The organism is Arthrobacter sp. SO3 (genome assembly GCF_020532825.1).
In the GTDB taxonomy this organism is placed as follows: domain Bacteria; phylum Actinomycetota; class Actinomycetes; order Actinomycetales; family Micrococcaceae; genus Arthrobacter.
In genome coordinates this window covers 7735-49081 of sequence record NZ_MQTS01000114.1, presented here as the reverse complement: position 1 = coordinate 49081, position 41347 = coordinate 7735, and the positions used below count along the sequence as shown (strand labels likewise).

Below are 41347 nucleotides of genomic sequence, written 5' to 3'. Positions count from 1 at the left end.
ACTACTTCTTGATGGTGATTCCATTCGCGTTGCAACTCCCGATAATTCGGAGGTGTTGCAACGATCGCTTGAACCCGCCAGGAGCCTTCGCGGCCATTCGCCACAAATGGTCGCTATGAGGAGCCATTTAGCGGCCACTTGTGGCAAATCGTCGCTAGGAGGAGCCATTTAGCGGCCGTCTGTGGCAAATGGGTGGCGGCCCACACCCTGCACGGCGCACGGCGCCCCGGGACCGGTGCTACGGCATCTCCACGTGTACTTCATCTCCATGTGTACTTCCGGCAAGTTGCCGCGACGGGGCACCCTGAACGGCCCCGCGCAGACCGGCGGCAGGCCGCCAGGGCTCCGGCGAGAGCCTAGTCTTCCGTCGCCGTACCCGTCGTCATCGCCTCCTCGGGCGCGGACTGCCAGGACATGCTTGGGCCAATCGCGTCGATGGCCTGGGAGAGCGGAATGCCGGAGCCGTCGCGGCGGCCGTGTTCCCCGGGCAGAGATCGGGCCACACCGGCGAGGGAGGATGCCTTCGCGGGGCCGTGACCGGCCCACGCGAGCAGCAGGGTGTCCTCGCCCTTGAGGAACCGGTGAGCCCGGACCCCCGCCGTGGCGCGGCCCTTGGCCGGGTATTCGGACAGGGCGGTGACTTTGGCGGCCCCCGGAGCGGTGCCCGGGAGCGCCCCTTCCGTGCCGGCGATGGTCACCACAACGGCGTCGGAGTCGGACCGGCTGGCGGCGCCGAAGAACATCACCTGGTCCCCGGCGGCCAGCTTGATGCCGGCCATGCCGCCGGCGGTCCGGCCCTGCGGGCGGACGGCGGAGGCGGGGAAGCGCAGGAGCTGGGACTGCAGCGTCACGAAGACGAGGTCGACGTCGTCGGAACCCGCGGGGGCCACCCCGACCACGGTGTCCTTGTCCTTGAGCGCGATGACTTCCCAGTCCTCGCGGTTCAGCGGGTAGTCGGGCTGGACGCGTTTGACCACGCCTTGGGCCGTGCCGATCGCCAGCACGTCATCCAGCGGCGCGAAGGCAACCAGCGATTCTCCCTTGAGCAGCGTAATGAAGTCCTTGGCCGGCACTCCGCCGGCCATGTTCGGCGTGCCCGACGTCGGCGGCAGCACGGGCATGTCCATCACCTGGAGCCGGAGCATGCGGCCCTGCGACGTGACGGCGGCAATCTCGCCGCGGGCTGACGTCTTCACCACCGAAGTGAACACGTCGTGCCGGGTCCGCGGGCCGGCTTCGGCGAGGCTGTCCTGGTTGGTGGTGCGTGCGATCTGGCCGGAGGCGGTCAGGATGGCCCAGCAGGGGTCATCCGCGATCTCCAGGGCCAGCGGGGCGGCCTTGCCCTTGGTTCCCGGCGCGGCGGCCAGCGCGGCGGCGACTGTGGGGGAGACGGCCTCGGACTCCAGCAGCACCGTGCGGCGCGGGGTGCCGTACTTCTCGGCGATCTCGGCCAGCTCGGTGGACACCAGGCCGCGGAGCCGCTCGCTGGAGCCGAGGATGGCCTCGAGCTCGGCAATCTCGCGGCGCAGTTCGTCCTGTTCCTTCTCGAGTTCGATCCGGGAGTACTTGGTCAGCTGCCGGAGGCGGAGTTCCAGGATGTAATTGGCCTGGATCTCGGTGAGGTCGTAGATGGACATCAGCCGGGTCCGGGCCGCGGCGACCTCGTCCGAGGAGCGGATGATCTGGATGACCTCGTCGATGTCCACGATCGCGATCAGGAGGCCTTCGACCAGGTGCAGGCGGTCTTTCTTCTTGCCGAGCCGGAAGGCGGTGCGCCGGCGCACCACGTTGATGCGGTGCTCGACATAGACGGTGAGCAGCTGGAGCAGCCCGAGGGTTTGCGGCTGCCCGTCGACGAGCGTGACGTTGTTGATGCCGAAGGAATCCTCCATCGGCGAGTAGCGGTACAGCTGCTGGAGTACCGCGTTGGGGTTGAAGCCGTTCTTCAGCTCGATCACGAGGCGCAGGCCGTGCTTGCGGTCCGTGAGGTCCACGATGTCGCTGATGCCGGCCAGCTTCTTGCCGTTGACGGCGTCCTTGATCTTTTCGATCACCTTTTCCGGCCCCACCATGTACGGCAGTTCCGTGACCACCAGTCCGGTGCGGCGGGCCGAGAGCTGCTCAATCTCCACCTTGGCCCGGGTCTTGAACGAACCCCGGCCGGTGGCGTAGGCGTCGCGGATGCCGTCCAGGCCCACGATCCGGCCGCCGGTGGGCAGGTCCGGGCCGGGGACGAACCTCATGATGTCCTCGAGCGTGGCGTCCGGGTGCTCGATCAGGTGCCTCGCCGCGGCGATCACTTCCACCAGGTTGTGCGGGGCCATGTTCGTGGCCATGCCGACGGCGATGCCGGTGGCGCCGTTGACCAACAGGTTCGGGAACGCCGCGGGCAGTACGTCCGGCTGGGTCAGCTGGTTGTCGTAGTTGGGGACGAAGTCGACGACGTCCTCGTCGAGGTGGTCCGTCAGGGTCAGGGCCGCGGCGGCCAGGCGTGCCTCCGTGTACCGCGGGGCGGCGGGGCCGTCGTCGAGCGAGCCGAAGTTGCCGTGGCCGTCGATGAGCGGCAGCCGCAGCGAAAAGTCCTGCGCCATGCGCACCATCGCGTCGTAGATCGCGGTGTCGCCGTGCGGGTGCAGCTTGCCCATGACCTCGCCCACCACGCGGGCACTCTTGACGTGGCCGCGGTCCGGGCGGAGGCCCATTTCGCTCATCATGTACAGGATGCGCCGCTGCACCGGTTTCAGGCCGTCCCGGGCATCCGGAAGTGCCCGCGAGTAGATCACCGAATAGGCGTACTCGAGGAACGATCCTTCCATCTCCGAGGTGACGTCGATGTCGACGATGTTTTCGACGAAGTCCTGGCTGGATTCCCCTGCCGGGGACGGGCTTTGGCGGCGTGCCATGAGGCTGGTGGGTCCTTCTGAGCGGTGCAGAACGAAAGCTGCGTAGGTTTATGACTAGGCTAAGCCTATGGTGGATCAGCCCTCGGGCGGCGTATATCCGGAATATTGGGAAGCCGATGTTGTCCTGCGTGACGGCGGGACGGCTCATCTGCGCCCGATCCATCCCTCCGACGCGGACGCGGTCCAGTCCTTCCACGTGGGGCAGTCGCAGAAGTCCATCTACATGCGGTTCTTCGCGTTCAAGTCCAAACTCTCCGCCAAGGAGCTCAAGCGTTTCACCGAGGTGGACTACAAGGACCGGGTGGCCCTCGTGATCACCATCGGCGGGGAGATCATGGGCATCGGCCGCTACGACCGGCTCGATGCTCCCGAGGAAGCGGAAGTCGCGTTCAACATCTCCGACGCGCACCAGGGCCGGGGCATCGGGTCCATCCTGCTCGAACACCTCGCCGCCGCCGCCCGCGAAAACGGCATCCGGAAGTTCAGCGCCGAGGTCCTGCCGGAAAACCGCAAGATGCTGATGGTCTTCTCCGACGCCGGCTACGACGTCAAACGGCACTTCGACGACGGCGTGGTCAGCCTCGAATTCAACATCGACCCCACGGACAAGTCCCGCGCCGTGATGGAGTCCCGGGAACACCGCGCCGAGGCGCGCAGCATCCAGGAACTTCTTGCCCCGTCCTCCGTGGCCGTGATCGGGGCCAGCCGCAAATGGGGCACCGTGGGCTACCAGCTGCTGGAACACATCATCGAGGGCGGCTTCACCGGCCCGGTCTACGCGATCAACCCGGAGGCCTTCGAGCTCGCCGGCATGCTGTCCTTCGCCCGGCTCTCCGAGGTGCCCGGGCCGGTCAAACTCGCCATCATCGCCGTCCCGTACGCCGAGGTCCCCAAAGTGGTGGAGGAATGCGGCGCTGCCGGGGTCAAGGGAATCGTAGTCGCCACCGCCGGGTACGCGGACGACGGCGAACGCGGCCTGGCCCGGCAGCGCGAACTCGTCCGGCAGGCCCGCGCCAACGGCATGCGCGTGATCGGCCCCGCCTCACTGGGGATCATGAACACCAACCCTGCTGTGTCCCTCAACGCCTCCATGGCGCCCTCGCTGGGCCGCCGCGGCGGCCTGGGCCTGTTCAGCCAGTCGGCCGCGATCGGTGTCTCCCTCTACGCGGCCTCCAGCCGGCGCCGCGTCGGGATCTCCACCTTCCTCTCGGCCGGCAACCGCGCCGACGTCTCCGGCAACGACATGATGCAGTTCTGGGAGGACGACGCCGACACCACCGCCGTCGGGCTTTACCTGGAATCGATCGGCAACCCGCGCAAGTTCTCCCGCCTGGCCCGGCGCCTGGCCCGGACCAAGCCGGTCATCGTGGCGAAGTCCGACGCGATGGGCCTGCCTCCCGGCCACGCCGTGCGCACCACCCAGGCCCCGCCGGAGGCCGTCGATGCGATGATGCGCCAGGCTGGCGTGATCCGCGTCGAGACCATCGAGCAGCTCATGGACGTTGCCCAGATTGTTTCCAGCCAACCCCTGCCGAAGGGTCCGGGGATCGCCGTGTTCAGCAACTCCCGGGCCCTCGGCAAGGTCGTCGCGGACAGCGCGGCCGTGCAGGGACTCGGTGTGGACCGGATCGTCACCGACGTCGACCTCGACGCCGGGATGTCCCTGGCGCTGCCGGCGCTGCGGCACCGTCTGCAGGAAGTCCTCACCGCGGACTCCGTGCACGCCGTGGTGGTCGCGCTGCTGCCGGCCCACGGACTCACGGTGGAAAGAATCGCCGGGGTCCTGGCCGAGTGTTCGGTCGCGGCCGGCAAGCCCGTGGTGGCGGCGTTCAGCGGACTCCTGGACTTTTCGATCTATGTGGAAGGAATGGTGGGCGACGAGGCAGGGGCCACGGTCGTTCCCTGCTACTCCAACCCCGGCGCGGCAGTGGCCGCGCTCGGTGCCGTGGTCCGCTACGCCCAGTGGCTGAACCGCGACCAGGGTTTCTTTGTCGAACCCGAGGGCTGCGACCCGGACGGCACCCACGAGGAGCTGGAACGCCTGCTGGACAAGGTCGGCGGTGAACAGCTGGTCCGGCTGGACCCGGACACGGCCGCGGGTCTGCTGGCCCGCTACGGCATCAGGGTGGTCCCGTCCGTAGGCTTTGAAACCGCCGAACAGGCCGTCGCCGCCGCGGACCGGCTGGGCTGGCCCGTGGCGCTGAAGACCACCGATCCGGCGCTGCGGCACCGCCTGGACCTCGGCGGGGTGCGCCTGGACGTCCAGGATGCGGAGTCGCTGCGGCGGAATGTGCTGGAAATGCGCAAGTCCCTGGAACGCTACGGCTCCCCGTCGCTGGAAGTGCAGTCGATGGCACCGGTGGGCCAGGCCTGCACGTTCCGCGCCATCGAGGACCCACTGCTGGGCCCGGTGATTTCCTTCGGCCTGGCCGGCGACGCGGTCAACCTGCTGGACGACTGGGCCCACCGGGTGCCACCGCTCTCCGGTTCGGACCTGCATGACTTCATCCGGGCACCCCGCGCCTCACGGAAACTCTTCGGCTACCAGGGCCTGCCGGCCGTGGACGCCAGGGCCCTGGAGGACCTTGCCGCCCGGCTGACCAGGCTCAAGGACAACCACCCGGAAATCGCCCTCGTCGACTTCAACCCCGTGCTCGCCGGGCCGGAGGGGGCATCCATCCTCGCAGCCGATGTCCGGATCGCCAACGCCGCGCAGCGCACCGACAGTGCCCGGCGCGCCATGCGCAGCTGAGGGCCGGGGGAACGGCGGGGCAGCGGCGGCCGCACCGCGCGGCCGGCAAGTTAGCATGTCCCCAGCCGATCTGTGAAAATGGAGACCATGAGCTTTAAGTCTCCGACACCCAAGCCCCAGGCGACCGTCTCCGGACACCCGGGCGCGCACCACCACGGCCTGCATGACCACAGTGCGCAGGGTCAAAGCCTGGAAGGGGCCCTCCAGCAGGCAGGTTTCTACCCCCGCCTGGTGGCCGACGTCGTCGCCGACGCCCTCGACGGGCGCGACTGCGTGGCCCACCTGGTGCACCTTGAGACGCACTTCGACCGCGCCGAGGTCCGCCGCCACATCACCGTGCTGGTCCTCACCGAGGACATGCTCGTCATCACCCACGTGGATGACCAGCAGCTTGACGAAGCAGGGGAGCAGACCGTCGCGCAGGTCTCCACCGAATCCGTCCCGGTCACGCAAATCCGCTCCGTAGTCCTTAGCTACGTGTACGCGCAGCCCCAGGAGTACAAATCCTCCGATCCGGTCCGCGAACTGACCCTGTCCATCGCCTGGTCCGGCGGCCAGCGCCTTGACATGGGGCCGGCCAGCTGCGGCGACCCGCAGTGCGAGGCAGACCACGGGTACAGCGGGACGATCGCGCAGGAGGACATCGTGATCCGGATCAGCGCCGAAGCCGACGGACTGCAGGCCGTCCAGGACGCCAAGCTGTTCGCCCGTGCCCTTCGCGCCGTGAACACCGGATCCTCCGCGCCGGTGCCGCACACCGGCCCCGGGCTTCCGCCGCGCCCGCGGATGGGTGTCTTCGGAACCCGCGCCAGCCGCGGCCACCAGCGCTGAGATGACGTCTGTCCGCGTGCCCGAAGCCATGTCCTCCGCCCCGGCCCTCCCGCAGAATCTGCCGGCGGCCCCGGCTTTCGGAGACCGCTCCATCGCCGAGGTGCTGACAAGTGCCGCGGCCAGCCTGGGGGTTCCGGGCTTTGAGAACCGGCTGAACCTGCCTGCGGCCAAGCGCGTCTGCGTTGTCCTTGCCGACGGACTGGGCCGGAACCTGCTGAAGCAGAAGTCGGCGCACACCCCGTTCCTGCGCGCCGTGATGCAGTCCGGCCAGGGGCGGGTGCCGGTCTCGCTGGACTCCGCTTTCCCCTCCACCACGGCAGCGTCGCTGGCAAGTTTCGGCACGGGACTCCCGGCCGGGCAGCACGGCATGGTGGGCTACGACGTACTGGACCCCGGCCAGGACCGGGTGGTCAACATGCTCGGCGGCTGGGACGCCGGTGTGGATCCGCAGCAGTGGCAGCCGTTCCCCACCGTGTTCGAGCGGGCCGCGGAGCACGTCGACGTCTGCACGGTCAGCCTCCCGCAGTTCAGCGACTCCGCGATGACCCGGGCCGCGCTCCGCGGCGGCCGCTACGTCACGGCGACGACCTCCCACGCCCGGACCGCCGCCGCCGCCGAGGCGATGGCCGGTGCGGGACGCTCACTGATGTACTTCTACGTCAACGAACTGGACAAGGCCGGCCACCGGCACGGCTGCCAGTCTCCGCAGTGGGAGCACCAGCTCGAGGAACTTGACGCCACCGTCAAACGGCTCAGCGCCACCCTGCCGGCGGGCACCACCATCCTGCTCACCGCGGACCACGGCATGCTCGATGTGCCGGAATCCCAGCGGATCGACTACTCGGCCGACCCGGACCTCGTTGCCGGTGTCCGCCACACAGCGGGCGAACCGCGAATGGTCCACCTCTACCTGGACGAATCAGAGGGTGATGCCGGCCGCGCCCGGCTAATTGCTGCCTGGCGAGCGCGCTTTGGTGACCGGATCTGGGCGTTCACCAGGGAGGAAGCCACCGCCGCGGGGTTCTTCGGTGCGGTCCGGACCGAGGTCGGGCCGCGGATTGGCGACGTGATGATCGCCGCCCGTGACGCCGTGGCTTTCTACGACACCCGGCGTGCCCGGCCCACAGCCCTTGAAGTGGTGGGCCAGCACGGTTCGCTGACGAAAGCCGAACGTGAAGTCCCGCTGCTGTGTTTCCAGGCCGACGGAAAAAGGGCCCCCCGCGCCTGACTGCGCGTGAAGGACCCTGAACCGTGTGGAACGTCGGTCAGTCCCCGCGGGCTCCGAAAACGATGTCATCCCAGCTGGGAATGCTGGAACGCTTCGGCTTCGCCGGCTGGCGCTCCGGCTGCTCCGCGTCACGCTCTTCCGGTGCCGCGGCAGAGGATTCACGCTGCTGGCGCCGGGAGGTTCCGCCGCCCAGGAGTTCGTCCAGCCCCGGGCTGGACGTCGGCCCCTGCTGGGCGGCCGGCCGCAGCTTCGACGCCACGATGGTAATTTCCCGTGTGTCGGTGCTGACACCGTCGTGCAGTTTCAGGGCGTCGTCCGCCTCGTCCTGATGACGCGGCGCCAGGGTGAGGCGGGACATGATCGAAGGCCTGCCGTCGCGGCGGCGTTCCCAGGGATCCGTGGCCGGCCGGGGGTCGGTGCCCGCCGCGGGAGCCTCCGCGGGCACCGTTTCGGACGCACCGGACCCGGGCTCAGCGGTTTCCGGTTCAGCCGGCACATCGGTGGGCCGCGGGTGGGCCGCGGGAACGCCGTTGGTCAGGAGCACCGCGAGGGCGTCGTCGGCGTCCTCGTCCACGCCGAGGCGTTGCCCGCGGCGGGAGCGCAGCATGTCGAGCAGCCCGTCGGATTCCTGTTCCTGCTTCAGCTGGAGCTGCTGGACAACCTGGAGCTGGGCGGTCGCGGTGCGCGCGGCGGCATCGGCGTCGGTCTCAAAATCAAAGGGCCGGTCGGAGACGGCGGTGAGCCGTCGGGCCGGAACGGGACCGTCGAGGGGCTCGAGTTCGCTGAGCTGCTGCGCCCAGCGGTTGGCGTTCTGCAGGGACTTGCGCGACGGGCTGAACGTCCACATGGCCGGCGGTTCCTCGCCGATACCGGCAGGGCCGCCGGGCGCCGCTTCGAAGCGCGCCACCACGTTCCAGCTTCCGTCCGGACGCCTCCACGAGTCCCACTCGACGGTGGAGGCTTCAATGCCGTGTGCGCTGAGCCGGTGGGCCACCATCTCGCCGAGCGACGCCGGCTGGTCACCGAAGACCGAACGGTAGACGTCGTGTCCGGGGGCCGGGGCGGCCACTTCCACCTTGCGGGCCTGCTGGGCGACGTGCTCGCGCTCGGCGAGCACCGGACCCTCATAGCGCTGGACTTTCGCGAGCGGAATGCCGGAGAGCTCCGCCACCTCTGCCGCTGTCGAGCCGCTGCGGATCCGCGCCTGGATATCACGCGGAGACATCGCAATAGGCGCACCCGCTCCGGACGCGGCTTTGGCCGGCGTCCGGCTGGCTGCCGCCCGAAGCGCTTCATCGATTGGCAGCTGGAACATCTCGCCGCCGGCGCCGCTCAACAGGAGATGCTCCCCGTCGTCGTGGACGCCTACAAGCCGTAGATCCTGCATACAAATCCTCCACCCTGGCATTACTAACAATCGAAACTCTGCCACCGATGCGCGCCAATTCCCGTGAGGACGGAGGGCGCGCCGTCATTTTCCGCGAATTTCCGCCGCTTTTCGGCCCACCGGCGGGCGGACCGCCGCCGGCGTCCCGGATGCCCCGGCCGGAACGGGCAGTCAGGGACCGCAGGACTCTGGCGCTCACCGGGCGCTTAAGCAAGGATGACCCGACATCGGGCACAAAAACCGCGTGTCCGGCGTTGACATCGGAGAACCTCTCCCGGGGGCCAGGGCTACAGCCTGGCGGGCCATCCGGGCCGGGCGATCCAACCGAACGAATGCGGAATGCGAGCAACACATCATGGCGACAGATTACGATGCGCCGCGCAAGACTGAAGAGGACCTCAGCGAGGACTCAATTGAGGCGCTGAAAGCGCGGCGTACGGAAAAGCCTTCCGCGGTGGTCGATGAAGACGAATCGGATCTCGCGGAAGGCTACGAACTTCCGGGCGCGGACTTGTCCGGGGAGGAACTGCTGGTCCGGGTCCTGCCGGCCCAGGCCGACGAATTCACCTGTGCCTCCTGCTTCCTCGTCCGGCACCGTTCGCAGATTGCCCGCGAAAAGGACGGCCTTAAGTACTGCAAGGACTGTGAGGGCTAGGAATTAAGCGCGGCGAGCAGTTCGTCCGGGCGGCGGGTGGACGCGAGCCAGTACGGCGTGCGGTCGGAGGGGTCGATGATCTCGATGCGGACCACCGGATCGATCCATCCGCGGATGCACATGAAGGCCAGGCCGTTGAGGCGGGTGCCGCGTTCCGCCGTCGCTTCCTTGCCCCGGAAGGCCGAAACGGCGCCCACGAAACGGCGTTCGATACTGGCGCGGCCGACGCGCAGCGTGGAACCGGTGACCGTGATGGCCGGGGTCGAGACGACCAGCAGCACGGTGATGATCGCGAACAGGATCACCGCAGCGGTGATCCCGGCGGTGATGCTGATGGGCGCGAACACCAGGATCCCGGCGCCCGACAGTCCCGCCGACACCAGCCAGATCCAGAAGTTCGGCCAGAGCTTCTCGTGGTACCTGACGGTAGCGTCGCTGGGGGTGCTGTTGGGGGCAGGCACGGCTGCACTGGATTCGGGCATAAGCCCAGCTTTCCACTTTTCCCGGGCTATTTCACCTTGGCGGCCGGGGCGGGCGCCCGCGTCCGCGCCAGCCGGCCGCGGCTAGGCCGATCTTCTCCGCGGGCGTTAGAGTGAGGGACTGTGACTGAAGAAACGACCGCAGTGGACGCCGCCCGAGCGGCAGCCCCGGAAACACCGCCAGCAGCAGCCTCCGTGCCGGAGTATGGCACCCCCACACTGACGGTGCAGCTGAAGATGCTCGACGACGGCCTGGAGCCGCCGTCTTACGCGCACCCGGGCGACGCCGGCGCCGATCTGCGTGCCCGCGAGGACGTGGTGCTGGAACCGGGGGAGCGCCGGCTGGTCCCCACCGGTGTTTCGATCGCCCTCCCCGACGGTTTCGTGGCCCTGATCCACCCGCGGTCCGGGCTTGCGACCAAGCACGGTCTGACCGTGGTGAACGCCCCCGGCACCGTCGACGCAGGCTACCGCGGCGAAATTGCGGTGACGCTGCTCAATACAGACCGCGAGCAGGCGATTGAACTCAAGCGCGGCGATAGAATTGCACAAATGGTTATTCAGCGTGTGGAGTATGCAAGGTTCCTGCCGGTCCAGGAACTCGGCGGCTCCGTCCGCGGCGGCGGCGGCTTTGGATCCACCGGCGGTTTCGGCGTGCCGGTCTGACCGGCGGCGGGCAGGACCCGCAGTATTTACGCAGGGACTTATGAACAGGACCTTTTTGCAGGACGCATCAGCCGACAGCCCTTGCAGCATGAGAGCGCAACAGGCGGCGGGCACCACGCGGACGCGGGGCGACGCGGCGGCACGGAATCACAACTAAGGAGACAACCCCATGGTTTTTGGGCGTGGCAGGAAAGCCAAGCAGGAACAGCTGACGGAGCCAGGGGAAACCCGGGAGGCAGCAGCCGACGCTGCCGCCGGTGACTCCGCCGGGACGTCCTCCGCAGCCCCCGTCCGTGGTGCTACGGGTCCCTTCGACGTTTCGGAAATCACCGACCAGGACGGCTATGTGGACCTCGGTGCGCTCCTGATCGCCCCGGCGGAGGGACTGCAGCTCCGGCTCGAGGTCGAGGAGGCGACGCAGCGCGTCGTGGCCGTCACCATGGACCTTAACGGCTCAAGCCTCCAGCTCCAGGCCTTCGCGGCTCCCCGCTCCGAAGGCTTGTGGGACGAAATCCGCGAGCAGATCGGCCAGTCGGTCGGCAGCCAGGGCGGCCAGGTTGAGGAAATCCAGGGCGGTTTCGGCGCCGAGCTGCTCGCCAAGCTCCCGGCCAGTGGGGCCGACGCAAGCCAGGGCTACCGCGTGGCCCGCTTCATCGGCGTCGACGGTCCGCGCTGGTTCCTCCGGGGCGTGTTCGGCGGTGAGGCCGCTGTGGACCGCGACGCGGCCGCCGGGCTTGAGGGGCTCTTCCGGCAGATCGTGGTGGTCCGCGGTGAGAGCCCGATGCCGCCGCGGGACCTGCTGCAGCTCCGCCTTCCGAAGGACAATGCCGCGCCCGCCCCGCAGTCCGCCCCGGACCTCGGGCAACCCGAACGTGGACCGGAGATTACCCAGATTGGCTGATGCCCCCCGCCTGGATCCGTCCGCCTCTGTCTCCGTGCGGGGGTTGCCGGTCCGCGGCCGCGTCCTGTGCCACGGCTACATCGAGGCGGTCACCTACGCGCCGGCGAGCCAGGTCGCAGCCTTCACCGCGATCGTTGTGGACCATAATGCGCCCCCGGTCAGGACCCGCGGTGCCCGTGCAGTCCCGGCAGTAACCGGCACGGCAGCCGCCGCGCCCGCGGGCGCCCGGCGGCAGCGGCCCGGGATCCCCACGGACCGGCTCCGGGTGGTCTGGCTGGGACGGCGCCGGATCCCCGGGATCGACGCCGGCACGGAACTCCGGCTGCAGGGCATGGTCACCGTGCGCGACGGCCTGCCGACCATGTTCAACCCCCGCTACGAAATACTTTCCCGCCAGGAGGAGCAATGACCCTGCCCGAGAAACCCCAGCCCCCCGCCGGGGAAAACTCCGCCCGGGAAAGCTCGGCCGGGGAAAATTCGGCCGGGGCAGGATGGGCCGGGGAGGGACCTGCCGCCCGGCCAGCCGCCCCCGCGCAGCCCACGGTGGCGCAACTCGCCGAAGGCTACGCCGCCAAAGCCGGACTGCACCGTACCAGCAACGGCAACATCGACGTACTCAAAAGCGCCGGCGGGATCCAGGGCATTGCCGAAAGCATCCTCCCCGGACTGGTCTTCCTGATCGCTTTCACGGTCACCCGCGGGCTTCCCCTGGCCCTGGTGGCCTCCCTCGCCGTCGCCGCGGCCTTCACCGTGGTGCGGCTGGTCCAGCGCAAGCCGCTGACCCAGGCACTGGCGGGGATCGCCGGCGTCGGGCTCTCCGCGTGGCTTGCCAACAGCACCGGCAAGGCCGAAGACTTTTACGTTCCCGGGTTCTTCACCAACATTGCCTACATCGTGGCGATGGCGATCTCGATCGCCGTCCGCTGGCCCTTTGCCGGGCTGATTTTCGGGTTCATCCGGAACGAAGGCCTGGACTGGCGGAAGAACCCGGCCCGGGTGAAGGCCTACCGGATCGGCACCTGGGTGATCATCTCGGTGCTGGCCCTGCGGCTGCTGGTCCAGGTTCCGCTGTACTTCATGGGCGAACCCGGCTTCGCGGCCCTCGCCACGACGCGGCTCCTGATGGGTGCGCCGCTGTACATCCTGGGCATCTGGGTCGCCTGGCTGCTGACCCGGCCCGCCCCGGCCGCCACCGGAAGTTGAGCCGCAGGGCCCGGTTGCTCTGGCCGCAGGGCCCGGTTGCGCTATCAGTTAACGTCGTTCCCAGCCCGCATAACAACGTTTAGTGACAGCGCAACCGGGTCAGCCGTCGAAGCCGTCGCCCTCGGCCGGCTGGCCGGCGTGGCCGTGCAGGTCCGAGGTGACAGGGTGCTGGCCGGTGTCATGCTCGTCATCACCCTGCGACTCCGGCGAGAGCAGGGCGCGCAGCTGGTCCTCGGCCGCGATGGTGGTCACGAAGAACAGCTCATCCCCGCCGTCGATCACGTCATCACGGCTCGGCGTGATTGGTGCCTGGTCCCGGAGGATCGCCACCAGGGTGGAGTCCTCGGGCCAGTCGATGTTGCCCACCGTCAGGCCAACCACGTGCGAATCGTGGGGGACGGTGAACTCGACCAGCGATGACACGCCGGTCTGCAGTGTCAGCAGGCGGACGAGGTCGCCGATCTCGACCGCCTCCTCGACGAGGGCGGTCATCAGCTGCGGGGTGTTCACCGCGACGTCGACGCCCCAGGAATCGTCGAACATCCAGTCGTTCTTGGGGTTGTTGACCCGGCCGACCGTCCGTCCGACGCCGAACTCGGTCTTCGCCAGCAGCGAGACCACCAGGTTGACCTTGTCGTCACCGGTGGCGGAGACCACGACGTCGGCGTCCTCCAGTTTGGCGTCCTGCAGGGTGCTCAGTTCGCAGGCGTCGCCGACCAGCCAGTGGGCGCCGCGCAGCCCGCTGCGGCCGATCACCTCGGGCTTCAGGTCGATCAGCAGGATTTCGTGTTTGTGGGCCAGCAGTTCGCGCGCGATCGAGGAACCGACGCTTCCCGCCCCGACAATAACGACTTTCACTTAGGACTCCTTGGCGGGGGACTTGGCAAGAACGTGGGCGACTTCGCTGCTGCGGTCCACGCCCAGCATGGCGTGCACGGTGTCGCCGTCCTGGTACAGGGTGCCGGCCACGGGCAGCATACCCTCGCCGAACCGTGTCAGGTAGGCGACGCGGACGCCGGCGGCCTTCTCGATCGAGGTGACCGGGTGGCCGATCCATTCCGGGTTCAGATCCACTTCGGCGAGCACGAGCCGGCCGGAGGGGTCCCGGAAGTCGCCGGCCAGGTGCTGTTCGGGCAGGATCCGCCGGAGCACCTGGTCCGCACTCCAGCGCACGGCGGCGACCGTGGGGATGCCCAGGCGCTGGTAGATCTCCGCGCGGCCCGGGTCGTAGATCCTGGCGACCACGTGGGGAACATGGAACGTTTCGCGGGCCACCCGGGTGGCCAGGATGTTGGAATTATCACCGCTGGAGACGGCGGCGAAGGCATAGGCGTCCGCGACGCCGGCCTGCTTAAGGGTCTCCCGGTCAAAGCCGACGCCGGTGACCTTGCGGCCGGTGAAGCCGGTGCGGAGCCGCCGGAAGGCGCGGTCGTCCTGGTCGATGATCGCCACCGAATGGCCGGCGTCCTCGAGCGTGTGCGCCAGGGTGGCCCCCACACGGCCGCAACCCATGATCACGAAGTGCGCCACACGTGCCTCCTCAAGCTTTGGTGTCTGCTGCTGGGTAAAACTCTACCGGCCCCGGCTGCCCGCGCGGCCAGCCCCGGGACCGGCACGGAAACCGGCGCAGCAACCGGCCTAGAAACCGGCAGACAAACCTTTGCAGCGACGGGCTTCCCGGCCCGCCGGGCGGCCTGCGGGGCGGCGCCTGAACGGCGGGGATCGGCGCCGTCATGACATCGCGTCCGAATCGGACTAGCTTTGTCTGGTGCCGACAATATTCAATGCCGTGAAGCGGGTGCTGGTGGGCAGGCCGTTCCGGAACGACAGCCTGGCTCACACCCTGCTTCCCAAGCGGATCGCCCTGCCCGTTTTCGCCTCCGACGCACTGTCCTCCGTGGCGTACGCGCCGGATGAAATCCTCCTGACGCTGGCCCTGGCCGGCGTCAGTGCCGTGGCGTTCTCGCCCTGGGTGGGCCTGGCCGTGATGGTGGTGCTGCTGACCGTGGTCGCGTCCTACCGCCAGAACGTCCACGCCTACCCCTCCGGCGGCGGAGACTACGAGATCGCGAACGAGAACCTCGGCAAATATGCCGGGCTCACCGTCGCCTCCGCGCTGCTGGTCGACTACGTGCTGACGGTGGCGGTGTCGATGTCCTCGGCCGCCGCTTACCTGACGACCGCCGTCCCCTCGCTGCATGATCAGCGGGCCCTCATCGCGACGATCGGCGTTGTGGTCCTGGCCATCGTGAACCTGCGCGGCATCAAGGAAGCCGGCAGCGTCTTCGCGGTCCCCACCTACATCTTTATGGCGTCCATCCTCGGCATGACCGCGATCGGCGTCTTCCAGGCCTCCACCGGCCAGCTGGGCCAGGCGCCGTCGGCGGCCTTCACGATTGTTCCCGCGGCGGGCTTCGACGAGGGGCTGACCGGGCTCGCCGGCGCGTTCCTGCTGCTCCGTGCCTTTTCCTCGGGCGCCGCAGCCCTGACCGGTGTCGAGGCGATCAGCAACGGGGTCCCGAACTTCAAGAAGCCCAAGAGCAAGAATGCGGCCACCACGCTGCTGCTGCTGGGCGTGATCGCGGCCTCCATGCTCGCAGGCATCATCTACCTGGCCAACGCCACCAAAGTGCACATCGTGCTGGACCCGGCCAAGGAGTTCCTGCTGGACGGCAAGCCGCTTCCCGAGGGGTACATCCAGAATCCGGCGATCAGCCAGATCGCCCAGACCATCTTCGGCGAAGGCTCCCTGCCGTTCTACATCGTGGTCGCCGCGACTGGCGTGATCCTGGTCTTTGCCTCCAACACCGCGTTCAACGGCTTCCCGGTCCTCGGCTCGATCCTCGCCCAGGACGGTTACCTGCCCCGGCAGCTGCGCACCCGCGGGGACCGGCTGGCTTTCAGCAACGGTGTCCTGGCGCTGGCCGCCGGCGCCCTCGTGCTGATCATCGCGTTCGATGCCGACGTCACCAAGCTCATCCAGCTCTACATCGTGGGCGTCTTCATCTCCTTCACCATGAGCCAGCTCGGCATGATCCGGCACTGGGGTCGGGAGCTGAAGCTCGCCAAGGACCCCGCCGTCAAGCTGCGCATGCTCAAATCACGGATCATCAACACGATCGGGTTCGGCATGACCGGGCTGGTCCTGGTGATCGTCCTGATCACCAAGTTCGAGCAGGGCGCCTGGATCGCGCTGCTGGCCATGTTCATCCTGTTCCTGATCATGTGGAGCATCCGGGCGCACTACGACAATGTGGCCAAGGAACTCGCCGTGGACGAGGACAGCTCGCCCCGGGCGCTGCCCACCCGCGTGCACGCGGTGCTGCTCGTCTCGCACGTCCGCAAGCCGGTGCTCCGGGCGCTGGCCTACGCCCGCGCGTCACGTCCGTCCCGGCTGGACGCCATCACCGTGGACATCAGCAGCGAAGAGACCGAACAGACGGTCGCGGACTGGGAGAAGCTGGAAATCCCGGTGCCGTTGACGGTGCTGGCCAGCCCGTTCCGCGAAACGGTGACGCCGATCATGGAGTACATCACGAACATGCGGCGCGATTCGCCCCGCGACCTGATCGTCGTCTACATCCCGGAGTACGTCGTGGGCAAGTGGTGGGAGCAACTGGTCCACAACCAGACCGCGCTGCGCATCAAGACCCGGCTGCACTTCGAGCCGGGCGTCATGGTGGCCAGTGTGCCGTGGCAGCTGAAATCATCCGAAGAAGCCAAGAGACTGCAGGACATCCAATGAGCCCCGATACCCAGACGCAACCCCACACCGAGCTGACCGTCGACGTCGGGCCGGTCGCCCATGGCGGGCACTGCGTGGCCCGCCATGAGGGGCGTGTGGTGTTCGTCCGCCACGGCATCCCCGGCGAGAAAGTCCGGATCCGGCTCACGGAGTCCGGCCCGGAGGCCAAGTTCTGGCGCGGCGACGTCGTGGACGTCCTGGAGCCTTCCCCGGACCGGGTGGAGCACTTCTGGGACCTGGCCGATTCCGCTCGTTCCTGGTCGCACCGCCACCCGCCCGTGGGAGGCGCCGAACTCGGGCACATCTCGCTCGGACGCCAACGCAGCCTCAAGGCCGAGGTGCTGGCCGAACAGCTGCGCCGCCTGGCCGGCGTCGACCTCCCGGCCTCGGGGGAGCAGTTCACCGTGGAAGCCGTGGGGGATTCCGGCACGACGGCGGGCCTCGCCTGGCGTACCCGTGCCGGTTTTGCCGTGACGCCCGCCGGAAAGCTCGGCATGCACGCCCACCGCTCCGACACGGTCCTCCCGGTCCGGGAGATGCCCCTGGCCGTCGACGCCATCAACGCCCTCCGGCTCTGGGACATCGACCTGCAGGGCATCGAACGCATTGAGGTCGCCGCCCCAGCCAACGGCTCCCGGCCGCTCGTGCTCCTGGTCCCGGCCGAGGGAACCCGGGCCAAGCGGCTCAGTGCGGTCCTCGCGCAACTGCCCGAGGACGTCTCGGTGGCCAGCTTCGATCCGCTCAAGGGCGAAGTGCTGCGGCTGCGCGGACGCACCTACGTCCAGGAGACCGCCGCCGGCCATGATTTCCGGGTCACCGGCGACGGTTTCTGGCAGATCCACCGGGACGGCCCGGACACCCTCGTCGGCGCCGTGACCGGGTTCCTGCGGGAGGGCGGCTTCCTGGAACCGGGCGCCGCGGTGGCGGACCTGTATGCCGGGGCGGGCCTGTTCACCGCGCCGCTCGCCGATGCCGTGGGTGTTACCGGGTCCGTGCTGTCCGTGGAAGGATCGCCCGGCACCAGCCGGGACGCGCGCAAGAACCTGCATGACGCACCCCAGGTCGAGATCGTCCAGGGCCGGGTGGAACGGGTCCTGCGCGAGTCAGCGCGCACGTTCGATGCCATCCTGCTGGACCCGCCCCGGGCGGGCGCCGGCAAGGCGGTCGTGAACCAACTGGTCGGGGCGGGCCCCCGGGCCGTGGCCTATGTGTCCTGCGATCCGGCGTCCTTTGCCCGCGACGTGGGCTACTTCCAGCTGTCCGGCTGGGAACTGTCGGGTCTTCGCGCCTTCGACCTGTACCCGCATACCCACCACATGGAGACTGTGGCGCTACTGACTCCCCGGGGCTGAGGCCACTAGGATGGGCGTAGTGGTCCGACGTCGCGCGCCGTAATCACGGCTGACCTCCTGCACCTAGGTACCTAACCTTGTGTGAACAAGGCCAAGCACTAGTTAGGGCAACCTAACTAGCAAGGGGTCTGCGGCGCGACAAAGATGAAACTGTTGCGAGAGGAGTCCTGCGATGAGCATTGTGGACAGCTTCGGTTCAAAAGGCAAACTTAATGTAGCCGGTACCGAATACGAAATTTTCCGGTTGAACTCCGTTGAAGGTGCAGAAAACCTTCCGTTCAGCCTCAAGGTATTGCTTGAAAACCTGTTGAGGACCGAGGACGGCGCCAACATTACGGCCGATCACGTCCGAGCACTGGCCGGCTGGGACCCCAGCGCCGAGCCCGACACTGAAATCCAGTTCACGCCGTCGCGCGTGATCATGCAGGACTTCACTGGCGTGCCCTGCGTTGTGGACCTTGCCACCATGCGTGAAGCAGTCAAGGAACTGGGCGGGGACCCCAAGCGGGTCAACCCGCTGGCACCCGCCGAAATGGTGATCGACCACTCCGTGCAGATCGACGCCTTCGGCAACTCCGGCGCACTGGAGCGCAACATGGAGATCGAGTACCAGCGCAACGGCGAGCGGTACCAGTTCCTGCGGTGGGGCCAGACAGCGTTCGACGACTTCAAGGTCGTCCCGCCGGGAACCGGCATCGTGCACCAGGTCAACATCGAGTACCTGGCCCGCACCGTCATGACCCGCGAAATTGACGGCGTTGTCCGGGCCTACCCGGACACCTGCGTCGGCACCGACTCGCACACCACCATGGTGAACGGCCTGGGTGTGCTGGGCTGGGGCGTCGGCGGCATCGAAGCCGAGGCAGCCATGCTTGGCCAGCCCGTCTCCATGCTGATCCCGCGCGTCGTGGGCTTCAAGCTGACCGGGTCCATCCCGGCCGGCGCGACCGCCACCGACGTCGTCCTGACCATCACCGAGCAGCTGCGCAAGCACGGTGTGGTCGGCAAGTTCGTCGAGTTCTACGGCGAAGGCGTCGCGGCTGTGCCGCTGGCCAACCGCGCCACCATCGGCAACATGAGCCCGGAGTTCGGCTCCACGGCCGCCATGTTCCCGATCGACGACGTGACCCTCGACTACCTGCGCCTCACCGGCCGCTCGGACGAGAATGTTGCCCTCGTGGAGTCCTACGCGAAGGAACAGGGCCTCTGGCACGATCCTTCCAAGGAGATCAAGTTCTCCGAGTACCTCGAGCTGGACCTGTCGACGGTTGTCCCGTCGATCTCCGGCCCGAAGCGCCCGCAGGACCGCATCATCCTCACCGAGTCCAAGGACCAGTTCCGCCAGGACCTGCGCAACTACGTGAAGGAAGAGCTGGCCGACGGCAGCCTGGACGAGGCGATTGACGAAAGCTTCCCCGCTTCGGATTCGCCGTCGTTCACCGCTTCCGGCACGCACCTGACCGACGAGGCCCCGCACGCGCACGGCCCGACGTCCGACGGCCGCCCGTCCACCAAGGTCAGCGTCAAGACCGCAGACGGCCGCGAGTTCGAACTGGACCACGGCGCGGTGTCGATCGCTTCGATCACCTCCTGCACCAACACGTCCAACCCGTCCGTGATGCTGGCCGCCGCACTGCTGGCCCGCAACGCCGTCGACAAGGGCCTGACCTCGAAGCCGTGGGTCAAGACCTCCGTGGCTCCCGGTTCCAAGGTTGTCACCGACTACTACAACAAGTCGGGCCTGACCCCGTACCTGGAGAAGCTCGGCTTCTACATCGTCGGTTACGGCTGTGCGACCTGCATCGGCAACTCCGGCCCGCTCGACGCCGAAATTTCCGAGGCCATCCAGGCCAATGACCTGTCGGTTACCGCCGTGCTTTCCGGTAACCGCAACTTCGAAGGCCGGATCAACCCGGACGTGAAGATGAACTACCTGGCCTCCCCGCCGCTGGTCATCGCTTACGCCCTGGCCGGCACCATGGACTTCGATTTCGAGGCCGATGCCCTGGGCCAGGACGAGGCCGGCAACGACGTCTTCCTGAAGGACATCTGGCCGAACCCGGTCGAGGTCCAGCAGGTCATCGATTCCTCGATCGACAAGGACATGTTCGCCCGCGGCTACGAGGGCGTCTTCGAAGGCGACGACCGCTGGAAGGCACTCTCCACCCCGGCCGGCGACACCTTCGCCTGGGATCCGAAGTCCACCTACGTCCGGAAGCCCCCGTACTTCGATGGAATGAAGGCAACGCCTGAGCCCGTTGAGGACATCACCGGCGCGCGCGTGCTGTTGAAGCTTGGCGATTCCGTCACCACGGACCACATCTCACCGGCAGGTTCCTTCAAGTCGGACACCCCGGCCGGGCAGTACCTGCTGGCCAACGGTGTGGAGCGCAAGGACTTCAACTCCTACGGCTCACGCCGTGGCAACCACGAGGTCATGATCCGCGGAACGTTCGCGAACATCCGGATCAAGAACCAGATCCTGGACGGCGTCGAGGGTGGCTTCACCCGCGACTTCACCCAAGCCGACGGCCCGCAGGCCTACGTCTACGACGCCGCGCAGAACTACCAGGCCGCCGGCATCCCGCTGGTCGTCCTGGCCGGCAAGGAGTACGGTTCCGGCTCATCCCGTGACTGGGCTGCCAAGGGCACCGCACTCCTGGGTGTCAAGGCCGTCGTGGCCGAAAGCTACGAGCGTATCCACCGCTCCAACCTGATCGGCATGGGCGTCCTGCCCCTGCAGTACCCGGCCGGCCAGAACGCTGCCAGCCTCGGGCTGACCGGTACGGAGACCTTCGCGGTTGAGGGCGTCACCGCCCTGAACGAGGGCACCACGCCGAAGACGCTCAAGGTCACCGCAACGGCCGAAGACGGCACCGTCACGTCCTTCGATGCGGTCCTGCGCATCGATACCCCGGGCGAGGCCGACTACTACCGCAACGGCGGCATCCTGCAGTACGTGCTGCGCCAGATCTCCGCCAGCTAGCGGAGGACTCCTCCCGCGGGGAGGAACAATTGCCAGACGCGAAAGCCCCGGCCGGTCCCATACCGGCCGGGGCTTTCGCGTTCCGCCCGTGTTCCGGCAGGTCTGTGTTCCGTCTGGTCCGTGTTCCGGACCCGTTAGGTACGCGTCCCGGCACCGGGGCTACTCCGGAGGCGTTAGAGTTAAAAGGCATGTCTACCACCCGAAGGAGGGGCCGTTGGGAATCTTGGAGACCATCCGGAATCCGCAGGACCTGAGCAAGTTGTCAGAGGCGCAGCTGGATCAGCTGGCAGCCGAGGTCAGGGAATTCCTGATCGGCAACGTCTCCCAGACGGGCGGGCACCTGGGCCCGAACCTCGGCGTCGTCGAACTCACCATCGCGGTCCACCGGATCTTCGATTCCCCCCGGGACAGCATCGTCTTCGACACCGGGCACCAGTCCTACGTGCATAAACTCCTCACTGGGCGCCAGGATTTCAGCACCCTCCGCCAGCAGGGCGGAATGTCCGGCTACCCGGACCGCGCCGAGTCCGAGCACGACATCGTCGAAAGCTCCCACGCCTCTTCCTCGCTGTCCTGGGCCGACGGGATCTCCCGCGCCCGCCAGCTCACCGGGGACGGCGACCGCTACGTCATCGCCGTTGTCGGTGACGGCGCGCTGACCGGGGGCATGGCCTGGGAAGCGATCAACAACATTGCCGCAGACAAGAAGCGCCGCGTCGTGATCGTGGTCAACGACAACGGCCGCTCCTACGCCCCGACGGTCGGCGGTTTCGCGGACTACCTTGCCTCGCTGCGCCCCACGATCGATTCGCTCCGTGCCGCCCCGGCCTACGAGGGCACGCTGGACCTGTGGAAACGCCGCCTGCAAAACGGCGGCCCCGCGGGCCAATTCACCTACCGCAGCCTGCACGCCATGAAAAAGGGCATCAAGGACTGGTGGGCGCCGCAGGGCATGTTCGAGGATCTCGGCATGAAGTACATCGGGCCCGTGGACGGCCATGATCTCCAGGCCATGGAAAACGCCCTCTCCACTGCCAAGAACTATGCCGGCCCCGTGATCGTGCACGCCATGACCGAAAAAGGCCACGGCTACGCGCCCGCCCGCGCGCACGAAGCGGACCAGTTCCACGCGGTCGGCATCATCGACCCCGAGACCGGCGAGCCCACCGAGGCCGGCGGCGCGAAGTCCTGGACCGCCGTCTTCGCCGATGAGATCGCCGACATCGCAGACGAGCGGAAGGACATCGTGGGCATCACCGGCGCGATGCTGATCCCCGTCGGGCTGCACAAGTTCGCCGCGCGCCACCCGGAACGGGTGTTCGACGTCGGCATCGCCGAACAGCACGCCCTCACCTCCGCCGCCGGCATGGCCTTCGGGGGACTGCACCCCGTCGTGGCGGTCTACGCGACCTTCCTCAACCGCGCCTTCGACCAGCTCCTGATGGACGTCGCCCTGCACAAGGCCGGGGTCACCGTCGTCCTGGACCGCGCCGGCGTCACCGGACCCGACGGCGCCAGCCACCACGGCATGTGGGACATGGCCATGGTCCAGATCGTTCCCGGGCTGCACCTCGCCGCGCCCCGCGACGCCACCCGGCTCCGCGAGGAACTGCGCGAAGCAGTCGCCATCGAGGACGCCCCCAGTGTGATCCGCTACTCCAAGGGCACTGTGGGGGCCGAGGTCGAGGCCATCGAGCGGCTCAGCGACGGTGTTGACGTGCTGGCACGCCGCCCCGCCGGCTCCAGCGAAAACGATGTGCTGATCGTCAGCGTCGGGTCGATGTCCGAACTCGCGCTGGACGTCTCGAACCGGCTCGGCGCGCAGGGCATCAGCTCAACGGTCGTGGACCCCCGCTGGCTCCTGCCGGTCCGGAAATCCATCATCGCCCTCGCCTCCCACCACCGCCTCGTCATCTGCATCGAGGACGGGGTCCGCGCCGGCGGCGTCGGGTCCCGGATCCGCCAGGAAATGCGGGCCGCCGGGGTGGACACCGCCCTCAACGAGGTCGGCCTCCCGGTGGAATTCCTGGACCACGGAACCCGCAAGCAGGTGCTGGAACGGGTCGGCCTGACCGCGCAGCAGATCACGCACGACGTCGTGGCGCAGGTCCTAGGGACCAAGGTGCCGTTCGCACGGCCCCTCCCCGGCCAGGAACATCCCAGCACCGGCAGCCTGCCCATCCTGTGAGGATCCCTGTGAGGACTCCCAAGGACCTGGCACCGGGCGACCTCGTGGTCTCCCGGAACCGAAAATGGAACGGCAAGGCCCACTGGGTGGTGCCCGGAACCTACCTCGGCGAGGACGCCCACGGCTGGTGGATCTTCCAGGGCACCAACGAGTTCTGCTCCCGCCCGGGCGCGGCGTTCTACGCCGCATCCGACGCCGTGCTGCTGGTCCCGCGCTCCGGCGAGTACGTGGCGACGTTCTACGACGAGGCCCATCCCGACAGGGTCCAGGTCTACGTGGATCTGGCGACGGAGCACGGCTGGACGACGATCCGGCCGGGCGTCACCGAGTTCCACCTGATCGACATGGACCTGGACGTGATCCGGACCGCGGACCGCGGAGTGTACGTGGACGACGAGGACGAGTTCGCCGCGCACCGGATCGAAATGGACTACCCCGCAGACGTGGTGGACCGGATCAGCGCCGCATCGGACCAGCTTTACCAGGCCGTCAAGGCACAACAGCCACCTTTCGACGGCTCAGACCGCGAATGGTTCAGGAGAGGACGGGCATGAGCGGAATAATCCGGGTTTACAAACGCAACGAAGAAGGGGTCCTCGAGTTCAGGGAGGCCTGGTTCGACGAGGATTACAGCCAGTTCGTGATGAACCACGGCGTCGTAGGGCACCAGAGCAAGACCGACGAGACCGACGTCGCCGACGCCGCTGCCGCTGAGGGCCTGATGGACGCCTTCGCGGTGCAGTGCGCCGAAGACGGCTTCGCCGAAATCCCCGAGGACGAGCAGTCCTGGGTGGTGGCCCAGTACGCCCTGAAGACCAAAGACGGCACGGACCGGGACCGCTACCTCGAGGAAAAGGCCAAGGACGCCCTCATCAGCCACCTCGCCTGGCGCGGACTCGGTGTTGTGGACCGCTCGGAATTCTCCGACTCCAAGCTCAACATCTTCATCCTCACCCCGGACGTCAACAAGGCCGTCAATGCCATCAAGGTCTGCATCCGCGGCGAGGATCTCGACTTCACCAAACTGAGCATCGGCGCCGCGGCCTTCGGTGAGACGTCCTTTAAGCTCAAGTACTCACCGAAGCCGGCCAACAGCTTCACTCTTTAGCTCCAACGGTTCCACCGGCACGTTTCACATCAGTTTTGGGGGACATCGACTGGAAGGGTTTCCACATGGCTGCACAATCCGTTGAACCAGGCCGTACCCCGCTGCCCCGGGGGATTGCTGCCCCGGCCCGCCGGTCCCTCGCCCACGCGGGGGTTGAGACCCTTGAGCAGGTGGTGGCGCTGGGGCGGCTGGCCCTGGGGCGGATGCATGGCATCTGCCCGCGGACCCTGGCGCAGCTTGAGGATGCCCTGGACGAACGAGGGCTCGAGCTGCCCGCAGGATAGCCCGCCCGGCAAGCCGTTATAGGCTGAACCCCATGACTGAATACCGCCGCGTAGGAAATTCCGGACTGACCGTCTCCGTCGTAGGACTTGGCTGCAACAACCTGGGCCGATCCAGCACGGCGACCGAGTCGCAGCAGGGGACCGACGCCGTCGTGCATGCGGCCCTGGACGCCGGAATCACGTTCTTCGACGTCGCCGACAGCTACGGCCGGGAGCCGGGCCTCAGCGAGACAATGCTGGGCAAGGCTTTGCAGGGCCGCCGCGACGACGCCGTCGTCGCCACGAAATTCGGCATGGACATGAGCGGGACCAACGGCAACGATTTCGGGGCCCGCGGCTCCCGCCGCTACATCATCAAGGCCGCCGAAGCCTCGCTGCGCCGCCTCGGGACAGACTGGATCGACCTCTACCAGTTCCACACCCCCGACCCGCTGACCCCGATCGAGGAGACGCTCGCCGCCCTCGACGAACTCGTCACCAGCGGCAAGGTCCGCTACATCGGCCACTCCAACCGCGCCGGCTGGCAGATCGCCGAGGCCGAATTCGTGGCCCGCGCCCGCGGGGGAGCACGCTTCATCTCCAGCCAGAACCACTACAACCTGCTGGACCGCCGGGCCGAGCTCGAGGTCACGCCCGCCGCCGAAGCCTACGGCCTGGGTGTCCTGCCGTACTTCCCGCTCGCCAACGGGCTGCTGACCGGCAAGTACGCCCGGGACACCGCTCCCGAGGGCTCGCGCCTCAGCCACACCCGCACCAACCTCGTGCACGACGCCGACTGGGAACAGCTCGGTGCCTTCAGCGCCTTCGCCGCCGAACGGGGCCTGACCGAGATTCAGGTGGCATTCTCCTGGCTCGCGGCCCAGCCCTCGGTCAGCAGTGTCATTGCCGGCGCCACGCGGCCCGAGCAGGTCCGGCAGAACGCCGCCGCCGTGGCCTGGATCCCCAGCGCCGCGGAACTTGCCGAACTCAATGACCTCTTCCCGCGCACACCGAAGGTCGCATTGTTCTAGATGGACCTTCCTGAGGCGGCCGGCCCGGCGCAGACCGTGCTGATGGACGTCGACACCGGGATCGACGACGCCCTGGCGCTCGTCTACCTGCTGTCCCGGCCGGAGGTCCACGTCCAGGCAATCACCTGCACGGCCGGCAATGTTGGTGCCCGCCAGGTCGCGCTCAACAACCTGGCGCTGCTTCAGCTGTGCGGGCGGCAGGGCGTCGAAGTGGCGGTCGGCGCCGAGGTGCCGCTGGAAATCCCGCTGGTTACCACCGAGGAGACGCACGGGCCGCAGGGGATCGGCTACGCCGAACTTCCGGCGCCCGCGCAGCGGATCTCGCCGCGCCACGCCGTCGACGTCTGGGTGGAGGAAGTCCGGGCGCACCCGGGGAAGATCACCGGGCTGATCACCGGCCCGCTGACCAACTTCGCCCTCGCGCTGCGCCGCGAACCGGAACTGCCGCGGCTGCTCAAGGGCCTCGTCATCATGGGAGGCAGCTTCTACTACCAGGGCAACACCACGCCGACGGCGGAATGGAACGTCTCGGTGGACCCGCACGCGGCCAAGGAGGTCTTCGCCGCGTACCGCGGACTGCCGGAGGACAAGCTGCCCCTGGTGTGCGCGCTGGAAACGACGGAGCGGATTGAAATGTTGCCCGGACACCTCCGGCGCCTCGGCGAGGCCGCCGGAGCCGGGCCGGAACTGGTCCTCCCCGAGCAGCCGGAGGGCCTGCGCAGCAACTCAGCGAACCCGCTCGTGGCCTGCCTGTCCGATGCGATCCGGTTCTACATGGAGTTCCACCGGCTCTACGAGCAGGGCTATGTGGCACACATGCACGACGCCTTCGCAGCCTGCGCCGCCATCGGACGCACCCCGTTCACCGCCCGGCTGGCCACCGTCGACGTCGAAACCGGCTCGCCCTTGTTGATCGGCACCACCGTCGCGGACTTCCGCGGCCTCTGGGGACTGCCGCCCAACGCCCGGATCGTCTCCTCCAACGACCCCGAGCGGTGCTTCACGGAGCTGATTTCCTCGGTCGGGGCGCTGGCGCGGCGAATCACGTCCGCAGGGCCCCCCGCCACTGGTTAGGATGGTAGCTGCGCCGAGGTGACATAGGCGGATGTTGCAGCCCCCACCGAAGGACCATCCCCATGTCACAGCAGTCCCTGACCCTCCCCGCCACCGGCCCAGGGTCCGGCGCCGGCTCCGCCAAGGCGCGGCGCATCCGCCGCGTGCTCGAACTCGCCGGTGCCGCCGCGATCGCAGGCACCTACGTCTTTCTTGTCCTGACCCAGCCGGCGGACATTGCCAATGGCCCGGCCAGCTTCTCCGCGCTCGTGGCACTCGGCGGGTTCTTCCTCGGCGCCGTACTGCTGATCGCCGCGGCGCTCCCGGTCCTCCCCACGTCCACGCTGGTGCTGATGCCGGTGGCCCTGGTCCTGAATGTGGTCCTGGGCCAACTCATGGGCAGCACCGGTCTGCCGTTCTACTTCGATGCCATCGGCACGGTGCTGATCGCGGTGCTCGCCGGGCCGGCCGCGGGAGCCGCGACGGGCGCGCTCAGCAGCATCGTATGGTCCTTCTTCAACCCGACCGTGCTGCCCTTCGCCGCCGGCGCGGCACTGATCGGATTCCTGGCGGGCCTGGCCGCCCGCAGCGGGCTGTTCCGCCGCTTCTACCTGGCACCCGTGGCTGGCTTCGTCACCGGCATCCTCGCCGGCGTCGTCTCCGCCCCGATCGCCGCCTTCGTTTTTGGCGGCACTGCGGGCCTGGGCACGGGAGCGCTCGTCAGCGCCTTCCGCGCCATGGGCGACACCCTGCTCGCAGCCATCACCAAGCAGGCGCTGGTCTCGGACCCGATGGACAAGGCCATCGTCTTCGCCATCGCAGCGATGCTGGTCTACGCGCTGCCGCGCCGCACCACCGTCCAGTTCCCGTTCGTCCGGCGCTTCCGGGTGCTCGCCGGCACGGCTCCGGAAACGCCCGAAGCCTGAAGCGGAACCCTACTCGAATGCCCTCCACCCTCCCCCCGCTGACGTCGCTGACGGCGGCGGGCTGCACCGCCGTGATTACGACGGCGGCAGGCACCTGGCCGCTGTCCCTCGCGGTCGGCCTCGCGGCGGCCGTGCTGGCCGTGCGCGCCGGCGTCGGCCGCCGTGTCCTGGCGGCGGCTGCGGCGGTCCTGCTCCCGCTGGGGTTGTCGCTGCTGATGCTGCATGGGCTTTTCTTCCCGGAGGGCCGCACCGTCCTGGCCGTCTGGGGCCCGGCGCGCGTCACGGCCGAAGGGCTCACCTTCGCCCTCGAGTCGGGTACCCGCACGGGCGCCTGCGTTATGGTGCTGCTGCTCTTCTCCTTCACCGTGAGCGCCCCCGACCTCGTGGCGGCGCTGGCCGGACGGGGGCTGCCGCCGCAGTTCGGCTTCGTCCTGGCCTCCGCGCTCACCCTCCTGCCGGCCATGGCCGGCAGGCTGGACAACATCAGGGCAGCACAGGAGGCCCGCGGGCTGGTGCTCCGCGGCGGGATGCTGTCCCGGCTCGTCGGGGTGCGGCTGCAGATGGTCCCCCTGGTGCTGGGCCTCATTGAGGACTCCGGGAGCCGGGCCCAGGCCCTGGAAGCACGCGGCTTCGGCGGCCCGGGCCCCCGGACCAGCTACCGCGAGGTCGCCGACCCTCCCGCCGGGCGCCGGTTCCGGACCGCGCTGCTGCTGTTCGCCGCCGCAGCCGTGGCCCTTCGCCTCGCGGCCTCCTGGCCGGTTGCGGGTCCATCGTGACCACTGCTGATCCCGCCGGCACGATGGCTGGCGCCATCCTTGCCGCACGGATCTGCAGCTTCAACTTCCACGGCGAGAGGGCCCCCGCGCTGCGCGACGTGGATTTCAGCGCGCGTCCGGGAACTGTCACGGCGGTCCTGGGCGGTTCCGGCAGCGGAAAAACCACCCTGGGCAAGCTGCTGGCCGGCTGGCTCCGGCCCGGACCGGCCGGACGGCTCAGGGGTTCGCTCGCATTGGCCGGGGAACTGCTGGAGTTCCAGGGCGGCGAGGACGATCCCCGGATCAACCCCGCCGCCTGGTCGGACCGGGTGGGCTACGTCCCCCAGGAGGCGGCCGCCATGCTCTCCACGGTCCGCTCCACCGTCGCCGAGGAACTTGCCTTCGGCCTGGAAAACCGCGGGACCCCCAGGGCCAGGATGCTCCGCGAAGTGGCCGGCATTGCGGAACTGACCGGCCTCACGGCGCTCCTGGGCCGGGATCCCGCCACCCTGTCCGGCGGTGAACTGCGCCGGCTGGCCATGGCCTGCGCCGTCATCACCGGACCCGGGGTGTTGGTTCTTGACGAACCCCTGGCCTCCCTGGACGCCGCGGGTGTCATCCAGGTCCGGGATCTGATCTGCCGGCTCACCGGCGCGGGGACCGCCGTCGTGGTGCTGAGCCAGGCAGCCGACGGCCTCGCACGCTCTGCCGCGCACTGGATCATCCTCGACGGCGGCACCGCCACCGCCACCGGCACGCCCCGGAAGCTGATCCGGTCAGCGGAACTCGCCCGGACCGGGACGGTGCTGCCCGCGGTCACCTGCACCGTGCCCGCAGTCCGGGCCCAGAGCCCGGTGCCGGACACCGAGCCGGTGCTGGAGCTGGAGGGCGTCGGTTTTGGCTTCCCCGGGGCAGGCGGAGCCGTTCATGAGCCGCTGCTGCGGAATCTGGGACTCACGGTGCGGCCGGGGGAGATCGTGGCCGTCACCGGCAGGAACGGGGCCGGCAAATCAACGCTGCTGCGCCATTTCAATGGACTGCTCCGTCCGGACACGGGGACGGTGCGGGTCGCCGGACAAAGCTTCGCCGGTCTCCCGGCCGGCAGGGCGGCCGCTTCGGTGGGGCTGCTCTTCCAGCACCCCCGCGACCAGCTGTTCGAGCGGACCGTGCTGCGTGAGGTCAGCTTCGGTTTGCGGCGGCTGCACGGCAGGGAAGCCGGCTCCCGGGCCCACGAGGCGCTGGAGACCGTGGGACTGTCCCGGGACGCCGCCACCCACCCGGCCGAACTGCCCGCCTCGAAGCAGCGGCTACTCGCCCTCGCCACCGTCCTGGCCCGCAGGCCGGCCGTGCTCGCCCTGGACGAGCCCACCGTGGGACTGGACCGGCATGGCCTCGGGCGGCTGGACCACGCCGTGTCCGCCGCGGCGGCGCGGGGCGCCGCCGTCGTCCTGGTCACCCATGATGCCGCCTATGCCCGGGCCGCGGCGCACCGGGTCCTCGAGCTCGACGGCGGGTGCCTGCGGGACGCCTGACGGGCAGGGGGCCTGGGACCCTACCCGGGGAGCCGCCGGGTGGCCGGGCATGGGCTATCGTCACTAAAGCAGACACCGCCGCAATTACCGGGGTTCCGGCCGTCCTGACGATTTCCTCCGGGATCTGGCTGGTGGTCGGGGCAGTCGGCACTGTCCGGTCCCGGATGGGGCTGCTCATGGTCATGGCATTCGGCGGGATGGTGGCGCCGGAGACGTACTTCCCGGCACTGGCGCTCTGGCTGGCCGGTGGCGCCTTGTCTGTGGCGGGCCTTGTGTTCGCTGTGCTCCTAAGACGGGGGCGGCGGGCGGCACGAATTGTCCTGTCGGTGTACGCGGTAATCTTTCCGGCATACCTTTATTACCCCTACTTCCTCGGCGGCCCGTCGGCGGTCGAGGTGCCATGGCGGGAGGCGCTGATCTCTGCCCTCGGCGCGGTGGTTGTCGTTGCGGTGCTCGCCACGGTGTTCATGTGGCTGCCGCCGGCCAACGCGTATTTCGCCAACCGCCGCGGTACTCGTCTGGCTTCCCCCGGGCCGGCGATACTTCCGCCGCGGCGCCGAGGTCCATCCGGCCGGCACCACCGGACCCTGACACGCACAGTCGGATCCTGACCCGCATATTCGGATCCCGACACATGCCACGGGGTCCTGACACGGCGGCGCCGCCGCCCGCACCCTGGTTCAGGTGCGGACAGCGGCGCAGTTGTCGGTGCGGGCGCGGATCAGGCGGCCGGTTCCGATGCGACGCCGGGCGCCAGGAACTTCCTGCCGTTGACGCGTTCGGAGGCGCCCACCCGGTCAAGGTACGGGGTGATGCCGCCGAGGAACATCGGCCACCGCGCGCCGAGGATCATGCAGAGGTCAATATCCTCGGGGCCAGCCACCACGCCTTCGTCCAGCATGAGCCCGATTTCCTCGGCGAGGGCGTCCTGGGTACGGCGCAGCACCTCCTCGCCGGTGGAGGGCGTGTTGCCGAAGGACATCAGCGCCAGCGTCTCGGCGGGGATGAACGGCTTGCCGTCCGGACCCTGCTCCGGAGTCCCGTTTTGCGCGGCCCAGATGGACTTCACCCCGTTGTCGATCAGCTTCTGCAGGTTCTCCGAGACGGTGAAGCGGTCGGGGAACGCCGCGTGCAGGGATTCCTGGACGTGCTGGGCAACGGGCAGCCCCACCATGGCGCCGAGGACGAAAGGTGTCATCGGCAGGCCCATCGGGCGCAGCGCGTTGTCCGCGACGTCGGCCGGGGTGCCCTCATCGAACGCGGCCGTCACTTCGCCCATGAGGCGCAGCAGGAGGCGGTTGACCACAAACGCCGGGGCGTCCTTGACGAGCACGGCGGACTTCTTGAGCCCCTTGGCGAGTTCGAACGCGGTGGCGAGCACCGCGTCGTCGGTCTTCGGCGCGCGGACGATCTCCAGCAGCGGCATCACGGCGACGGGGTTGAAGAAATGGAAGCCGATCAGACGCTCCGGGTGTTCCAGGTCCTCAGCCATGGCGGTGACGGACAGCGAGGAGGTGTTGGTCGCGAGGATGCACTCGGGTGAAACGATGGCCTCGACCTCCTTGAAGACCTGCTTCTTGACGTTGAGCTCCTCGAAGACCGCCTCGATGACGAAGTCGGCGTCGGCGAAGGCCTCCTTCGACACCGATCCGGTGACGAGCGCCCGGGTCCGGTTGGCGGCGTCGGGGCTGATCCGGCCCTTCTGCAGCAGCTTGTCCACTTCGGCGTGCACGTAGCCCACCCCCTTGTCCACGCGGGTCTGGTCGATGTCCGTCATGACCACGGGCACCTTGAGCTGGCGGGCGAAGAGCAGCGCGAGCTGGCCCGCCATCAGGCCGGCGCCGACGACGCCGATCTTGGTCACCGGACGGGCGAGCTTGCGGTCGGGGGCGCCGGCGGGGCGCTTGGACCGGCGCTGCACGAGGTCCAGGAAGGCGTAGACGGTGGAGCGGAATTCATCGGTCTGCATCAGGTCCGCGAGGGTTTCGCATTCCAGTTCCGCGGACTGGGCCTGTGTCAGCGTCCGGTTTGCTTCCATCACCTCGAGGACTCTGGCCGGCGCCGGGGAGGCGTTGGAGGTCCGGGCCTCCACGAGCGACCGTCCGGCGGCGATGGCGCCGGCCCAGCGGTCAGCGACCTCCGGGGCGGCAGGATCGACGGCGTTGGCACGCTCCGGGGTCACGGTGCCGGCGATGACCTGCGCGGCCCAGGCGACGGACTGCTCCACGAAGTCGGCCGGCTCGAACAGGGCGTCCGCGACACCGAGCTTGAAGGCCTGTGGCCCGGTGAGGGTGCGGTTGTTGCTGAGCGGGTTCTCGATCATCACCTTGACGGCGTTTTCCGGGCCGATCAGCCGCGGCAGGATGTACACGCCGCCCCAGCCCGGGATGAGGCCGATGAACGCCTCGGGCAGGGCCAGCGCGCCGGCGCCGGTGGACACCGTGCGGTAAGTGGACTGCAGGGCGATCTCCAGCCCGCCGCCCAGGGCCACTCCGTTGATGAAGGCGAAGCTGGGGACTCCCAGGTCCGCCAGGGTGCCATAGACGTCGTGGCCGAGCTGGGCCATCCAGAGCCCGTGTTCCCGGCCGGTGATGGACTTCACCGTGGACAGGTCGGCGCCGGCGACGAGGAAGTAGGGCTTCCCGGTGACGCCCACGCCCACGATCTCGCCGCGGGCGGCGCGCTCCTTGAGTCCTTCCATGACGGTGCCGAGCTCGACCAGGGTGTTCGGACCCAGGGTGGTGGGCTTGGAGTGGTCCAGGCCGTTATCCAGCGTGACCAGGGCGAAGGTGCCGGGGCTCCGGCCGTCAACGGCCGGCAACTCAATGTCCTGGACGTAGGAGTGGGTGACGGTCTCGTTCGGGAAGAGGTCGGCAGGCTTGCGGAAATCTGCGGCGCTCATGCTGCGGCTCCAGTCTCGGTGGTGGTGGGGGCAGTGCCAGTGGCGGGGGCCTGATGGAGGCCAAGGCTGTAGTCGGCGTGGTGCGGGTTTTCCCAGATCACGGTGGCGCCCATGCCCAGGCCGATGCACATCGTCGTCATACCGAAGCGGACCGTGGGGTCCTCCTCGAACTGGCGGGCCAGCTGGTTCATCAGCCGCACGCCGGAGGATGCGAGGGGATGCCCGACGGCGATCGCCCCGCCATAGCGGTTGACGCGCGGGTCGTCATCCGCGATGCCGAAATGGTCCAGGAAGCTGAGCACCTGGACGGCGAAGGCCTCGTTGATTTCGAACAGTCCGATGTCCGCGATGCCCAGCCCGGCGTTCTTGAGGGCCTTTTCGGTGGCCGGAACCGGGCCGATGCCCATGACTTCCGGTTCGACGCCGGCGAAGGCGTAACTGACCAGGCGCATCTTCACCGGAAGGCCAAGTTCCTCGGCGGCGTCGGCGGAGGCCAGCAGGGCGGCGGTGGCGCCGTCGTTGAGGCCGGCGGCGTTTCCTGCCGTCACCCGGCCGTGGGCGCGGAACGGGGTCTTTAGCGCGGCGAGGTCTTCCACCGAGGTGCCCGGGCGCGGCGGCTCATCCACCGTGTTCACGGTCCAGCCCTGGCCCGGCTTCATCGTGGCGACGGGCACCAGATCCGGCTGGATCTGGCCCTGGGCGTAGGCCGCGGCCAGCTTGTCCTGGGAGGCGACGGCGTACGCGTCGGTCCGCGACTTGGTGATGGCCGGGAAGCGGTCGTGCAGGTTTTCTGCGGTGTTGCCCATGTTCAGGGCGGCCGGGTCCACGATCCGTTCGGACATGAAGCGCGGGTTGGGGTCCGCGCCGGCGCCCATCGGATGGTTGCCCATGTGCTCCACACCGCCGGCGATCACGACGTCATAGGCGCCGAAGCCGATGCCGCTTGCCGTGGTGGTTACCGCCGTCATGGCGCCGGCGCACATCCGGTCGATCGCAAAGCCGGGCACGGTCCGCGGCAGGCCGGCCAGCAGGGCGGCGGTGCGGCCGATGGTCAGGCCCTGGTCGCCGGTTTGGGTCGTCGCCGCGATGGCGACTTCGTCGATCCGTTCGGCCGGCAGGGACGGGTTGCGGCGCATCAGTTCGCGGATGCATTTGACGACGAGGTCATCGGCGCGTGTGCCGGCGTAGATGCCCTTCTCGCCGGCCCGGCCGAAGGGGGTGCGGACGCCGTCGACGAAGACGACCTCGCGGATGGCACGGGGATTCGCGCTGCTGCGTTGTCCGCTGCTGTGTTCTTCGCTGGGGCGGGGCTGGCTCACGTGTTACTCCTCATCGAGACATGGGTGCCGGATCCGTGCCCCGGGCGCATAGCGTCAGGGGCAGCAGGCTTCCGGGCGACATCAGACAACATGTTACTCGCCAGTAACATAGCTGGCAAGGAGTCGGGTGGCGCGCCGCCGGAAGTTCCGCGAGCTGGAACTGGAGCTGGGGCCTGGAGCTTGGCCTGGAACTGCCCGGCTTAGTGCGCCGTGTCCGGCGCAGCCGCGGCTGTCGCGTCTGCCGCTGTGGCGGCGGCAGCTGCGACAGGCACCGCTTTGGCCTCCTTGGCGGGCAGTGGCTGCGGGTTCAGGATCGCTTCGGCGATCAGCGGCGCGACGAGTTCAATCTGCCACTGGCGGGCCCCCAGGTTCGCCAGCTCCTCCGCGATGCCTTCCTCGCTGGGCTCCAGCGGCGGACGCCAGGAGACGCGGCGAAGGTAGTCCGGCGTGAGCAGGTTCTCCACCGGCATGTTCAGTTCCTCGGCCTTGGCCTGCAGCAGTGGCCGGGCGGTGGCGAGCCGGGCGGCGGCCTCCGGGTCCCGGTCGGCCCACACGCGCGGTGGCGGGGGAGCGTTGGTGGGCAGGTGCAGGGGCGGGAGTTCTTCGAGGGTCCGGGCCGTGCTGATGCAGCGCAGCCACCGCGGCGCCTCACGTTGGGCTGCGCGGCCGTGGAAGCCCTTAGTGCCGAGCAGCTGCGGCACGGTGGTGGGCATGGCCTTGGCGGCGGCGACCAGGGCGGAGTCGGGGATCAGCCGTCCGGGTGCGACGTCGCGCTTCTGCGCCAGTGAGTCGCGCTCGAGCCACAGTTCGCGGACCGCCGCCAGCTGCCGGCGGTCGCGGATCTGGTGCAACCCGGAGGTTTTGCGCCACGGGTCCACGCGGGGAGGGGCCTGGCCGGCCTCGAGGATGGCGGCGAATTCCTGTTCGGCGTAGTCCAGCTTGCCGTCGGCCACGAGGAGCTCGATGAGTTCCTCGCGCAGTTCGGTGAGGACCTCGACGTCGAGGGCCGCGTAGCGCAGCCAGGGTTCCGGCAGCGGCCGGGTGGACCAGTCGGCGGCGGAGTGTTCCTTCGCGAGGCCAAAGCCCAGCAGTTGTTCGATCACCGCGGCGAGTCCGACGCGGGGAAGCCCGGCGAGGCGGGCGGCGAGCTCGGTGTCAAAGAGTTTGTCCGGCCACATGCCGAGTTCGGACAGGCAGGGCAGGTCCTGGCTGGCGGCGTGCAGGATCCATTCGACACCGCGCAGGGCGTCGTTGACGATGCCGAGGTTTTCGAAGGGTTCCGGGTCGATCAGCCAAGTGCCGGAGCCTTCGCGGCGGATCTGGACCAGGAAGGCGCGCTGGCCGTAGCGGAAACCGGAAGCGCGTTCTGCGTCCACGCCCGCGGGGCCGTGGCCTGCGGCGAGGGCCGCGGCGCAGCGTTCCAGCCCGGACTGGGTTTCAATGACGAGCGGCACGCCGTCGCGGGGGGCATCGAGGTCGATGACCTCGGGGACCAGGCTGTCGAAGCCGTCCACCGCGATGTGGGCTGTCGTGTCAGCGGCCTCTGTTTTGCCTTGCACGGCTTTGCTTTGCACGGCGCCGGCCGTGGTGATTTCCGGAATATGAGGGGTCATGATGACTTCAGTTTAGCGACAACACGGGGCTGGGGGCCGCGCCTTCGCCAAAACGGGGCGGATTTTCCCGGCGTGCGGATTCCAACTCAGCCCTGTCCCCGGCGCCAGCGCGGCAGCGGCGTGACGCCTTCGGGCAGCGGGGGAAGGCCGGCAAAGGTGCAGACCATGTCCGACCACGCCTCGAGGTGGGAGGTGATGTCGGGGGTGGCCGGCGTCCAGGAGGCCCGGAGCTCGATGTCGATCGAGTCGGGCCGGTCTGCGAGGGTTCCGAAGCTTTCGGAAAGCACCCTCGTCGCGGTGCCCCCGGCCGAGCGGTACGGCGCGGCGTGGCTTTCGAGGGCTTCGACGAGCCACGCCCAGGCGACGGTGCCGAGCATTTCGTCGTTGCCCATTTCCGGTTCCAGCTGGGCGCGGATGTAGGTGACAATCCGGAATTCGCCCTCCCAGACCGCGGAGCCGTCGGGATCGTGCAGCAGGATAAAGCGGCCGGTGGCCAGCTCGACGTCGTCGCTTCCGGAAGCGCGTGCGAGGGCCGCGGCCGCCGGGCCGTGGACCGCACCGGAGGGTGTTGGTTCGCCGGGGGCGACGACTTCGGCCCCGAGGGCGACGGCAAACGGTGCCAGCCGTGCGGGTGCCGGAATCTCCTCCAGGCGCAGTTCACTGCGGGTTCGTGCTTGCCGAAGGGTTCCCAAGGCAAAGAGAAAATCTGCCGGAACCTGATCGAGTGCGTTCACAATGGAAGATTATGCAAGGGGTGCTCCCAAGCCCGGCAGGCTCGCCGCCGCTGTCCGGTCCGGCTTTCGCCGGGCAACGACGGCGGCTGTCCTGCCGCCCGGCTCAGCCGGCGGCGAGCTCTCGCTTGATGGCGGCGATGAAGGTATCAACGTCGTCCTCGGTGGTGTCGAAGGAGCACATCCAACGGACCTCGCGGGCCGCCTCGTTCCAGTCGTAGAACCGGAACGACTCGCGCAGCCGGTCCGCCACGCCGGCCGGCAGGACCGCGAACACGCCGTTGGACTCGGTCTTCTGGCTCAGCTCGACGCCGGGGATGGACTCGACGCCGGCACGGAGCCGGGCCGCCATGGCGTTGGCGTGCGAGGCGGAGCGCAGCCAGAGGTCGCCCTCGAGCAGGGCGATGAACTGGGCGGACATGAACCGCATCTTGGAGGCCAGCTGCATGTTCATCTTCCGCAGGTAGATGAGCCCCTGGGCCGCACCCGGGTTCAGGGCGACAACGACCTCGCCGAAGAGCAGCCCGTTCTTCGTGCCGCCGAAGGAGAGGATGTCCACGCCGGCGTCGCGGGTGAAGGCCCGCAGCGGCACGTTCAGGTGGGCGGCGGCATTGGCCAGCCGGGCGCCGTCCATGTGCAGCTTCATGCCCTTGGAATGGACATGCTCGGCGATGGCCCGGACCTCGTCGGGGGTGTAGCAGGTGCCGAGCTCGGTGGTCTGGGTGATGGACACGGCCAGCGGCTGGGCCCGGTGCTCGTCGCCCCAGCCCCAGGCTTCCCTGTCGATCAGCTCGGGGGTGAGCTTGCCGTCTTCCGTGGGCACCTGGAGCAGCTTGATGCCGCCGATCCGCTCCGGTGCTCCGTTCTCGTCCATGTTGATGTGGGCGGTCGAGGCGCAGACCACGGCACCCCAGCGCGGCAGCAGGGACTGCAGCGAGAGTACATTGGCGCCGGTGCCGTTGAAGACCGGGAAGCATTCAATCCCCTCGCCGAAGTGCTGCTCCATCAGCTGCTGCAGCCGGGCGGTGTACTCGTCCTCGCCGTAGGAAACCTGGTGGCCCCCGTTGGCGGCGGCCAGGGCTGCCAGCACCTCGGGGTGGACGCCCGAGTAGTTGTCGGAGGCGAAGCCGCGTACCGAGGGGTCGTGGAGCCGCACCGCAGTGCTGGCAGGGGCAGTTTCAACTGTGCTTGTCATCGATTTGCTCACGCTTTCAGTCTAAGGAGGTCCGGGGCCAGGTTCATCCTGGACTCAGTGCCGGGACCCGGCGCCCAGCAGCAGCCGCTGGCCGTTGAGGTCCGCGGCGGGGGAGGTGAAGAGTCCGACGGCGGCAGCGGCCAGTTCCTCCACGTCCGTGAATCCGGGGAAGGCGCGGTCCGGGGACTTCGCCCGCATGGCCGCGTCCACGAGGGCCTTCACCACGAAGACCACGGCGGCGCTGCGCTGTTCAGCGGCACTGTCCTGTTCGGACGGGGCTTGCTTCCGGCCCGACTGGGCGCGGTGGAAGCCGTCGGCGACGGCCAGGGTCCACGCTTCGGCCGCGGCCTTGGCGGCCACATAGCTGGCTCCGCCCGCCGTCGGCTTGGCCACGGCGGTGGAGGAGACCATGGCGAATCGCCCGGTGTCCGAGGCGGCGAGGTCGTCGTAGAAGACCCGGGTGACGTTCCGCAGCGTCGTGATGGCGCCGCGTTCCAGGAACTCCCAGTCCTCGTCGCTTTGGTCCGTGATGCCCTTGGCGCCGCGCCAGCCGCCGACCAGGTGGATGACGCCGTCGACGGCCCCGCTTGTCTGGTCCCCTGTTTCGGCGAGCAGGGCGTGGATGGTGGCGTGCAGTGCCCGGACGGCGGCCAGGTCCGCGAGGTCGCAGACAAGCGGCGTAACGCCGGTGCCGGCTTCCGCGGCGGCCGCCTGGATCCGGGGCCCGTCGGAGCCGACCGTGAAGACCTTATGCCCGGCGTTGTGCAGGGCACGGGCGGCGGCGATCCCCGAGGGGCCGCTGCCGCCCGTGACCACCACGTTCAGGGTGCGTCCGGTGCTCATCCGGCGTTCATGGCAGTGTTTGCCGTGCCGGCTGCCCTGCCGGCGGAGGGGCCGTTCTCAGACGTCCCGGTGATGCCGGCGGTGGATTCGATCACGGGGCGCATCTTCTTTTCGAGGGCCTCGTAGAACATGGACAGCGGGAATTCGTCGTCGAGGACCTGGTCGGTGAGGCCGCGCGGCGGCCCGGCCAGCGGCAGCGCGTCCGGTCCCTTGGCCCAGACGGACGCCGGGTTGGGTGTGAGGGTGCCGGAGATCAGCTCGTACGCGGCCAGCCAGTGGGCCATCTTCGGGCGGTCGATCGAGCGCCAGTAGAGTTCCTCGATCTTTGCGCCGAGGTCAACCACGACGTCGGCGGCTTCGTCCCAGTCGATGCTGAGCTTGCTGTCGGTCCAGTGCAGGACGTGGTGCTGGTGCATCCAGGCGAAGAGCAGCTGGCCGCCGAGGCCGTCGTAGTTGCGGATGCGGCTGCCGGTGATGGCGAAGCGGAAGATCCGGTCGAAGATGACGGCGTACTGGACCAGTTTGGCGTGCCGGCGCGCCTCCTCGTCGGCTTCCTCGTCCTTTTCGATCTTCACGGCTTCGCGGAACGCGGTCAGGTCGCAGCGGAGTTCCTCGAGGGAGTAGAGGAAGTACGGCATGCGCTGCTTGATCATGAACGGGTCGAATGGCAGGTCCCCGCGCATGTGGGTGCGGTCGTGGATGAGGTCCCACATGACGAAGGTTTCCTGCGTCAGCTCCTGGTCTTCCAGCAGGGCCGCGGCGTCTTCGGGCAGCTGCAGCGAGGTGATGTCCGCGGCGGCCCGCAGCACACGGCGGAAGCGGGCTGCCTCGCGGTCGGCGAAGATGGCGCCCCAGGTGAAGGTGGGGGTTTCGCGCACGGCGACGGTCTCCGGGAACAGCACCGCGGAGTTGGTGTTGTAGCCGGGGGTGAAGTCGAGGAAGCGGATCGGGACGAAGAGCCTGTTGGAGTATTCGCCCTGCTCCAGGCCGGCGATGAACTCGGGCCAGATGACTTCGATCAGCACGGCTTCGACCAGGCGGTTGCTGCTGCCGTTTTGCGTGTACATCGGGAAGACCACAAGGTGCTGCAGGCCGTTCACCCGGTGCTGCTGCGGCTGGAACGCCTGCAGGGAGTCCAGGAAGTCGGGTACGCCGAAGCCGCCGTCGGCCCAGCGGCCGAAGTCGGTGACCAGCAGTTCGAGGTAGCCGGCGTCGTGCGGGAGGGCCGGGGCGAGGGCGCTGATGGAGTCGGTGATGGTGCGGACATACCCGGCGGCGGCCTCGTGGCTGGCTGCCTCCGGGACGGAGCCGTCCTGGACCTGGAGGCCCTGCAGCGCGGTGGCGGCAGCCTTGAGCTGCAGCCACTCGGGGGAGCTGGCGGAGATCGGGGCAGTGGTGGTGATAGCGGTGGTAGTCATCGTCAGCGGGCGCCTTTCTGTTTGCTGGGAGCGTCGCTCTTCAGCTTCTATGCCGAGCGTAGCAAGCAAACAGGAGCTCTAATGCAAAATTGGCTTGAGCATAAGAAACTCTGAGGCAAGTGGTGGGCGCAGCCCCTTCCAGGTCCAGCAGGCGCATGGCTTCCGCCGGAACGGCACAGGACTCCGGTCCGGTGCCGCTGCTGCGGCGCCGGACCGGAGTCCTGTATGGACCTGCATCGAACAGGCCGGGCGGCGGACTATTGTCCGGCGTCGTCCGCCGAAACCAGCTTCAGTGAGACGGAGTTGATGCAATAACGCTGGTCGGTCGGGGTTCCGTAGCCCTCACCCTCGAACACATGGCCAAGGTGGGAATCACAGTTGCCGCAGCGGACTTCGACGCGTTCCATGCCCAGGGCCCGGTCGTGGATGTACCGGACGTTGCCTTCCGCGAGCGGGGCCCAAAACGACGGCCAGCCGCAGTGCGAGTCGAACTTTTCCTGGCTCGTGAAGAGCTCGGTGCCGCAGGCACGGCACTGGTATACACCGGTGGTGTGGGTGTCCCAGTATTCGCCGGTGTAGGGTCGCTCGGTTCCGGCCTGGCGCAGCACCCGGTATTCTTCCGGCGTCAGTTCCTGGCGCCACTGCTCGTCGGTCTTCGCGACGGGCGGTTTTCCGGCCCCTTGCGAGACGTTTTCGGCGCCGGCGGCGGGTGCGTCTTCGGCCGCCTGAGCCGTGACGGGAGTGACTTTTGGCCTGTTACTAAAGATGCTCATAGCTTGGATAACGCTCAGGAGTCCCCGATAAATCCCGATCCGGCGTACAGATGCAGGACCGGCAGGCCCAGCTTGTCCTGCGCCTTGGTGGCCCAGTCCGTATGGAAAGTGTCTGCGACCGCGTGCGGGCGGGTGATCACCACGGCCTGCCCGGCACCGAGTTCCTTGACCCGGGCGACCATTCCGTCGACGGCGCCGCCCTCGACGATTTCTCCGGTGACGCCGCTGCCGAGTCCGGCCAGCGCGGCAAGGGAGGCGGCCAGGGTTTCGGCCGCCTCGGCGCGTTCCCCGGCGGGGTCGGAGTGTGCCGTCAGTTCACGGAAGGCCTTGGAGATTTCCAGCAGGGACAGATTCTCCAGGAAATCCACCAGGAGGTGCCGCTCCGTGCTGGCCGGAACCAGAACCACCAGCGGGGTATCACCCCCGGCAATCAGGGTTTCGATGTTGACGCGGTCGTCCGCGCCGAGGGGCTCTTCTGTCAGGATGACGATTGGATCACTCATGCTCCCCAGCCTAGTCGCGCGCCGGTGCGCCCGCATGGATTGTGGCCCCAAGTGCCCGCCTGTGGCCGGGATGAAGGTTCCGGGGACGGTTCTGCGGCATCCGGTG

The 41347-nt window shown here is 68.5% G+C and carries 35 protein-coding genes; 21 read left to right on the top strand and 14 right to left on the bottom strand.

All coding sequences use genetic code 11. From position 1 onward, the window contains the following. Positions 1-356: 356 nt before the first annotated feature. Entirely contained in the window at positions 357-2903 is a 2547-nt protein-coding gene (locus tag BJQ90_RS11825; protein WP_226760443.1) for a DNA topoisomerase (ATP-hydrolyzing) subunit A, read from the bottom strand. 67 nt (positions 2904-2970) lie between these two features. Here BJQ90_RS11825 and BJQ90_RS11820 point away from each other — a divergent pair, with 67 nt between their 5' ends. From BJQ90_RS11820 to BJQ90_RS11810, 3 genes are all read left to right on the top strand, one after another. Then, entirely contained in the window at positions 2971-5655 is a 2685-nt protein-coding gene (locus BJQ90_RS11820) for a GNAT family N-acetyltransferase (protein ID WP_226760442.1), read from the top strand. An 87-nt stretch (positions 5656-5742) separates the two neighbouring features. Then, positions 5743-6486 carry a DUF5998 family protein gene (locus BJQ90_RS11815; RefSeq protein WP_226760441.1) on the top strand — a complete coding sequence of 248 codons (744 nt, stop codon included), beginning with the start codon at positions 5743-5745 and terminating at the stop codon, positions 6484-6486. Between the two features lies 1 nt (position 6487). Next, positions 6488-7714 (top strand): alkaline phosphatase family protein, encoded by a 1227-nt coding sequence (locus tag BJQ90_RS11810; RefSeq protein ID WP_226760440.1) that lies wholly within the window; start codon positions 6488-6490, stop codon positions 7712-7714. A gap of 37 nt (positions 7715-7751) precedes the next feature. Here BJQ90_RS11810 and sepH read toward each other — a convergent pair whose 3' ends face one another. Beyond that, a complete protein-coding gene (gene sepH, locus BJQ90_RS11805; protein ID WP_226760439.1) occupies positions 7752-9101 on the bottom strand; it encodes a septation protein SepH in 1350 nt (449 codons plus the stop codon). 355 nt (positions 9102-9456) lie between these two features. Here sepH and BJQ90_RS11800 point away from each other — a divergent pair, with 355 nt between their 5' ends. Continuing rightward, entirely contained in the window at positions 9457-9756 is a 300-nt protein-coding gene (locus BJQ90_RS11800) for a DUF4193 domain-containing protein (RefSeq protein ID WP_018772415.1), read from the top strand. Here the strand turns inward: BJQ90_RS11800 and BJQ90_RS11795 are convergent. Next, positions 9753-10238: a DUF3093 domain-containing protein gene (locus tag BJQ90_RS11795; protein ID WP_226760438.1), complete on the bottom strand. Its 486-nt coding sequence runs from the start codon at positions 10236-10238 to the stop codon at positions 9753-9755. The genes BJQ90_RS11800 and BJQ90_RS11795 overlap by 4 nt on opposite strands. Positions 10239-10358: 120 nt before the next feature. Here BJQ90_RS11795 and dut point away from each other — a divergent pair, with 120 nt between their 5' ends. The 4 genes from dut (at position 10359) to BJQ90_RS11775 (ending at position 13005) form a co-directional block, all read left to right on the top strand. Further along, the gene (gene dut, locus BJQ90_RS11790; RefSeq protein WP_413463674.1) at positions 10359-10901 is read left to right on the top strand and encodes a dUTP diphosphatase; all 543 of its coding nucleotides are present in this window, start codon (positions 10359-10361) and stop codon (positions 10899-10901) included. 169 nt (positions 10902-11070) lie between these two features. Next, positions 11071-11802: a DUF3710 domain-containing protein gene (locus BJQ90_RS11785; protein ID WP_226760437.1), complete on the top strand. Its 732-nt coding sequence runs from the start codon at positions 11071-11073 to the stop codon at positions 11800-11802. After that, entirely contained in the window at positions 11795-12211 is a 417-nt protein-coding gene (locus BJQ90_RS11780; protein ID WP_226760436.1) for a hypothetical protein, read from the top strand. Before BJQ90_RS11785 ends, BJQ90_RS11780 begins: the two co-directional genes overlap by 8 nt. After that, complete coding sequence (locus tag BJQ90_RS11775; RefSeq protein WP_226760435.1) at positions 12208-13005, top strand: DUF3159 domain-containing protein; 798 nt, start codon at positions 12208-12210, stop codon at positions 13003-13005. Before BJQ90_RS11780 ends, BJQ90_RS11775 begins: the two co-directional genes overlap by 4 nt. A gap of 99 nt (positions 13006-13104) precedes the next feature. Here BJQ90_RS11775 and BJQ90_RS11770 read toward each other — a convergent pair whose 3' ends face one another. Further along, a complete protein-coding gene (locus BJQ90_RS11770) occupies positions 13105-13863 on the bottom strand; it encodes a potassium channel family protein (RefSeq protein ID WP_226760434.1) in 759 nt (252 codons plus the stop codon). After that, positions 13864-14535, bottom strand: coding sequence for a potassium channel family protein (locus BJQ90_RS11765; RefSeq protein ID WP_226760433.1), 672 nt, complete (start codon positions 14533-14535; stop codon positions 13864-13866). Positions 14536-14773: 238 nt separating this feature from the next. On the opposite strand from BJQ90_RS11765, the gene BJQ90_RS11760 reads away from it, so the two are divergent. The 13 genes from BJQ90_RS11760 (at position 14774) to BJQ90_RS11700 (ending at position 30555) form a co-directional block, all read left to right on the top strand. Next, positions 14774-16750, top strand: coding sequence for an APC family permease (locus BJQ90_RS11760; protein ID WP_226760432.1), 1977 nt, complete (start codon positions 14774-14776; stop codon positions 16748-16750). Further along, complete coding sequence (locus tag BJQ90_RS11755; protein ID WP_226760431.1) at positions 16747-18102, top strand: class I SAM-dependent RNA methyltransferase; 1356 nt, start codon at positions 16747-16749, stop codon at positions 18100-18102. The genes BJQ90_RS11760 and BJQ90_RS11755 overlap by 4 nt, the downstream gene beginning before the upstream one ends. A 172-nt stretch (positions 18103-18274) precedes the next feature. Then, on the top strand, positions 18275-21088 hold the full coding sequence (locus BJQ90_RS11750; protein WP_226760430.1) for an aconitate hydratase: 2814 nt from the start codon (positions 18275-18277) through the stop codon (positions 21086-21088). Positions 21089-21302: 214 nt separating this feature from the next. Further along, positions 21303-23276 carry a 1-deoxy-D-xylulose-5-phosphate synthase gene (gene dxs, locus BJQ90_RS11745; RefSeq protein ID WP_226760429.1) on the top strand — a complete coding sequence of 658 codons (1974 nt, stop codon included), beginning with the start codon at positions 21303-21305 and terminating at the stop codon, positions 23274-23276. An 8-nt stretch (positions 23277-23284) separates the two neighbouring features. Continuing rightward, the gene (locus tag BJQ90_RS11740; protein ID WP_226760428.1) at positions 23285-23830 is read left to right on the top strand and encodes a DUF402 domain-containing protein; all 546 of its coding nucleotides are present in this window, start codon (positions 23285-23287) and stop codon (positions 23828-23830) included. Beyond that, entirely contained in the window at positions 23827-24384 is a 558-nt protein-coding gene (locus tag BJQ90_RS11735; protein WP_226760427.1) for a hypothetical protein, read from the top strand. The genes BJQ90_RS11740 and BJQ90_RS11735 overlap by 4 nt, the downstream gene beginning before the upstream one ends. 65 nt (positions 24385-24449) lie before the next feature. Continuing rightward, a complete protein-coding gene (locus BJQ90_RS11730) occupies positions 24450-24668 on the top strand; it encodes a hypothetical protein (protein WP_226760426.1) in 219 nt (72 codons plus the stop codon). 32 nt (positions 24669-24700) lie between these two features. Continuing rightward, entirely contained in the window at positions 24701-25678 is a 978-nt protein-coding gene (locus BJQ90_RS11725; protein WP_226760425.1) for an aldo/keto reductase, read from the top strand. Next, positions 25679-26752 carry a nucleoside hydrolase gene (locus BJQ90_RS11720; RefSeq protein WP_226760424.1) on the top strand — a complete coding sequence of 358 codons (1074 nt, stop codon included), beginning with the start codon at positions 25679-25681 and terminating at the stop codon, positions 26750-26752. A gap of 62 nt (positions 26753-26814) precedes the next feature. Next, a complete protein-coding gene (locus BJQ90_RS11715; protein ID WP_226760423.1) occupies positions 26815-27657 on the top strand; it encodes an ECF transporter S component in 843 nt (280 codons plus the stop codon). A gap of 17 nt (positions 27658-27674) precedes the next feature. After that, complete coding sequence (locus BJQ90_RS11710; protein ID WP_226760422.1) at positions 27675-28433, top strand: energy-coupling factor transporter transmembrane component T; 759 nt, start codon at positions 27675-27677, stop codon at positions 28431-28433. Then, on the top strand, positions 28430-29944 hold the full coding sequence (locus BJQ90_RS11705) for an ABC transporter ATP-binding protein (protein ID WP_319004629.1): 1515 nt from the start codon (positions 28430-28432) through the stop codon (positions 29942-29944). Before BJQ90_RS11710 ends, BJQ90_RS11705 begins: the two co-directional genes overlap by 4 nt. Positions 29945-30075: 131 nt before the next feature. Continuing rightward, positions 30076-30555: a hypothetical protein gene (locus BJQ90_RS11700; RefSeq protein ID WP_226760421.1), complete on the top strand. Its 480-nt coding sequence runs from the start codon at positions 30076-30078 to the stop codon at positions 30553-30555. Between the two features lie 110 nt (positions 30556-30665). Here BJQ90_RS11700 and BJQ90_RS11695 read toward each other — a convergent pair whose 3' ends face one another. The 9 genes from BJQ90_RS11695 to BJQ90_RS11655 all read right to left on the bottom strand — a co-directional run bounded on the left by BJQ90_RS11695 (position 30666) and on the right by BJQ90_RS11655 (position 41241). Continuing rightward, positions 30666-32846 carry a 3-hydroxyacyl-CoA dehydrogenase NAD-binding domain-containing protein gene (locus tag BJQ90_RS11695; RefSeq protein WP_226760420.1) on the bottom strand — a complete coding sequence of 727 codons (2181 nt, stop codon included), beginning with the start codon at positions 32844-32846 and terminating at the stop codon, positions 30666-30668. Further along, a complete protein-coding gene (locus BJQ90_RS11690) occupies positions 32843-34099 on the bottom strand; it encodes a thiolase family protein (protein WP_226760447.1) in 1257 nt (418 codons plus the stop codon). Before BJQ90_RS11690 ends, BJQ90_RS11695 begins: the two co-directional genes overlap by 4 nt. Before the next feature lie 266 nt (positions 34100-34365). After that, positions 34366-35778 carry an HRDC domain-containing protein gene (locus BJQ90_RS11685; protein ID WP_226760419.1) on the bottom strand — a complete coding sequence of 471 codons (1413 nt, stop codon included), beginning with the start codon at positions 35776-35778 and terminating at the stop codon, positions 34366-34368. An 86-nt stretch (positions 35779-35864) separates the two neighbouring features. Further along, the gene (locus BJQ90_RS11680) at positions 35865-36515 is read right to left on the bottom strand and encodes a DUF3000 domain-containing protein (RefSeq protein WP_226760446.1); all 651 of its coding nucleotides are present in this window, start codon (positions 36513-36515) and stop codon (positions 35865-35867) included. A gap of 100 nt (positions 36516-36615) precedes the next feature. Then, a complete protein-coding gene (locus tag BJQ90_RS11675) occupies positions 36616-37704 on the bottom strand; it encodes a threonine aldolase family protein (RefSeq protein WP_226760445.1) in 1089 nt (362 codons plus the stop codon). Between the two features lie 54 nt (positions 37705-37758). Beyond that, complete coding sequence (locus tag BJQ90_RS11670) at positions 37759-38547, bottom strand: SDR family oxidoreductase (protein ID WP_226760418.1); 789 nt, start codon at positions 38545-38547, stop codon at positions 37759-37761. Next, complete coding sequence (locus BJQ90_RS11665) at positions 38544-39965, bottom strand: DUF6421 family protein (RefSeq protein WP_226760417.1); 1422 nt, start codon at positions 39963-39965, stop codon at positions 38544-38546. The genes BJQ90_RS11670 and BJQ90_RS11665 overlap by 4 nt, the downstream gene beginning before the upstream one ends. A gap of 257 nt (positions 39966-40222) precedes the next feature. Continuing rightward, positions 40223-40738, bottom strand: coding sequence for a peptide-methionine (R)-S-oxide reductase MsrB (msrB, locus tag BJQ90_RS11660; RefSeq protein ID WP_226760416.1), 516 nt, complete (start codon positions 40736-40738; stop codon positions 40223-40225). A gap of 14 nt (positions 40739-40752) precedes the next feature. Next, positions 40753-41241, bottom strand: a complete 489-nt coding sequence (locus BJQ90_RS11655; RefSeq protein ID WP_226760415.1) for a hypothetical protein — start codon at positions 41239-41241, stop codon at positions 40753-40755. Positions 41242-41347: the final 106 nt, after the last annotated feature.

Excerpts from the sequence above, each read along its gene's own strand:
- BJQ90_RS11795 (WP_226760438.1), bottom strand. The coding sequence starts at position 10,238 with ATGCCCGAATCCAGTGCAGCCGTGCCTGCCCCCAACAGCACCCCCAGC.
- BJQ90_RS11665 (WP_226760417.1), bottom strand. The coding sequence starts at position 39,965 with ATGACTACCACCGCTATCACCACCACTGCCCCGATCTCCGCCAGCTCC.
- BJQ90_RS11715 (WP_226760423.1), top strand. The coding sequence starts at position 26,815 with ATGTCACAGCAGTCCCTGACCCTCCCCGCCACCGGCCCAGGGTCCGGC.
- BJQ90_RS11720 (WP_226760424.1), top strand. The coding sequence starts at position 25,679 with ATGGACCTTCCTGAGGCGGCCGGCCCGGCGCAGACCGTGCTGATGGAC.
- BJQ90_RS11735 (WP_226760427.1), top strand. The coding sequence starts at position 23,827 with ATGAGCGGAATAATCCGGGTTTACAAACGCAACGAAGAAGGGGTCCTC.
- msrB (WP_226760416.1), bottom strand. The coding sequence starts at position 40,738 with ATGAGCATCTTTAGTAACAGGCCAAAAGTCACTCCCGTCACGGCTCAG.
- BJQ90_RS11750 (WP_226760430.1), top strand. The coding sequence starts at position 18,275 with ATGAGCATTGTGGACAGCTTCGGTTCAAAAGGCAAACTTAATGTAGCC.
- BJQ90_RS11675 (WP_226760445.1), bottom strand. The coding sequence starts at position 37,704 with ATGACAAGCACAGTTGAAACTGCCCCTGCCAGCACTGCGGTGCGGCTC.
- BJQ90_RS11755 (WP_226760431.1), top strand. The coding sequence starts at position 16,747 with ATGAGCCCCGATACCCAGACGCAACCCCACACCGAGCTGACCGTCGAC.
- BJQ90_RS11655 (WP_226760415.1), bottom strand. The coding sequence starts at position 41,241 with ATGAGTGATCCAATCGTCATCCTGACAGAAGAGCCCCTCGGCGCGGAC.
- BJQ90_RS11685 (WP_226760419.1), bottom strand. The coding sequence starts at position 35,778 with ATGACCCCTCATATTCCGGAAATCACCACGGCCGGCGCCGTGCAAAGC.
- BJQ90_RS11815 (WP_226760441.1), top strand. The coding sequence starts at position 5,743 with ATGAGCTTTAAGTCTCCGACACCCAAGCCCCAGGCGACCGTCTCCGGA.
- BJQ90_RS11730 (WP_226760426.1), top strand. The coding sequence starts at position 24,450 with ATGGCTGCACAATCCGTTGAACCAGGCCGTACCCCGCTGCCCCGGGGG.
- BJQ90_RS11695 (WP_226760420.1), bottom strand. The coding sequence starts at position 32,846 with ATGAGCGCCGCAGATTTCCGCAAGCCTGCCGACCTCTTCCCGAACGAG.
- sepH (WP_226760439.1), bottom strand. The coding sequence starts at position 9,101 with ATGCAGGATCTACGGCTTGTAGGCGTCCACGACGACGGGGAGCATCTC.
- BJQ90_RS11710 (WP_226760422.1), top strand. The coding sequence starts at position 27,675 with ATGCCCTCCACCCTCCCCCCGCTGACGTCGCTGACGGCGGCGGGCTGC.
- BJQ90_RS11820 (WP_226760442.1), top strand. The coding sequence starts at position 2,971 with ATGGTGGATCAGCCCTCGGGCGGCGTATATCCGGAATATTGGGAAGCC.
- BJQ90_RS11800 (WP_018772415.1), top strand. The coding sequence starts at position 9,457 with ATGGCGACAGATTACGATGCGCCGCGCAAGACTGAAGAGGACCTCAGC.
- BJQ90_RS11725 (WP_226760425.1), top strand. The coding sequence starts at position 24,701 with ATGACTGAATACCGCCGCGTAGGAAATTCCGGACTGACCGTCTCCGTC.
- BJQ90_RS11670 (WP_226760418.1), bottom strand. The coding sequence starts at position 38,547 with ATGAGCACCGGACGCACCCTGAACGTGGTGGTCACGGGCGGCAGCGGC.
- BJQ90_RS11810 (WP_226760440.1), top strand. The coding sequence starts at position 6,488 with ATGACGTCTGTCCGCGTGCCCGAAGCCATGTCCTCCGCCCCGGCCCTC.
- BJQ90_RS11775 (WP_226760435.1), top strand. The coding sequence starts at position 12,208 with ATGACCCTGCCCGAGAAACCCCAGCCCCCCGCCGGGGAAAACTCCGCC.
- BJQ90_RS11785 (WP_226760437.1), top strand. The coding sequence starts at position 11,071 with ATGGTTTTTGGGCGTGGCAGGAAAGCCAAGCAGGAACAGCTGACGGAG.
- BJQ90_RS11825 (WP_226760443.1), bottom strand. The coding sequence starts at position 2,903 with ATGGCACGCCGCCAAAGCCCGTCCCCGGCAGGGGAATCCAGCCAGGAC.